Below are 46,632 nucleotides of genomic sequence, written 5' to 3'. Positions count from 1 at the left end.
TATCGTCGGCAGCGTCAGATGTGTATAAGAGACAGTTCGTAGGAAATCAAAGCGGGTGCCGCGCCAAAGGAAACCATGTCTGCCAACGAGTCCATTTGCTCACCAAACGCACTCTGGGTGTTGGTCATGCGCGCCACTCGACCGTCCAAGCTGTCGAGCACCATGGCGCAGAAAACGCCGATGGCAGCCATTTCAAAATGGTTATTCATTGCCATGACAATGGCATAAAAGCCACCAAACAAGGCGGCTAAGGTGAATAGATTGGGCAACACATAAATACCCTTGCTGGGTTTGCGAGGCACGTATTCCTCAGCGTGATCGTGTAAGTCCGACATAGGTCTGGCTCCGAAAAGTAGACGTTGAGTGTAAAGGCAGGTACTGCCATGCAAGAACAACAAAGGCCACCGAGGTGGCCTTTGTTGTTGAGGAACTGAAAGATCAGTTGCGGGTCTGGTCGACCAGCTTGTTCTTAGCAATCCAAGGCATCATGGCACGCAACTGTCCGCCCACCACTTCAATCTGATGATCCGCAGTGTTGCGACGACGTGCGGTCATGCTTGGATAGTTCAGGCGGCCTTCTTGAATGAACATCTTGGCGTAGTCACCGTTTTGGATACGCTTCAAAGCATGACGCATGGCTTTGCGTGATTCTTCGTTGATCACTTCAGGGCCCGTCACGTACTCACCGAATTCGGCGTTATTCGAGATCGAGTAGTTCATGTTGGCGATACCGCCTTCATAAATCAAATCAACGATCAACTTCAATTCGTGCAAGCACTCAAAGTAGGCCATTTCGGGGGCGTAGCCTGCTTCAACCAAGGTCTCAAAACCCATCTTCAACAGCTCAACCGCACCACCGCACAACACGGCTTGCTCACCGAACAAGTCGGTTTCAGTTTCTTCTTTGAAGTTGGTTTCAATGATGCCGGCCTTGCCACCACCGTTGGCCATGGCGTAGCTCAATGCCAAATCACGGGCTTTCCCGCTTTTGTCTTGATGCACAGCCACCAAATGGGGCACGCCACCTCCTTGCGTGTAGGTGTTGCGCACCGTGTGGCCTGGCGCCTTTGGAGCCACCATCCACACGTCCAAGTCTGCACGTGGCATCACTTGGTTGTAGTGGACGTTAAAGCCGTGGGCAAATGCCAGCGATGCACCTTGTTTGATGTTGGGAGCGACGTTGTTGGTGTAAACCTCGCCGATTTGCTCGTCAGGCAACAAAATCATCACCACGTCAGCGGATTTCACCGCCTCGTTGACTTCCATCACGGTCAAGCCGGCTTTGCCAACTTTGTCCCATGAAGCGCCACCTTTGCGCAAGCCGACAACGACTTTGACGCCGCTGTCGTTCAAATTTTGTGCATGGGCGTGCCCTTGCGAACCGTAACCAATGATGGCCACAGTTTTGCCTTTGATCAGGCTCAGGTCACAGTCTTTGTCGTAATAAACCTTCATGGTCTCTCCTAAAAAATTTTTGGAATGGTTAGAAATCAAACACGCAAAATGCGTTCGCCGCGGCCAATGCCGCACGCACCTGTACGAACAGTTTCAAGGATTGCACTGCGGTCAATCGCCTCTAAGAATGCATCGTTTTTGGACTGATCACCCGTCAACTCAATGGTGTAGCTCTTCTCGGTCACATCAATGATGCGACCTCGAAAAATATCGGCCATGCGCTTCATTTCTTCGCGCTCTTTGCCTACAGCACGCACCTTGACCAACATCAGCTCTCGCTCGGTGTAAGCACCTTCTGTCAGGTCCACCACCTTGACCACTTCAATCAGACGGTTCAAGTGCTTGGTGATTTGCTCAATCACGTCATCTGAACCATGGGTCTGGATGGTCATACGAGACAGGCTGGCGTCTTCCGTGGGTGCCACGGTCAAGGACTCAATGTTGTAACCACGGGCGGAAAACAATCCCACAACGCGTGATAAGGCTCCGGGTTCGTTTTCAAGCATCAGGGAAATGATGTGTTTCATATTTTTTCCCCCTGATCACAGATCTTCGCTGCCAAGAAGCATTTCGGTGATGCCCTTACCAGCTTGAACCATTGGAAACACGTTTTCAGTGGGGTCAGTTCTAAAGTCCATGAACACCGTGCGGTCCTTGAGTTTGCGCGCTTCGCGCAGAGCTGGTTCAACATCTTCGGGGCGTTCAATCAGCATTCCCACATGGCCATAAGCTTCCGCCAGCTTGACAAAATCAGGCAACGCATCCATGTAACTGCTGCTGTAGCGACCGGAATACTCAATTTCTTGCCACTGACGGACCATGCCGAGATAACGGTTGTTCAACGCCATGATTTTGATGGGTGTGTTGTATTGCAAGCAGGTTGAGAGTTCTTGAATACACATTTGAACTGAACCCTCTCCAGTGACGCAAAACACTTCGCTGTCAGGTTTGGCCAACTTGATGCCCATCGCATAGGGAATCCCCACACCCATGGTTCCCAAACCGCCAGAGTTGATCCAACGACGAGGCTCATCAAAACCGTAGTACTGGGCTGCCCACATTTGATGCTGTCCCACATCGGAGGTGATGTAGGTATCTGTACCCTTGGTCATGCGATGCAGAGTTTCAATCACAAACTGGGGTTTGATGACCGTACTGTTGGTGCGGTCGTACTTCAAACAATCGCGCTGACGCCAAGCGTTGATGGTTTCCCACCATGCGCCTAGCGCGTTTCCATCGGGTTTAAGTGCAGACTCTTTGACCATTTCGATCATTTCAGTCAACACATCTTTGATATCCCCAACGATGGGAATATCTACTTTGACGCGCTTTGAAATGCTTGAGGGATCAATGTCAATGTGGATGATCTTGCGCTCATTTTGTGCAAAGTGCTTTGGGTTGCCAATGACACGATCATCAAAACGCGCGCCAACAGCCAGAAGCACATCACAATTTTGCATGGCGTTGTTGGCTTCTATGGTGCCGTGCATCCCAAGCATTCCCAAAAACTTCGGATCGCTGGCGGGGTAAGCCCCCAGACCCATCAAGGTGTTGGTACATGGATACCCCAGCATGTCGACCAAGCAGCGCAACTCTGCCGATGCATTGCTCAGCAGCACGCCACCGCCGGTGTAAATGTAGGGTCGCTTAGCGGCCATCAACAATTGCAAGGCTTTGCGGATTTGCCCGCCGTGACCTTTGCGCACAGGGTTGTAGGAGCGCATTTGCACATCAGCCGGGTAACCTTCGTAGGCCGTTTTCTTGAACGACACATCCTTAGGAATATCCACAACAACAGGGCCTGGACGACCGCTGCGGGCAATATGAAAGGCCTTCTTCATGGTGACGGCCAAATCGCGAACGTCTTTGACCAAAAAGTTATGCTTCACGATCGGACGCGTGATGCCCACGGTATCGCACTCTTGGAAAGCATCCAAACCAATCGCCGCAGTAGGTACTTGGCCGGTGATGATGACCATCGGGATGCTGTCCATGTAGGCCGTTGCAATCCCTGTCACTGCATTGGTCACACCAGGACCAGAAGTTACCAACGCAACACCGACTTCACCGGTGGCACGCGCATAACCATCTGCCGCGTGAACGGCGGCCTGCTCATGGCGCACCAAAACGTGCTGCATGGTGTCTTGTTTGTACAAGGCATCGTAGATATAGAGAACAGAGCCACCTGGATACCCCCAGATGTACTGAACATTTTCAGCTTGGAGTGCCTTGACCAGAATCTCGGCCCCCATCAACTCTTCATGCTTCCCGTCGGCCGATGCGAGGGAAGTTGCTAGCTTGTTTTTAATTTCCATGATTAACCTTAGCGAATTTCGTCAACGAAAAACCCGGGGTGCTTCTTCGCCCACCTTTGTGGGGTAGCGTTGAAACTTTGGACCCTCAGCCATAAGCGCCTATGAGTGTTCGCGCCGAACTGAGATCCGTTTGCCTTAATTTTGTCGATTTGCAACCTTATATTATGGCATCAAGCAAGCGCCCATCTGGCGGCTTATGTCAATTGATGAGCGGCGGATGCAATAATCGTGGCTCTTCCACCCCATGTGCGCACTAGTGGCTTCAGAAAAAGAACTCTCAGACTTTCTGCAAAGTGTTGAAAAACGGGCTTTCAAACGGTCGGTTTACCACGTGCGTGATGATGAGGCTGCTCTTGATATTGTTCAAGACAGCATGATGAAGCTTGCAGAGCACTATGGCGATAAGCCCGTTGCTGAACTACCCATGCTATTTCAGCGAATTCTCTCCAACACCACCTTGGATTGGTTTCGCCGCAACAAGACCCGACGGGCACTGTTCAGCAATTTCAGTGATTTTGAGTCCGGAGCGGAGGATAGCGACTTTGATTTATTGGAGTCTCTGACCACTGAAAAAGACTCACAGTCCACGAAAAGCGCTGAAGACAGCTTTGCCAGCTCGGCCAGTGTTCGAGAGATAGAAGAAGAAATACAAAATCTACCAGCACGTCAACGAGAAGCCTTCTTGCTGCGTTATTGGGAGGACTTAGACGTTTCTGAGACGGCCACTGCTATGGGTTGTTCAGAAGGCAGTGTCAAAACACACTGCTCTCGAGCCATTCAATCTCTCAGCAAAGCACTCACTGCCAAAGGGCTACGACCATGACGACATCAAACGCTCATTTACAAAAGCAAGACCAATTTGGGTTTGCTATTGCCGCGCGGTTGAACGCGCACAGCTTGGAGCTACCGCATGACATCACCGAACGGCTGCGTGCTGCCCGTGCCCGTTCGGTAGCCGCCCGATTAACCGCGCCTATCACCTTGATCACCCAACCTAAAATTTCGCTTCAAGGCGGAGTCGGCATGTTGCACTTCGGCGACGAAGGCCTCAACCTGTGGAGCCGTTTGGCAGCTTTTTTCCCATTGTTCGCGCTTGTTGCTGGCTTGGCGCTGATTCAAAATATCTTGGATGACTCTCGCGCCAATGAGTTGGCTGAGGTGGATTCGGCGATGTTGAGCGATGACTTACCCCCAACTGCCTATGCAGACCCAGGCTTTCTTCAGTTTTTGAAAGCGCCACTGAGCACCGATCGTCAAGAATAGATCTGAACTCTCGAGCCCCCAAAGCATGCGTTCCTTAGTCCTCCAGAAAACCTTGATCAGTGCACAGCTGCTTGTGCTGGTAGGAGGCTTTTGCGTCCAACATTCGGCTCAGGCTCAGCAGTTGACAACTCTCAACTCGACTCAATTGGTCAATAGCAAGCCGCTTTGGCAAGACTTGACAGCAGTTCAGCAGCAGGCGTTGACACCACTGGCACAGTTATGGCCGACCATGACAGAACCGCACAAACGCAAATGGCTTGCAATTTGCCAAAACTTCTCGCAGCTCTCTAGCGAAGAAAAATCAGTTGTTCAAGGCCGAATGCGCGAGTGGGCCGCGCTGAGTCCTCAGCAACGAACTTTAGCCCGCTTGAACTTTGCCGATGTCAAGCAACTTCCACTCGAGGAGAAGCGTAGCAAGTGGGAGGCATACCAGGCGCTTAGCCCTGAGGCAAAACAAAAACTTGCGACTCAACAACCCCTGCCTGCCGTCGGAGTGGCACCAGCAGTCAAACCCGTCGCCAGTCACAAACTTGCAGCTACGCCCGTGGCGGGATCCAGCAACAAACCACTGCCCCGCATCGACAGTCAGCAAGCAGCACCAACAACTTTACTTCCTCCGCTCCCCAATACAACGGCAGCTTCGGGCCCACCCCCGCCTGCTGTGGTGCCAGAAATTCCTGTGACCTCGCAATGACCACCTCACTTGACAGTGCCGATCCAACGCGGATCATTGCGCCTCACTGGATTCGGCGAATGGCTTGCTGGTTGTATGAAGGCTTACTGCTTTTTGGAGTGGCTTTCATCTTTGGTTACTTATTCAGCACGCTGAGTCAAAGCCGTCATGCGCTGAGCAATCGAATTGGATTACAAGCATTTTTGTTTTTGATTTTTGGCATTTACTTCACGTGGTTTGGTCACAAGGGTCAAACTTTGGCGATGAAAACTTGGCATATTCGCTTGGTCGACAAGTCGGGGCATTCAGTGACGCAGCGACGTGCCTTATTTCGTTATTTCCTCAGCTGGATATGGTTCTTGCCTGCTTTGGCTTCGGCAGCATTTTTTGAAATTTCAGGCCCAGAAATCAGCGTCGTGTGTTTGGGCTGGGTTATCGCGTGGGCCTTGATGAGTCGCCTCCAGCGCGAAGGGCAGTTTTGGCACGATATTTGGGCTGGAACACGATTGGTCAGCACCTCCCCTTGAGCTCATGAACCATCCACCTTCATTTTCTGTCTGCGTTTATTGTGGATCGCGCAATGGAATATCACCTTCTTTTGCCCAGGTAGCTCGTGAAGTCGGTCAATGGATTGGAAGTCACCAAGGACAATTGGTCTATGGCGGCGGCAACAACGGATTAATGGGTCTCGTTGCACAAGCCACAGCGGATGCAGGTGGCCGTGTCGTTGGGATCATCCCGACTGCACTGCAAAGCAAAGAAAATACGCGCACCGCTTGTACAGAACTGCACGTGGTTCAGACCATGCATGAGCGCAAACACATGATGGCCGAGCGAGCAGATGTTTTCCTTGCCTTACCAGGCGGAATCGGTACTTTTGAGGAGCTTTTTGAGGTTTGGACCTGGCGTCAGCTGGGTTACCACAACAAACCGATCGGCTTACTCAATACTTCTGGCTACTACGATGGTTTGCTGCAATTTGTCACCCACAGTGTGAAGCAAGGTTTTTTGAGCGATTGGCAAATGGACTTGATTCGCATTGGAAGCGATCCCGTGACTTTGTTGCAGGACTTGGTGCAAGCTGCTGGCTTTGCCCCACAAGCCATGATTGAAGGCCTGTGAGTTAAATCGCGGTTTCGTCGAGTTCGCCGGTGCGAATTCGCACCACCCGTTCAACAGCGGTGATGAAAATCTTGCCATCCCCAATCTTGCCTGTACGCGCTGCCCGCACGATGGCATCCACACACAGATCAACATCAGCGGATTTCACCACCACTTCAACTTTGACCTTGGGCAGAAAATCCACCACGTATTCAGCGCCTCGATACAACTCTGTATGGCCTTTTTGGCGGCCAAAACCTTTGACCTCGGTCACCGTCAGGCCCGTGACACCACATTCAGCCAATGCTTCGCGTACTTCCTCAAGTTTGAATGGTTTGATGATTGCAGTAATTTGCTTCATGGTCGGTCCTTGAAAATACGGGAATGGTCTTGCGCTCAGTCGCGAAACTTGTTGGTTATAGGATAACGCCAATCTTTACCGAAACTGCGATGCGTTACCCGAATTCCGACCGGGGACTGACGACGTTTGTATTCATTCAAGCGAATCAAACGAGTCACCTTTTCAACATCCGCTTTCGCAAAACCGGCAGCCACAATCTCAGCGGGGCTCTGATCACTTTCCATGAAACGCGAGACGATCGCATCCAGAACCTCATAGTCTGGCAAACTGTCCTGATCTTTTTGATCCGGGCGTAATTCGGCACTGGGGGGTCTTGTGATGATCCGCTCCGGAATCGGTTGCGATCCTGTGGCAAATGGATCGTTTGAATTGCGCCACCGGGCTAATTTAAACACCTGAGTTTTGGCCACATCTTTGATCACCGCAAACCCCCCCGCCATATCACCATATAAGGTGCAATAGCCCGTTGCCATCTCACTCTTGTTGCCTGTGGTGAGCACGATGGAGCCAAATTTATTCGACAACGCCATCAACAAGGTTCCCCGAATACGTGCCTGGATATTTTCCTCTGTTGCGTCCAGGGTCGTGCCAACAAAGTCATCTTTGAGTGAATCCAAAAATGCCTCAAACTCTGGAACGATTGAAAGTTCGTCATAACGCACGCCCATGCGACGCGCCATCTCCCTTGCATCGACCCAGCTGATCTCAGCGGTGTAGGGCGACGGCATCATCACGGCACGGACCTTGGCTGCGCCTAGTGCATCCACCGCAATGGCCAAAACCAAAGCAGAATCAATGCCCCCCGAGAGTCCGAGCAACACACCGGGAAATCCGTTTTTTCCAACATAGTCGCGCACACCCAGAACCAAAGCGCGCCATAAATCTGACTCATGAGAGCCTTCGGAGGCAACCGCGCCCTCAAGTCGCAAAGGCCTATCAACGCTGGTGGTCAATACCAAGCACTCTTCCTCAAAACTTTTGGCACGGGCAGTCACACAACCATTTGCATCCAGGGCGAAAGAGCGCCCCTCAAACACCACCTCATCTTGCCCACCCACCAAATGGGCATAAACCAAAGGCAAACCCGTGGCTTGTACACGATCGCGCATGGCCTGTTCACGTTCATTGCCTTTGCCTACATGGAATGGTGATGCATTGATCACCGCCAATAACTGCGCCCCTGAGGCTTTGGCATCCAAGGCTGGTTCATTGAACCAAGCATCTTCGCAAATCAACAAACCAACGCGAACGCCCTCCACCTCAAAAACACAGGCCTCTTTGCCAGGAGTGAAATAACGACGCTCATCAAAAACTTGGTAATTGGGAAGCTCCCGCTTGGCGTAGCGCGCAATCACCGCACCTTCGGAAACAACGCTGGCCATATTGAAGCGTCGCTGCACAGACACCGATCGGGTACGCTGGTCATCCCCCTCGGGATGCCCGACCACGACATGCAAGCCCTTTAACCCGGCTAAGGCATGGGACACCGTTTTCAAGGCATCATCACAGGCGGTAATGAACGAGGGGCGTAGAAACAAATCCTCTGCGGCGTAACCGCACAGCGAAAGTTCAGGCGTCAACACCAAACGGACGCCTTGTGCATAGGCATCTTGTGCGCACGCAATGATTTTTTGGGCATTCCCAGCCATGTCACCAACGACAAAATTTAACTGAGCGACACAAAGTTTGAGGTTCATGGAAACAGACACACAGTCCACAGAAAACAGCGCAAAACAGCGCAGTGATTATGTCATTCGCATCTTTGATAACCCACAGGAGATCGCTCCCGAGGCATGGGACGGCCTCTTGGCCCAACAAGACGCGCCCTCCCCCTTCATGCAACACGCCTACTTAGCGGCGCTGCACAGCAGTGGCAGCGCCACACCAAACACCGGTTGGAGCCCACATTTCGTGACCCTTTGGTTGGGCAAGACCTTGGCAGCAGCCTGCCCCCTTTACTTCAAAGTCCACTCCTATGGCGAATACGTGTTCGATTGGGCGTGGGCCAAAGCCTACGCCGATCACGGACTGAACTATTACCCTAAAGCAGTCTCCGCAGTACCGTTCACCCCTGTTCCAGGGTCAAGACTTTTGGCCAGTAGTTCAGATGCACGGCTAGCCTTGTTGAACGCTTGCGTTGAACTCTGCCAAAGCCAACAGCTGTCTTCTTTGCATTTGCTCTTCACGAGTTCGGCTGACCGCGCGGCTTGCGATTCAATGGGCTTGCTGCAGCGCCAAACTGTGCAGTTTCATTGGAACAACTCAGGCTTCATCAACTTCGAGGAGTTCCTAGCCAGCCTCAACCAAGAAAAGCGCAAAAAGATCAAGCAAGAAAGGCGTCGCGTTGCTGATGCTGGCGTGACGTTTCGCAACCTTCAAGGCGCGCAGATTCAAAATCAAGACTGGGACTTTTTCTACCAATGCTATGAGCGCACATACCTTGAACACGGCAATGCCCCCTATCTCACCCGTGAGTTCTTTGCACACATGCAACGTGACATGCCCGACAACTGGCTGCTTTGCATTGCTGAGAGGCATCTGCGCCCCGTGGCATGCAGCTTGATCGCAGTCCAAGGCTTAGGCACACCCCAGGCTGTGGCTTATGGGCGTTATTGGGGGGCTTTAGAACGTGTGGACTGTTTGCACTTTGAGGCTTGCTATTACCAACCGCTCACATGGTGCATAGAGCATGGGGTTGGTCGCTTCGAAGGCGGTGCTCAAGGAGAGCACAAAATGGCACGCGCTCTGATGCCAGTCACGACATACAGCGCTCACTGGCTGGCTCACCCAGCGTTTTCAGATGCTGTGGCACGATTTTTAGCGCAAGAAACTTCCGGTGTCGATGGGTACCTGGAGCACTTGGCGGAACGCACGCCTTATCGAGCAACCACCAAGGGCTGATAGGCTGGGATCATCGTTTGGTTTTTGACAAGTCTTTTTGGCTCAAAAAATCTGCCAAAACTTTGTTTTTGGCCAAGTCATCAGAGGCGACGGCGCCGCGAATTTGTTTCACCAAAACCCCTTTGATATCCGATTGCAAGGCCTGACAGCGCAACGAAATGTAAAGGGTGCGTGCTTTGGCTTGGTCCAACTTTTCTGCTGACAAAGCTTGCAACCACAAAGCGTCATGGCGCACGCCTGCTTCCAGCTCTCTGAGCACCATGGTGCGGATCAAGTCAGATGTTGTTTCGCTCATGACTCACGCTTTTTCATCCAAAGACTCTCGCATGGCTTGCAGCAAGCTCTCGCTCTCATGTGCCCCTGAAACGCCTACACGTCCATTGAAGATAAAAAACGGCACGCCACTGACGCCCATATCACGCGCCTCTTGGTCGCAAGCCGCTGTTTGGGCATGCACCATCGGGTCATGGATTGCTTGATGCGTCACCTCCGGATCTAAACCAGCTGCGTTTGCAATGGCTTGCAACTCGTCAGCATTGGTCAAATCTCGGCCGTCTAGAAAATAACTCTGAAATAAAGCTTCCACCATGCGCTCTTGCTCTGGACCTGGCTCACAGGCTGCAATCAAGCTATGAAGCACGATGGTATTTGGCTGGCGAGCAATCCGATCAAACTCAAACGCAATGCCCACCTCATGCCCAACTGCGGTCACGCGGTCATAGACTGAATTGGCGCGCTCACCAAACTTCGTGCGGACATAGGTCTCGCGGTCAATGCCCTGTGGGCTCATCTCAGGATTGAGCTGAAACGTGTGCCAGCGCACCTGAGGCAAAACATCGGGATATTCAGCGGCCCACAAGGCCAAGGCACCTTCCAAGCGGCGCTTGCCTACAAAACACCAAGGGCACACCACATCGGAGATCACGTCAATGTTGAGAGTTTTCATGAGGTTGCTTGCTTTCTGCCACAATGCCCCAACTGTAGCGTTATCGCCAACTTAGAGAGGGAATCACAATGGCTAGCGATCTGATCAAACACATCACCGACACCACCTTTGAAGCCGACGTCTTACAAGCAGACAAGCCTGTGCTCGTCGACTACTGGGCTGAATGGTGCGGCCCTTGCAAGATGATTGCCCCCATCCTGGACGAAGTCTCTGCGGCTTATGCAGGCAAACTGCAAATTGCCAAGATGAACGTCGATGAGAACCGCGATATCCCTGCCAAATTTGGTATCCGTGGAATTCCAACCTTGATGCTGTTCAAGGGCGGCCAACTGTCAGCAACCAAAGTTGGCGCCATGACCAAAGCTCAACTGACGGCATTCATTGACCAACAATTGGCTTGATTCAAAAGCCTGACTTTTCAGGCCTGTCACACAAAGCCCGCTGATCGTAAAAATCGCGGGCTTTTTTCCTGTCATAATCATTTCCGAACTGGTTGTTTGCCCAAGTGGTCAATGGATACCATTCTGGTTTCCAGTTCCGGTCTGTGAGGTACCTTTCGCCTCCCTGAAGACCTCCCCCCAATTTATTTAACGAACTCCCCACGGAGTCAACCCATGCATCTGAACGAACTCAAGGCACTGCACGTGTCTGAAGTGCTGAAACAAGCCGAAGAACTCGAAATCGAAAACACCGGCCGAATGCGCAAACAAGAACTGATGTTTGCCATCATCAAAAAACGTGCGCGTGCAGGTGAGCAGGTATTTGCTGATGGTGTTCTTGAAATTTTGCCTGACGGCTTTGGTTTTTTACGCAGTCCCGACACCAGCTACACCGCCAGCACAGACGATATCTACATCAGCCCAAGCCAAGTACGTCGCTTCAACTTGCACACGGGTGACATGATTGAAGGCGAAGTGCGTATTCCCAAAGATGGAGAGCGTTACTTTGCGCTGACCAAACTCGATCAAGTCAACGGCGACTTGCCCGAAAACAACAAGCACAAGGTCATGTTCGAAAACTTGACCCCTTTGTTCCCACGCGAGCAAATGAAACTCGAACAAGACACGAAAGGTGAAGAAAACATCACTGGCCGCATCATCGACATCATTGCACCCATCGGCAAAGGTCAACGTGCTTTGCTGGTGGCACCACCCAAAAGCGGCAAGACGGTGATGATGCAACACATCGCACACGCCATTGCCGCCAACTACCCAGACAGCCACATGATGGTTTTGTTGGTGGATGAGCGCCCCGAAGAAGTGACCGAAATGCAACGCTCAGTCAAGGCAGAAGTGATTGCATCCACCTTCGATGAACCAGCTGCCCGCCATGTGCACGTGGCCGAGATGGTGATTGAGCGCGCCAAGCGTTTGGTTGAGCTTAAAAAAGACGTGGTCATCTTGCTCGACTCGATCACCCGTTTGGCTCGCGCTTACAACAACGTCGTGCCCTCATCTGGCAAAGTCTTAACAGGCGGTGTCGACTCCAATGCATTGCAACGACCCAAACGTTTCTTTGGTGCCGCTCGTAAAGTCGAAGAAGGTGGTTCACTCACCATCATCGCCACAGCGTTGGTAGATACAGGTAGCCGCATGGACGAAGTGATTTTTGAAGAATTCAAAGGCACGGGCAACTGCGAAATCCATTTGGATCGTCGCCTGTACGAAAAGCGCGTGTTCCCTGCAATCCAACTCAACCGCAGCGGCACCCGTCGCGAAGAGTTGTTGTTGGCGCCCGAAATCTTGCAAAAGACCCGCATTCTGCGTCAGTTCATGTACAACATGGACGAAATTGAATCCATGGAGTTGATGTTGAAGAACATGAAGGCCACCAAGTCAAACGTCGACTTCTTTGATCTGATGCGCCGCGGAGGTTAAAAACTGTTTGCTCATCCCAAAGGGCGTCTGCTGGTCACAGCAGACGCCCTTTTCAATGGCTGGACCAAAGCAAGATATTTTCAGGTCGGCACTAAAAACTCTCGACTGATGCTGACGCCAATGTCGTTCACTCGGTCCAAGAATTGGGTCAAGTAAGCATGCAACCCATTCGCCAAGATTTCCTCAATCTTGCCGTACTGCAATTCAGCCAAAAGTTTTCCTGAACGACGTCTGCTTTCAATAGACGGATCGCCTGAGACCATGGCCAAGTTACTCACCACCTCATTCAAACATGCATGCAATGAACGGGGCATGTCAGACCGCAGCACCAGAAGTTCGGCGACACGTTCAGGCTGAATCACATCACGATAAACTTTTCGGTAAATTTCAAAACCAGAAACGCTGCGCAGAATCGCGCTCCAATGGTAAAAGTCGTACTCTTGGTCTTGCGCATTGGCTGCACCAAAAAAATCACTTTCCACCGCATGGAACTTGACATCCACCAATCGCGCCGTGTTGTCAGCCCGCTCTAGGAACGTTCCCAAACGCATGAAGTGCAAAGCTTCATCCATCAACATGGTGCCAACCGTCACACCGCGCGACAGATGAGAACGAAACTTCACCCACTCAAAAAACTGACCCGGATCTTTTTCAAACTCACCCAGTTTGATTTTTCGCAGCATCTCCAACCACGTCTGGTTTTGCGTCTCCCACACCTCGGTGGTCAAACTTCCACGCACCGCCCTGGCATTTTCTCGGGCGGCTTTCAAGCATGAAATGATGGATGAGGGGTTTTCCTCATTTTTCACCATGAACGCCATCACGTTTTCAGGTGTGATCTCGGCGTACAGGGCTTGATAGGACGGCAACAACTCGCTGATCGACAGCAAACCTTGCCAGCCCATTTGGGCCACGGCGGCAGACTGTGGCAACAACGATGTCTGGTAATTGACGTCCAACAGACGGGCGGTATTTTCTGCTCGCTCGGTGTAACGAGACATCCAAAACAGGTGATCGGCGGTTCGGCTCAGCATCGTTAAACCTCAAGAATCCATGTGTCTTTGGTTCCACCGCCTTGCGACGAATTCACCACCAGAGAGCCTTCTTTCAATGCCACTCGGGTCAAACCACCAGGCACCATTTGTACGGTTTTACCACTGAGTACGAAGGGGCGTAAATCAATATGGCGCGGAGCGATGCCGCTCTCCACATAAGTCGGGCAGCTTGACAGACTCAAGGTCGGCTGTGAAATGTAGCCATCGGGCTTGGCCATCAAAACGCGTCGGAAGTCTTCAATCTCAGCCTTGGTGGCCGCAGGCCCCACCAACATGCCATAGCCCCCTGCTCCGTGCACTTCTTTGACCACCAACTCACTCAAGTGATCCAAGGTGTATTGCAAGTCTTCTCTCTTGCGGCACTGAAAGGTAGGCACATTGTTGAGTATGGGTTTTTCACCCAAGTAGAACTCGATCATTTGGGGCACATAAGGGTAAATGGACTTATCGTCAGCAATGCCGGTACCCACCGCATTGCAAATGCTGACATGGCCTGCACGGTACACATCCATCAAGCCAGCACAGCCCAAAGTAGAAGTTGAACGGAACACTTTGGGATCTAAGAAGTCATCGTCTACACGCCGGTAAATCACATCCACTCGCTTGGGGCCACGCGTTGTGCGCATATAGACAAAGTTGTCTTTGACGAATAGATCCTGCCCTTCAACCAACTCAACCCCCATTTGCTGCGCTAGAAAGGCATGTTCAAAATAAGCGCTGTTGTACATGCCGGGCGTCAAGACAACGACGGTCGGGTTATCGGTGGTCGCAGGGCAACTGGCGCGCAAGGTCTCTAGCAACAAGTCAGGGTAGTGCGCCACCGGTGCCACACGGTGCTGGCTGAACAACTCAGGAAAAAGCCGCATCATCATCTTGCGGTCTTCCAACATATAGCTCACCCCGCTGGGCACCCTGAGGTTATCTTCCAAAACGTAGTACTGACCATTTCCATGGGCATCCGGTGCTCGCACGATGTCGATACCGCTGATGTTGGAGTAGACATTGTGGGGAACGTCTACGCCCATCATTTCTGGACGAAACTGGGCGTTATGGATGATTTGTTCCGTCGGAATGACGCCTGCCTTGAGTATTTCTTGCTCGTGGTAGATGTCATGAATGAAACGATTCAAGGCTGTCACGCGTTGCACCAAGCCCTTTTGCATCTCACGCCACTCGTGCGCTGGAATGACACGTGGGATCAGGTCAAACGGGATCAGGCGTTCTGTGCCAGCGCCGTCTTCGTCTTTATCGCCATAAACCGCGAAAGTGATCCCAACGCGACGGAAAATCATTTCTGCCTCTTCCCGACGTCCGCGCATGGCTTGAGGGTCTTGACGAATCAACCAGTCCAAGTAGTTTTTATAGTGAGGCCGCACCTGATCTGCCTCATAAGACAGCTGGGCATACATTTCATCGAACTTGTGCATCTTGGAACTCCTGGTTACACAAAAGCAAATTAAATGCCATATCTAGGGCATGGGCAAACGATGGTGCCAATAGTGTTGTTGCAGGTCACGCTCGCAGCGCACCAAATTAGGGCGATCGCTCGACCATAGAGATGCACCACAAAGGGGGCTTTGCACCACAAGAACGTCTTCATGGGCGTAGCGAGCCATGACATCCGGACGAGGATGGCCAAAGCGATTGCGGTAACCCGCCTGTACAACCGCCACCCGAGGGCGCACAGCTTGCAAGAACTCTGGCGTCGAAGAGGTTGCACTGCCGTGATGGGGAACCAGCAGCCAATCGGCGTGCATGTCTTGTTCAGCAACGATCAAGCGCCGCTCTTGGTCAGCCTCAATATCGCCCACCAACAAGGCCCGCACACCCTGACTGCTTTGCAAGCGCAACACACAACTCATGGCGTTGGGTTTCATCGCTCGGGTGTAGTCTGGCGTTTGAGGATGCAAAACTTCAAACACAACGCCATCCAAGATCCAACGCTGTCCCCTCTCACAACGCTGCATTGAATGAAACTTTTGTAGCGGATGACCTTCAGGCATCGACGTCCAAACCACGGCCTGCGGTTGCATGGCCAACACCGAGAGCGCGCCGCCACTGTGATCGCTGTCTTGGTGACTGATGATCAGACCATCCAACCGCTCCCCTAAACTGCGCAAGAGCGGCACCAACACCCGTTGCCCCGCATCGGTCTCCACAGAATAACGAGGCCCGGTGTCGTACAACAAAGCGTGGTGCGCCGTTCGCACCAACACTGCGTGGCCCTGCCCCATATCCGTCGCTATCAACTCAAACGCTCCAGGCAAAGGTCGTGGGACCTGCCAACTCAAGACGGGCAATACCAAGGTCAGCCCACACAAGCGAATCCACAGCGGTAATCGCAGCACCACCAAAAGCATGCCCAACATGGCTGACGTGCTAGCCCAAACTGGCGCTGCAGGCGAAGACCACTGGGCCCAAGACACACTGGACATCCAGCGCAAGACCTCCAGCAGACCTTCCAAAAACCAAGCAGCCAACGACCATGCATCGGACCAGAGCAAACCCAACAAACACAGCGGCGTCACGATCAAGGTGACCCATGGAACAGCCAGCACATTGGCCAGCATGCCAACCAAAGAGACTTGATGAAATAGCACCAAACTCAACGGCGCCAGACAAACACTCATCAGCCATTGCTCGCGCACCATGAGTAAACCCCTGTGCCAAACCAGGGCCGTCCACGTGTTTGCGCTGTGCAAATCCTCCAAGCCGGTTGCAAACAAGATACCGACCGCCACAAAACTGAGCCAAAACCCAGCCTGCAGCAAAGCCCATGGATCCAGTGCCACCACGACCACGCACACCAAGCCCCACGTCATGGGCCAAGGCCAGCGCAGCCCTTGCCAGCGTAAGGCACTCACGGTCAACAGCATCCAAACGGTGCGCTGCGCTGGTATGCCCCAGCCAGTGAATAACGCGTAGAGAAACGCTGCGAAAGTGCCACACAACAAGGCCGCTTGAGGCGCCGTCAGCCACAAGCACCAGGAGCGCCATCGCGACCAGACATCGCTGCGGCACCACAACCAACGGGCCCATACAGCAACCAACCAAGCCAAGCCCGTGATGTGCAAACCCGATATGGCCATCAAATGCGCCACGCCTGTGGCCCGAAACACGTCCCAATCGGCACGCTCAATGGCAGCCTGGTCGCCTAGCAACAATGCAGCCACAATACCCGCACTTTGACGGTCATTGACCTGTTGATCGACTGCGTCGCGCACGCGTTGACGAGATCGCTCAATCGGGTGCCATCCCGTCGGTCCTAGCCACTGAGGTCGAGCATCTTTGACCCCCAGCCGCACATACCCTGTGCCTTGAATTCCCTGCTCCCAAAGCCACAACTCGTAGTCAAACCCATGGGGATTGATGTGCCCATGGGGTGCTTTCAAACGCACATCCATGCGCCAACGATCTCCTGCCCTGAGCTGCTGCGAAGCTTCATCGAGGATCAGTGACTGGGCTTCCTCTGCCTTGGTTCCGTACCATCCCAAAAGCAATCGCCGTGGCACACCCTGCGGCCCAGATTCCACATCAAAACGAAATCGCCAACTGTTGTCCCCCACGCGCTGGGGCATGGCCGCGACAACGCCAACAAGGGTCAAAGTTCGCCCTTCCAATGCAGGCGACAACGACTGCTCAAGATATTGACAAGCCCGCCAACCCGTTTGGCCATAGGCAAGCGCAAACGTACCCAAACACAGCAATAAAGCAGATCGACTGACGGCCCAACGAGTGTCGGCTCGTGGCAACACCCAAGCCGTCACTGTCAAGGCCAGCCCAGCAAAGCATTGAACAACATAAAAGGGCCAAGCCAACAGCTCAGGGGCTTGTAACTGCCAAGCAGTGCCCGCCAGCCACCCTATGCAAAAAGGCAATATCAATGAATTCAAGCCAAACCCAGTGAACGCAGAATTGGGCAATCTAGCCAAACTGCGCTCACAAGGTAAGGGGACTGCTCACAAAGTCGCAGGGTGGTGCAAACTGAGCTGGAAGCGCACCCATGCAAAGACTGCTTGTTGCGTCAGCTGAACCAACTTAAGACGCGGGTTTGGTCGAACACACTTCTTTTTTGAGGCTGGCCAAATAAGTGTTGGGCCGGATAGGGGCTTCTCGCAAACGGAACTCGGGTGCATCTTCAGCCGCCACCTCTTTGCCTTTGCCCATGGGTTTTTCAAAATAACTCACAGAAAGCTTCACCACCATGTCGGTTTTGCAATACATGCGCCAGCGCGTCATGACCGACTTGTAACTGTCCCCGCCTGGTGTTTTCTCTCCTTTGGGAAAGTCCACCAGCGTCCAGGCATAGCGAGAAACATGCACCGGCATGACGGCATCTTTGTCAAAGTAATAGGCCACATCCTCGTCCTTGGAAATTTCACTCCATTCGGCTCTGCAGATCCCAGGACAAAAAAGGGCCAAGACCCAAAGAGTCACGGCGGCAAGGAAACGAGTTGTTTGCATGCCCCTCTTATCGTCAGCGCAGACAAAAACTTAAGCGCACCAGATTGGCGCATGTTGATTGGCTCACGTTTTGCTTTAATACACGCATGTCTATCCATGCTGCACTTCACCACGTTACCCACTACAGCTATGACAGGCTGGTAGAACTGGGCCCGCAAGTCATTCGCCTAAGGCCTGCACCCCATTGCCGCAGCAACATCATTTCTTATTCGCTCACCGTTGAGCCCGAGCATTTCATCAACTGGCAGCAAGACCCCTTTGCAAACTACCAGGCGCGCTTGGTTTTTCATGAAAAAACGACCGAATTCAAAGTCACGGTGGATTTGGTGGTCGAAATGGCGGTTTACAACCCGTTTGACTTTTTCCTTGAGCCCAACGCTGAAAAATTCCCTTTCAGTTATGACAAGGCCACGTCGTTGGAACTGGCGCCTTACTTGGACAAACTGGCGCTCACGCCAAAGTTTCAAGCCTATTGCACGTCCATTGATCTGGAAGCTCTCAAACGAGAGCCCATTCGAACGATCGACTTTTTGGTTCAAATCAACAAAAAATTGCATCAAGACGTCGACTACCTGATTCGCATGGAACCTGGGGTGCAAACGCCGGAAGAAACCCTCACCCTCGGCAGCGGCTCCTGCCGCGACAGCGCTTGGTTGATGGTGCAGTTACTGCGCCAATGTGGCTTGGCTGCTCGTTTTGTCTCTGGCTACCTCATTCAATTGGTGCCAGACGTGAAGTCTCTCGATGGCCCCAGCGGCACTGAAGTCGACTTCACCGACTTGCATGCTTGGTGCGAGGTCTACCTTCCTGGCGCAGGTTGGGTTGGACTTGATCCGACGTCTGGTCTGTTTGCAGGTGAGGGCCACATACCTTTGGCGTGTACGCCTCAGCCATCTAGCGCTGCGCCCATTGAAGGGCTGGTCGATGAAGCTGAAGTTGAATTCAGCCATGAAATGAAAGTGACTCGGGTCCTGGAATCACCCCGTGTCACAAAACCTTACACCGAAGACCAATGGGCGGACATCTTGGCCTTGGGCGACGAGGTTGATCGCCGACTCACAGAAGGTGATGTGCGTTTGACCATGGGCGGCGAACCCACCTTTGTGGCCGTCGATGACCGCGATGCGCCCGAATGGAATACCGATGCACTTGGCCCCACCAAGCGCGCATTTGCCACTGAGTTGGTGCACAAATTACGCGACGAATACGGCCAAGGCGGTTTTTTACACTTTGGCCAAGGCAAGTGGTATCCGGGTGAACAGTTGCCGCGCTGGTCGTTGGGCATTTACTGGCGTGCAGATGGACAACCCTGCTGGCACAACCCAGACTTGTTTGCGGACGAACGCGTGCCTTGCCACTACACCAGCGAAGACGCGGAAAAATTCACGCAGACGTTGGCCCACAAGTTGGGTCTTGACGGTCAACACATCACCGCAGGCTTTGAAGACACCTGGTACTACCTCTGGCGTGAGCGCCGCTTGCCCGGAAATGTGGATCCCTTTGACTCACGACTGGAAGATGAGATGGAGCGAGCACGCTTGCACCGCGTTTTCACACAAGGTCTCAAGCAAGTCGTGGGCTACGTTCTACCCCTGAAAGCCAAAGAGCCCGAGGCGCCAGGGCCGCGCTGGATCAGCGGCCCTTGGTTCTTACGCGACGAGCGCATGTATTTGGTACCCGGGGATTCACCCATGGGCTATCGCTTGCCCTTGGACTCTCTGCCCTGGGTGACAGCATCCGACTACCCTTACCCCGTCAGCCAAGACCACTACGCGGAACGCCAGCCACTGCCCCATGCTGCTGCGTTGAAGGCTCAGTATGCCCACCACGCACGCTTCACACATTACAACGCCCACGTCTCAGGGCAAGGCTTTGCCCAAGGCGGCACAGTGGCTTTGGCAACCCACGAACCGGCGCTAGACCCCGCAAAGGGTGCTGCTGGCAAAAACGGTTCCGGCCAGCGCGATACAGCACCCAACACAGTCCCCTCGAAATTTGAATCAGCCTCTTGGATCACCCGCACCGCCATCTGCGTCGAAGTGCGTGACCCCTCCAGAGCCAATGGCCCCAACGTTGAACTGGCCACCAAGTTGGGCAGCGCATCGCAAAGCCTGATGTATGTGTTCATGCCGCCGTTGACACGCCTGGAAGACTATTTGGAGTTGCTCAGCGCGATTGAGGCGACCGCTCAAGAACTGAACATGCGCATTGTGTTGGAAGGTTATGGGCCACCACGTGATCCACGGCTGAAACTGTTAGCTGTCACGCCAGACCCTGGTGTCATTGAAGTGAACATCCACCCCGCCCACAACTGGCAAGAGATTGTGGCGCACACGGAATTTTTGTACCAAGCTTCTTTCGAGTCCCGACTGTCCGCAGAAAAGTTCATGACCGACGGCCGCCATACGGGTACGGGTGGCGGTAACCATGTGGTCATGGGCGGCGCCACCCCGGCTGACAGTCCGTTCCTGCGCAAGCCCGAACTTCTGGCCAGCTTGATCCTTTACTGGCACAACCACCCCTCCTTGAGCTATTTGTTCAGCGGGATGTTCATTGGCCCGACCAGCCAAGCGCCTCGTGTCGACGAAGCACGCAACGATCAAATTTACGAACTGGAAATTGCCCTTGGCGAAATTCGCAACAACCGCGCAAAGTTCGGTGCCGATTTGCCACCTTGGTTGGTCGACCGCAGCTTGCGCAACCTGCTGATTGACGTCACGGGCAACACCCACCGCTCAGAGTTTTGCATCGACAAGCTCTACTCGCCTGACTCGTCCACCGGCCGTTTGGGTTTGCTGGAATTGCGTGCCTTTGAAATGCCCCCCCATGCCCGCATGAGCGTGGTGCAGCAACTGCTGCTTCGCGCTTTGGTTGCACGCTTCTGGGCGCAACCCTACGAAGCGCCGGCCACCCGTTGGGGCACCGAGCTGCACGATCGGTTCTTGTTGCCACACTTTGTCAAAACGGACTTTGACGACGTGCTCACCGAACTGGGCGACAGCGGCTTTCATTTCGATCCGGCTTGGTTTTCACCACACTTTGAATTCCGTTTTCCCCGTGTGGGCGAGCTCAACACCTTGGGCACATCCTTGACGCTGCGCAATGCCTTAGAACCCTGGCATGTCATGGGTGAAGAGGGCTCCAGCGGGGGCACCGTGCGCTATGTGGACTCATCGCTAGAACGCATCGAAGTGCATGTCACAGGCTTGAACCCCAGCCGTCACGCAGTGACGGTCAATGGACGGGCCCTGCCCTTGCAACCCACAGGCACAGTGGGCGAATACGTGGCGGGTGTGAGGTACAGAGCGTGGGCCCCCTCGTCTGCCTTGCACCCGACCATTGGCGTGCATGTGCCCTTGACCTTTGACATCGTGGACACCTGGATGAAACGCTCCATCGGCGGCTGCCAGTACCACGTGGCCCATCCCGGCGGGCGCAACTACGACAGCTTCCCAGTCAATGCGTACGAAGCAGAAAGCCGTCGTCTCTCGCGATTCTCTCCACTGGGCCACACACCCGGCAAGCTCGACATAGGTCCTGCCACGGTGGGGGTGGCCGCCAGCAAGGAGTTCCCCTTCACGCTGGACCTGCGCCGTTGAACTTGCCCACGATGAGACAATGCGCCCACCGTGGACACACCCCAAACGCAAACCGCCGAGCCCTCGACCACACCAGCTTTGGCTGATGCAGTGAGCGCCTTGGCGCACCCGGCTGACAGCGGGCATTTTGATGAGCTGCGGGGACAGTGTGCTCCGGTCAAGTCGCTGCCCGCCACGCTGGCGTCTCAAACGCAGTCGCAAACTCAAGGCCCCTCGGCGTCGACACAGTTTCAAAGCCAAACACGGCCTTTCAGCCCTTTCCCTCACATACGTCAGGAAAGCGCCGAAACCATCCCTCCTCAGCCCCCCCCGGTCAACCACATCACCGAGCTGGCGCCTCCTTGGCGTGCTTTTTTTGAGCAGTTAGGCCCCACAGGCCTGGACGATCTCGATCGCAGAACCCAAACTTTGGCGCGCCAAGTTCGCGACAACGGCATCACCTACAACGTCTATGCCAGCCAGGGGGGGCCTCAAAGACCCTGGGCCGTCGATCTGTTTCCTCTGATCTTGACGCCGCAAAGCTGGCAACAGATCGACCGAGGCGTCCAGCAACGTGCACGTTTGCTAGAACGCGTGATGGCCGACGTCTATGGCCCTCAGCAATTGATCCGCCAAGCCATGCTTCCACCTGCTCTGGTGCAAGGCCACCCTGGCTATTTGCGTGCCATGCATGGGGTAGCACCCGTCGGTGGGACCCACTTGCACATCGCAGCTTTTGACCTGGCCCGTGGGCCCAACGGCCAGTGGGCCGTGGTGTCGCAACGCACGCAAGCTCCCTCAGGCTTGGGCTATTTGCTGGAAAACCGCTTGCTGATCTCTCGCCAATTTCCGCAAGCGTTTGAAACCATGAACATCCAACGCTTGGCTGCGACCTATCGCGTTTGGGTTGAATCGCTGAAAAATCACAGCCCCGCAGGGTCAGCAGCGCATGTGGCGTTGCTCACACCCGGCCCCTACAACGAAACCTACTTTGAGCATGCTTACCTGGCACGCTACCTGGGCCTGAGCTTGGTAGAGGGCAACGACCTGACCGTGCGCGACGAGCGCCTGTACTTGCGAACCCTGCGCGGCTTGGAGCCTGTGCATGTGCTGCTCAAACGTTTGGACGACGAATTTTTAGACCCCTTGGAGTTGCGCGCAGACTCTACCTTGGGCATTCCTGGCTTGCTCCAAGCGGTTCGTGCAGGGCATGTGGTGGTCGCCAACGCCCCAGGTTCGGCGTTTTTAGAATCTCCGGCCTTGATGGGCTTTTTGCCAGCTTTGAGCCAAACCCTCTTGGGTGAAACCTTGCAATTGCCGGCCTTGGACACTTGGTGGTGCGGGGAGCGGGCGGCACAAGCCTCCGTGCTTCCCCAACTGGACCAAATGGTCATCAAACCCACCTATCCCGGTCTGGCCAGTCACGGCAGTTTTGACGCTGCGCTGGGCCGCTCGCTCACCCAAGCCGCACGCGATGAATGGGTCGGGCGCATCACACGTCAACCCGACCGACATACCTTGCAAGCCTATGTGCCCCTGTCGCAAATGCCGACTTGGAAAAATGCCCAAGAAGGCATCGTCCCCCGATCGGTCATGTTGCGCGTGTTTGCCTTGCGCGATGGTGCCGACTCTTGGCGGGTGCTCCCAGGCGGTTTGGCCCGAATTGCCGCGCCGAACGCCGAAATCGCCTCGATGCAGCGCGGCGGCAGCAGCGCCGATGTCTGGATACAAACCGAGGCCGATGTAGACCGCAGCACGTTGCTGACAAAAAGCTCGGGCTTGGCAGGCTTTACACCTCGCGCACGGTTGGTCACCAGCCGCGCCGCTGAAAACCTGTATTGGTTAGGCCGCTACACCGAGCGCAGCGAGAACATGGTGCGGCTGGTGCGTTTGTGCCTGGAAGCTCTCAACGCAGAAGACCCAGCCTCCAACAGCCTGTGGGTCTGGTTGCAGCAACTCAGCCAACGCCAAGGCCTGATCCCGTTTGGCGCACCTGCCCCGCAAAACCCCATCGCAGGACTCATCATCCCCCACCACACGGTCACGCGCAGGCGGGTGTTTGAACGCACCCTGATCGCGTGTTTGGATCAAGACGAACACACCACCAGCGTGGGTTACAACCTGCGCGCCTTGCGCCAAGCTGCATCGTCCTTGAGAGAACGGTTGTCGCCTGAGCACTGGAATGCCATCGTGCATTGCGTGGAGCAATTCAGCAACCACTGCGCCCACACCACACCACACCCCGAGTTTTCAGCCATTCAGGCTTTGCAAGCCCTCGACGCCGCCAGCTCGGCCTTGGCGGCCATCACAGGCGCCCAAACCGACCGCATGACACGCGATGACGGATGGCAACTGTTGAGCATCGGGCGACATGTTGAACGGTTGGGCTTCTTGTCAGCGGCTCTGGACTTGGCCGTTGAAGTGGGCGCATTTGAGGTGACACCAGCCACCTTGAGCAACCCAATTCAGCCTTTGCAAGCCATTGACAACAGCTCACATTTCACGGCCTTGTTGGCTTTGTTTGACAGCACCATCACCTTTCAAGCCCAGTACCAGCAAAGCCGCGACCTCGCCCCATTGGTGGAGCTGTTGATTCAAGACAACGAAAATCCGCGCTCCTTGGCCTGGGTGACGCGCTCCATGCGATCTCGCCTGTCCAAACTGGCGAAAACCCCGATGGGCGAGCCTGACGCGTTAGCCCGACTCGTGCCTGATCTGCAGCAAACCCCAATCGACGCACTGTGTCAGCATGATGCACAGGGTCAACTGCCGCAGCTGCGCGCTTGTCTGTCAGCGTGTGTCCAAGCTGCATGGCAAGTTTCAGACGCTATCTCAGGCCAATACTTCAGCCACACCCAAGACGGCGACAGCGTCGGAGCCTGACCATGTTGCTGCACGTCTTGCACACCACCGCCTACCACTATGCGCCGCAAGTGGAAACCGCGCAGCACATGGCGCACTTGTTGCCCCGCAGCATGCCCTCACAAACGGTGCGCAATGCAGACTTGAACATCACACCAGCCCCTGCTGCACGCAGCGACCACATCGACGTGTTTGGCAATATGCGGAGCTTTTTTTCATTGCCGTTGGCCCACTCCAGCTTGCAAATTGTCGCCAGCAGTTTGGTAGACACCCACCGCTCAACGTTCGACCCAGACCAAGTCGCTCAAACCCCAACTTGGGAAAAAGTTCGAGAGCATTTTGTCTACCATGCAGGCGCGGCTTGGGATGCGGCCAACGAGTACGTCTTTGCATCCCCCTATGTGACGCCACATGCTGACTTTGCGGAATACGCCCGTGCCAGCTTTACCCCACAACGCCCGGTGTTGGCTGCTGCGTGTGATTTGATGACGCGCATCCATCAAGAGTTTGAATACGCCAGCGAAAGCACCGACATCAATACCCCGGCGCGTGAAGCTTTGGCCAAACGACAAGGCGTTTGCCAAGACTTTGCCCACATCTTGCTCTGTTGCTTGCGCACCCAAGGCTTGGCGGCACGTTATGTCAGCGGCTATTTGTTGACCGAACCACCTGAAGGGCAAGAACGTTTGATTGGCAGCGATGCCTCTCACGCCTGGGTGTCCTTGTACATACCCGATTGCGTTGATGACGAATTGACCACCCACGGTCAATGGTTTGACCTCGACCCAACCAACAACCGTTGGGGTTTGAATTCACCCGGTGAAGACTATGTCACCCTCGCCCTCGGGCGAGATTTTGGTGACGTCTCCCCGGTACGTGGTGTGATCCACGGCGGTGCAAGCCATACCTTGGAGGTCGGCGTCACGGTATTTCCCATCGACGACCACTTGGAAGAAATCGAAGGCGAACAACCCCATGCGCCTAAAATTTCTCAGTCCAACACTCTGGAGAGACTTCCATGAACATTTACGACCGCCTGCAAGCCCTCCACATCACCCTGCCCCCCGTGGCCGTGCCTGCGGCAGCCTATGTGCCGTTTGTGCAAAGCGGCAAGATGGTGTTCTTGAGCGGCCACATTGCCAAACAAGACGGCAAAGCCTGGGTAGGCCAACTAGGCCTCAACATGACCACCGACCAAGCCAAAGCCGCCGCACGCGCAGTGGCCATCGACTTGCTGGGCACCTTGCACGCCGCAGTGGGTGACTTAAACAAGGTGCAACGCATTGTGAAAGTCATGAGCCTGGTCAACTCCACGTCCGACTACACCGAGCAGCACCTGGTGACCAACGGTTGCAGTGAATTGATTGGCGAAGTCTTTGGCGACAAAGGTGCCCACGCACGCAGCGCCTTTGGCGTGGCCCAACTGCCCATGGGTGCTTGCGTAGAAATTGAATTGATTGCCGAGCTGGCCTGAGCACCCAGGCTCACACATTTGCAACCCTGCTGCGCACCACGCAGCTCAAGTGGCTCACTGCACCCAGCTCAGCACCCAGGGCACCGTGACCATCGCCAACACGGTTGACACAGCCACGGCCGTTGGCACTTCCTCTTGTCCCACCCCATAGCGCTGAGAAAACAAAAACACATTGGCACCAATAGGCATTGACGCAGCGCTGACCATCACCGCCAGTGCCAAACCCGTCACGCCAAAAGCCCACCCAAGTATCAGCACAAGCAAAGGGTGGCCCAGGTTCTTGAGCAAGGCCAGACTGGTGGCCACCCACAAGGGCCGCATGGCCTGTGATCGGCTCTGTCCGGCCCAAGATTGACGCAGGTCGTGCAACACCCCAGCCAAGGTGATGCCCACCAACAGCAAGGCCAAAGGCCCAAAGGCATTGCCCATCCATTGAAGCGGTTTGTCCAATGTTTCCGGCATGACCCAGCCCAGTTGCCCAAAGGCCAGGCCCAACAAGATCGGCAAAGGGACCGGATGAAAAACAGCATTGCGCACCGCGATCAAGATGGTCACCAAAGCATGGAGTTTGGTAGAGGCATCGCCAACCGCTGAAGCCTCCTCACGGGCGACCACCAACTCCAACACCACCGTGGCCAAAGTCAGCAAGACCAGGGCGTGCAAAGAAATCAGGGTGAACAAATACACCAGGCCAGGCGGGCCATACATCAATCCAATCAAGGGAATGCCCAGCATGACGGTGTTGCTGAAAGTGGCCGCCAAGGCCAACACCGTGGCGCGTCGGTTCCATCCAAGACTCAAGAACAACACCGCAAACAAGCCAATCGCACCCACAAAGTACATGCCAACAGGCTCGACATCCAGCTGGTCTAAGTGAACCTGGCTCATGGTTCGAAACAACAAGGCTGGCGCCAACACCATGAAGGTGAGCTGCGATATGTCTCTTGAGCCTTCTTGCGTGACCCAACCACGCCAACCGGCCCAGAAACCAATGGCAATCAACACCACCACCGGCAACAACGAACTGAGCACGAACAACATGAGGCCTTAGAAAGCGCTTTGCGCTTGGAGAATGGGATGATTATCCCAATGAAAAAGGCCCCAACTCAGGGGCCCTGTCCACTCGACTGCAAATCAACGCAGCCAAAAAATATAACTTAAGCTTTCACGGCTCTGAAGCCGGAATAAATGCGCGACACTGGACGGCTTCTTTGCTCGGCTTCTTGGGCCAATTGGGCACGAATGCGGTCAAAGGTGGCTTTGATGCCCGGCTTTTCAGCAGGCACACATTTGAAGCGTCGCTCCAAGGCGACATCAGGGGGATCCATTTGAAATACTGACTTGTCCACGTAGGCTCCTCAGAACTCGATGAGCAAACAACGCGTGACAGCAAGATTTGGTGGACACATGTCGTGAAAAAAATCTAAAAATTTTGTAAGTCCTTGATTTTTATAGAGTCGGCAAGGGCTTGAAGCCTCAAACAACGACAAGACTCCTATAATTTTTCGACTCCGAAAGTACTGTCTGTCCCTGTCTACCCCCACCTCTTCTTCACCCCGCCCTTCATGGTCCATCGGTATTGGTGTGGTGTTGGCGCTTCACGTATTGGCTTGGGTATTGGCCCACGGCATTGCCGACACCAACCTGGATGGCTATGCCGACATGCTGGAGAACTTTGCCTGGGGCCAACACTGGGCCTGGGGAAGCGCCAAGCACCCGCCCTTGTTTGCTTGGATCACTGGCGCTTGGTTCCTGTTTCTGCCCCACCTGGACGCCTCTTACCATCTGCTGTCTTACCTCAATGTGGCCCTTGCCTTGCTCGGTGTTTACAAGGTCGCACAAGCCATGGGGCGGCCAGACTTGGCGCTGCCCTCAGCCCTGCTGCTGTGTTTGGCTTTTCCCTACAGCACCTTGGCGGTGAAGTTCAATGCCAACGCCATTTTGTTGAGCGCTTGGCCTTGGGTGGTGTTGGCCTGGGTTCGCTGCGTCAGCAGCCAAGGCCGCGCTGGCTTGGTTTGGTCGGTCAGTTTAGGAGTCATCAGCGCGCTGAGCATGCTTGGCAAGTACTACAGCGGTGTATTTTTGCTGGCCGTGTTTTTGAGTTCTCTGGCCTCTGCCAACGGTCGTCGATGGTTCGGCTCTTACAAACCCTGGTTGACCTTGGCGGTCTTTGGGGTGTGCCTGTTGCCCCATCTGATGTGGCTGCAAGACCATGCCTGGGTCACCTTGCGCTATGTTGGCGAGCAAGCCAGTGACGACGGCGTGAGTTGGCGCATGGTGTTGAAATTTGCCATTTCGCCCTTGGCCTATTGGCTGTTGCCTTGGTTGTTGTGCACCTGGGTCTATGCCCCTGAGGCCACCTTGCGCCAACGCCTAAGCACCTGGCCACAACGTCTGCTGAGCAGTTGGTTGCCCCATGGATGGGATGACACCTTGTTTTGGATCGCCATGTTGCCGTGGATGATCACGCTGATGTTTGGCATCAGCGGCTTCGTGGAACTCTCCATCCCCTGGGCCATTCCGATTGGTTATGGGTTTTCCTTGCTCTGGTTGCGCAACCTGACCCAGGGTGCAGTCGAACCCAACACGGCTCTGTCCAAGTTGCGCACATGCTTTCTGGCTTGGTGCTTGCTGGTTGTCTTGGTCAGCCCTTGGTATGCCTGGCATCAAGCCCAAAACGGCACCCCCAACCACTACCTGCCTCGCCGCGAAGCCGCACACGCCCTGCTCGCAACATGGCAAGAGCGCTATCCGAATCAAACCCTGCGTTGGGTTGGCGGTCAGTGGGCAGAGAATGCACTGCTGTCGTTCTATGGCAATCCTGATTTGCGGGTGATACCCGGTGTCCCTGACCAATTTCCGGCCACCGTCACGCCACTGGAAGGTTGGCAACAACAAGCGGGCTTGTTGCTGTGCCCCTTGGGGCCGCTCAATCACCCCGAACCCAGCACGTGTGAAGCCGACATGCGCGCCTGGCTGACACAACAAGGGCAAACGCCTGAGGCGATCGAATTGACCATCGCCAGCCAAGGGCTGAGGTTTCCGCTCCACATTCCTTTTGCCTACATCGCCTTTGCCTATGTGCCGCCCAAACCCTGACCGGGTGGCCGCATAGCGCTAGAAAGCACAAAACCACCCGAAGGTGGTTTTGTTGAAAGCTGTCGTGCCCCGCAGGTCAGCGGACCACAGCAATCTGATCGCGCTTGCCCGCCTTGTAGGTGAAGAGCGTGAGGGCACCGTTCTTGATGTCGCCTTTGGCATCAAAGGAAATCACCCCTGTCACGCCCTTGTAGCCGCTCGTTTTGGCCAACTCAGGCAAGTACTGGGCGGGGTCGGTCGACTTGGCACGCTGCATGGCGTCCACCATCACGTTGACCGCGTCATACACATAGGGCGAGTAAAGCTTGGTCTCGTCGTTAAAGCGTTTTTTGTATTTCACAGCAAAGTCTTCCATGCCTTTCTTCTGGGCACCATCGACACCACCGGCTTCGGCACAAATCACTTGGCCCTCGCCTATGGCGTCACCTGCCAGCTTGAACAACTCGGTGGTGCAAATGCCGTCGCCGCCCATGAACTTGGCTGAAATGCCCAAAGACTTCATTTGCTTGAGCATGGGTCCGCCCACAGCGTCCATGCCACCAAAAAAGATGATGTCGGGTTTCTTGCCTTTGATCGTGGTCAAGATGGGCATGAAATCGGTAGCTTTGTCCGTGGTGAACTCGTGTCCAACCAACTGCCCCCCCGCGGCCTTGACTGCTTTTTCAAACTCTTCGGCCACCCCTTGTCCATAGGCCGTGCGGTCGTCAATCACCGCAATTGCTTTGCCCTTGAGTTCTTTCACCGCATAGCGGCCCAAAGTACCGCCCAGGTGCACGTCATCGGCCACCACGCGAAAGGCCGTCTTGTAACCCTGGCGGGTGTATTTGGGGTTGGTGGCGGATGGGGAGATTTGCGGAATCCCGGCATCGCTGTAAATCCTGGAAGCAGGAATCGTGGTCCCCGAATTCAAGTGCCCCACCACCCCAGCCACCTTGGCGTCCACCAGCTTTTGTGCGGCAGCTGTACCTTGCTTGGGGTCTGCTGCATCGTCTTCGGCCAGCAGCTCAAACTTGATTTTTTTGCCGCCAATGCTCAACCCTTTGGCATTGAGGTCCTCGATCGCCATGCGCGCACCGTTTTCATTGTCTTTGCCCAAGTGCGCAATCGCGCCACTCATGGGGCCAACGTGTCCAATTTTGACCACTTGCTCTTGCGCCATTGCCAAGCCAGTGGCAACCGTCAGACCAGCAATCCATGTGAATTTGAAAGGGATGCGCATACAAAACTCCTTGGTGAATGAAACGGTGGTGAAAAAAATCAAAGGTTGATAGACATTGCGCCTCAAGCGCTTTCTTTCAACTTCAAATCATGCCGGGTGATGGCATAGCCCCGATCGGCGTAGTGTTTCCATCGCTGGCGTGCGTTCTGGCGGTCTTGCTCGTCCAAGGTCACCACCTCAATCGTGCGCTCGAAGCGTTCGTAACCAGGCGCCACCCCATCGCCCAAGTTCACCAACACCTGGTGGTGGGGCAAGGTCTCGCCGGCATCCAACTGCGCCGCCAAAACAATCGGAGACGCCATGCGCTGCTCCAACGGGCTGTTGGCGTGGCAGTGCGGCAAAAACTCCAACGCAGAAAACGTCCACAACTGGGTATCTAAAGCCTGCAAACTTGCTTCATCGCCCGTGACCACCACCTTGGCGCCACTGGCCACGGCTTTGCGCAGCAAGCGGCACGCGTAGGCCAATTTGTGGGGCGCATTGAAGTGGAAAGCGATTTCTGTCATGCGGCAGAAGCAGAGGTCCGGCGACGTGGTGCGGTCTTGACCAACTTGGCTTGCCCCTGCGTTGCTGGCTGAGGCACCAGCCCCAGCAAGTAATGCAACAACAAACCCACGGGACGCCCGGTGGCGCCCTTGGCAGCCCCGCTCTTCCAGGCAGAACCGGCGATGTCTAAGTGCGCCCAGGGGTAGTCCTTGGCAAAGCGCTGCAAAAATTTAGCCGCCGTGATGGCCCCACCATCGCGCCCACCGACGTTGGCGACATCGGCAAAATTTGACTTCAACCCCTCGGCATAGTCGTCGTCCAAAGGCAAGCGCCAGCAGGGGTCGAGGGCAGCCTCACCCGCAGCCTCAAGGGCATGCGCCAATTCGTCTGAGGCAGAGAACAAACCACTGCGCACATGACCCAGCGACACCACGCAAGCCCCTGTCAAAGTGGCAATGTCAATCACCGCACGCGGCTTGAAACGTTTGGCATAGGTCAAGGCGTCACACAAAATCAAGCGGCCTTCGGCGTCGGTGTTGAGCACTTCAATCGTTTGTCCGCTCATGCTGGTCACCACGTCGCCCGGCTTCAAGGCCAAGCCATCGGGCATGTTCTCGCAACTGGGAATCAGCCCCACCACGTTGATGGCGGGCTGCAACTGCGCCAAGGCTTCAAACGTACCCAACACACTGGCTGCGCCACACATGTCGAACTTCATCTCATCCATGCCTGCGGCTGGCTTGATGGAGATACCGCCCGTGTCAAATGTGATGCCCTTGCCCACCAACACCGTGGGCGCCTCGGATTTGGCCGCGCCGTTGTAGTGCAACACAATGAAACGCATGGGCTCGCGCGAACCCTGCGCCACGGCGGCAAACGAGCCCATGCCGAGCTTGTGAATCTCAGCAGGACCCAGCACCTCACACCGCACCCGTGGCTTTTTGCCCAAGGCTTGCGCCACCTTGGCCAGCATGCTGGGCGTGGCATGGTTGGCTGGACGGTTGCCCCACTCTTTGGCCAATGCCACACCGGCCACTTGGGCGCACGCATGGTCAAAGTCAGGCTTGGCGTTTTTGGTTTGGCTGGCCGTGGGCAAGCCCAACACCACGCGTTTGAGCACACTGGCCTTGGCCGTTGGCTTGGTGGCTGTGTAGACGTAACAGGTGTCAGCCACCGCCTGGGTCGCGGCGTGCAGACGGTGTTGGGTTGCGTCTTCCATCCAAAGGGTCAAACTTTTGGGGGCGACAGATTTGAGCGAAGCGACCGCGGCAGCCACTGCCTGGCGAACCTGACGGGCTTGGCCTTCTCCGGTAGAGACCAACAGCACGCGTCCTGCCTGGACACCATCGGCACGCCAAACGCTGAGCATTTTGGCTGGGCTGCTGTCGAGGTCGCCACTTTTGCGAGCCTCCACAATCAACCCTGACAAGGTGTCGCGGGCGGGCTTGAAGGCGGCAGAGACCAACACAATCAGCACATCGGTTTTCAGCGCTGCGGCGGCCGTTAAATCCAGCGTCTTGAGTTCAAAGTTCATAATGGCGTCTTTCTTTCGCTCTGATGTTATTCCATTCCTTCCCCTGTCAAGCGCTGGTTCACAGCGTCACAGCCACCCGGCTGGGCTGGCTTGACTGCTTGCGTCATGAGGCCGGTCAATGAAAACCTTGCGCCGCCTCATTTACGGTGAAGTGCTCGTGGCCGTGGGCTTTGTCACCCTGAGCTTTTTGGGATTGTTTTTCTTCTTCGACTTTGTGGATGAACTCCAAGGAGTTGGCAAAAACAATGGCGCCTACCAACTCAAGCATGCCTTCCTCTACGTGCTGTTGTTGGTGCCCAGCCACTTGTACGAGTTGCTGCCTATCTCGGTCTTGATCGGCACCATCTTTGTGATGGCGCGATTGGCGCAAAGTTCAGAATTCACCATCTTGCGCACCAGTGGCCTGGGGCCCACCTTGGCGCTGCGCAACCTCATGGGCCTGGGTCTTGGATTTGTGGTGCTGACTTTTGTGGCGGGTGACTACCTTTCCCCCTTGTGTGACCGCTATGGACAGCTCTTCAAAAGCCGTCACATGGGTCAAATCAAAGTGGGGCAAACAGGCGCTTGGCTGCGTGAACATCAAAGCCAAGCCAGCTTTGCCGTCAATGTGCAAACCCTCACCCCCGAGGGCAATCCCAGTGGCATACGGATCTTTGAATTCGACAACAGCGGGCAATGGATTGGCCTCACCCACGCCAAGCTCGGCATGTTGACCGAAGACGACAGTTGGCGCTTGCAACAAGTCCAACGCGACAGCCTCAACCGCAAAGGCAGCGACGCCACCTTGAGTCGGGTCAACACCGAGGAACAGTTGTGGCTCACGGGCATCACCTCCGAAATGGTCTCAGTGGCCCTGCTCAAGCCCGACCGCATGGGCACGATCGACCTGTTCCAGTACATCCGACACCTCAGCGCCAACGGCCAAGCCACCCAACGCTTTGAGATTGAATTCTGGAAAAAGGTTTTCTACCCCTTGAGCTGCTTGGTCATGGTGGTGCTGGCCCTGCCCTTTGCCTATTTGCACTTCCGCAGCGGCAACATTGCAAGCCATGTCTTTGGCGGCGTCATGGCAGGCATCAGCTTTTTCTTGCTCAACAACGTGTTCAGCTACATCGGCAACCTCAACAACTGGGCCCCTTGGTTTGCTGCGGCGGCGCCGGGCATGCTGTACTCACTTGTCTCACTGGCCGCCTTTGGTTGGTTGGTGTTGCGCCAATAACCCCCTTTTTCCTATGCACGCCATCCTTTTGTTTGCCCACGGCTCTCGTGACCCCTTGTGGCACCGCCCCATCCAAGCCGTTGCGGCGCGCATTGCACAACGCGCGCCCCACATCGCCGTGCGCTGCGCCTATCTGGAACTCACCGAACCCAGCCTGGCTCAAGCCGCCGCTGAGGTGGTGCAACAAGGTGCCACCAGCCTGAGCGTGTTGCCTTTGTTTTTGGGCGTCGGAAAACACGCCCGCGAAGACTTGCCAGAGCTGATGCAAGCCTTGCGCCAAGCCCACCCTGACCTCCACATCACCTGCCAGCCAGCGGTGGGAGAACACGGTGCCTTGCTCGATTTGTTGGCAGACATTGCGCTTGAAAAACCCAACGACCTGAATAAAGAACCTGTAAATTAGATGCCCAAGGCATAATGACGCGGCAAATTCAACGCCCACGTCATGAATCTTCACCAATTTCGCTTTGTCCAAGAAGCTGTCCGCCGCAACCTCAACCTGACCGAGGTGGCCAAGTCGCTGCACACCTCGCAGCCCGGCGTCTCCAAAGCCATCATCGAACTCGAAGAAGAGTTGGGCGTGGAAATCTTCACCCGCCACGGCAAACGGCTCAAGCGCGTCACCGAACCTGGGCAACATGTGTTGCGCAGCATCGAGGTGATCTTGCGCGAAGTGGGCAACCTCAAACGCATTGGCGAGCAGTTCAGCGCCGAAGACAGCGGCACCCTCTCCATCGCCACCACCCACACCCAAGCGCGCTATGTGCTGCCGGTTCCAGTGGCCAAACTGCGAGCGGCCTACCCCAAAGTCAACATCAGCCTGCACCAGGGAGCCCCCGCGCAAGTGGCGCAAATGGTGCTGGACGAAGTGGCCGAAATTGGCATTGCCACCGAGTCGCTCTCCGACTACCCCGAGTTGGTGACCTTGCCCTGCTACGAGTGGGAACACGTGCTGGTCATCCCCAAAACCCACCCCTTGGCCGCCAAAAGTCGCATCACCTTGGAAGACTTGGCCCAAGAGCCCATCATCACCTACCACCCCTCGTTCACGGGCCGTACCCGCATCGACAAAGCCTTTGCCGCCAAGCACCTCACACCGCGCATTGCACTCGAAGCCATTGATTCGGACGTGATCAAAACCTATGTGCGCCTCGGCATGGGCGTGGGCATCGTGGCAGAAATGGCCGTGCGCGACAGCACCGACGACGACCTGGTGGTGCGTCCCGGTGCCCAGCTGTTTGGCAAAAACACCGCGCGCATTGCCTTCAAGCGCAGCGCCTACTTGCGCAACTTTGTCTACGACTTCGCCACCTTGCTCAGCGACCGTTTAGACCGCAACCTGATTCTCAAAGCCCTCGAAGGCCACGCCAACGACTACGACCTGTGAACTCTGACCTATGACCACACCTGTTCTTGACACCAAATTCCCCAAAGTCGGCACCACCATCTTCACCGTCATGTCAGCCCTGGCGGCTGAAAAAAATGCGGTCAACCTAGGCCAAGGTTTTCCAGACTTTGCCTGTGACCCGCACTTGGTGAGCTGCGTCACCCACGCCATGACCCAAGGCCTGAACCAATACCCGCCCATGACCGGTGTGCCCGTGCTGCGCGAAGCCATCACCCAAAAAATTGAATCGCTGTATCACTACCGCTACGACCCGGTGAGCGAGATCACCGTCACTGCGGGTGCCACCCAAGCCATCTTGAGCGCCATCTTGGCCGTGGTCCGCGCAGGCGACGAAGTGATCGTGTTGGAACCCTGCTACGACAGCTACATCCCCAACATCGAGTTGGCCGGTGGCGTGGCCGTGCGCGTGCCGCTCACACCCGGCACCTTCCGCCCCGACTTTGACAAGATCGCCGCCGCCATCAGCCCCAAGACACGCGCCATCATCGTCAACAGCCCGCACAACCCGAGCGCCACCGTGTGGACACGGGAAGAGATGCTCCAGCTGGAGGAGCTCTTAAAGCCCACCCAGATCTTGCTCATCAGCGACGAGGTGTACGAGCACATGGTGTACGCGCCACGCCAACACCTGAGCGCTTCGAGCTTTGCGGGCTTGGCCGAGCGTGCCTTCATCGTGTCGAGCTTTGGCAAAACCTTCCACGTCACGGGCTGGAAAGTCGGCTACGTGGCCGCCCCCGCCAGCCTGAGTGCCGAGTTCCGCAAGGTGCACCAGTTCAATGTGTTCACCGTCAACACCCCGGTGCAACACGGGCTGGCCGCCTACATGGCCAACCCCAAGCCTTATCTGGAGTTGCCCGCGTTTTATGCCGCCAAGCGCGACCTGTTTCGCACCGGTTTGGCCAGCACCCAGTTTGAGCTGCTGCCCAGCGAAGGCAGCTACTTTCAGTGCGTGCGCATCGACCAACTGGGGGTGCCCGAGAAAAACCTCAGCGAAGCCGACTTTTGCCAATGGCTCACCAGCGAGATCGGCGTGGCGGCCATTCCGTTGTCGGCCTTTTACGCCGACGGCTTTGACCAACGGGTGGTGCGCTTTTGCTTTGCCAAACAAGACGAAACCTTGAAGCTGGCCTTGTCACGTTTGGCGCGCCTGTGAGCCGCGCGTCAAGCGCGTTGTGTGCGCTACACGCGCCAATTGGCACACCCGGATGAACCCTCACAACCGCCGCGGCATCGTCACCATGATGGCTGCCATGCTGTTCTTTGTGACCAACGACGCCTTGGTCAAATTGGTCAGCAGCCAGCTGCCCACGCCGCAGCTGATTTTCATACGCGGCGCCTTTGCCACCCTTTTGCTGGTGCTGATGGTCGTCTTCACAGGCAGCTGGTCCCAGTGGCGCAGCGTGCGCACGCGCACCGTGCCAATCCGCGCGCTGCTCGACAGTGCAGCCACCTTCACCTACCTGAGCGCACTGTTTCACCTGCCTCTGGGCAACGCCACCGCCATCAACCTGGCGGCGCCCTTGTTTCTGACCCTGCTGGCCGTGGTCTTTCTGCGTGAACGGGTGGGCGCGCTGCGCTGGGCCTTGATTGTGTTGGGCTTCACCGGGGTGCTGCTGGTGGTGCAACCCGATACCCATGGCTTGAACGCCTATGCCCTGCTGTGCGTCGTGGGCACGCTGTTTCATGCGGGGCGTGACCTGATGACACGCATGGTGCCCGCACACGTGCCCTCGCTGCTCATCACACTGTCAACCTCCACCATGGTCACCCTGCTGTCAGGGCTTTGGACCTTGACTGCGCCTTGGCAACCCGTGGCTTTGGAGCCATTGATGCAACTCGGCGGCGCCGCCTTTTGCCTGGCCATCGCCTACCACTTGCTCACGCTGAGCATGCGCGCGGGCGACATGAGCGTGATTGGCCCCTTCCGCTACAGCGGGTTGCTGGTGGCCTTGGTGCTGGGTTATTTGCTGTGGGGCGAAGTGCCCAACCTGTTGGCCTGGGGAGGCATTGCCTTGCTGGTGATGGCAGGACTGGGGCTGCTGCACAGCCAGCGCACTTCACGTCGGGCGGCGTTGGATGCGGCGACTGATTGATCGCACAGTCAAACACGCTGTCGTGGCAGATACGATGACAGTCTTGTCTTGGCACTCTTGTGGGTGACTGACCAACTCAATAACTCAACTGCTGCCAAGCTTTATCCAGCCGCTTCACGCTCACCGGTTGTGGCGTGCGCAGCTCTTGCGCGAAGAAGCTCACGCGCAGTTCTTCGAGTAGCCAGCGGAACTCTTGCATGCGTGCATCGCTCACGCCTTTGCGCTCTGCCACCAAGCGCCAATACTTTTGCTCCAGCGGTTTGAGTTCGGCCAGTTTCGCCGCGTCGCGTGCGGGGTCGGCACGCAGTTTGTCCAGTCGCAGCACCACGGCTTTGAGGTAGCGCGCAAAGTGCTGCAACTGGCTGTAAGGCGTGTCGGTCACAAAGCGTTTGCCCACCAAGCGTTGCAGTTGCTGCGCCGCATCGGCCACTGCATCATGTTGAATTTTGGTGTCTTTGACTTTGCGGCTGGCCGCTGCAAACTCGGTCAGCACCGTGTTGCTCAAGCGCGCCACTTCGTTGGCAATCAGCGTCAGTCGGCCACGGCCCTCGTCGAGGCGGCGCTTGAAGTCGGCCTCGCACGTGGGCAGCGGGTCGAGCAAGAAGGCGCGGTCTAAGGCCACGTCCAAAATTTGTTGCTTGAGCTCGTCGCCCGTGCCACCGCCCGAGCCATCGGACGACTTACCCACCATCATGAAAACCACCGACATTTTTTGCAGGTCGGGCAGGTTTTTCTCCAGGTACTTGAGCGCGTCTTTGATTTGCAAACCAAACAAGCGGCGCAAGCCTGCACGGTGCTTGGTGGCTGCCACCTCGGGCTCGTCAAACACCTCGATGCACACGGCGTCTCCCATGTCCACCAAGGCGGGAAAACCGATCAGGGTTTGCTGACCTCTCGCGATTTCCATCAGCTCGGGAAGCTCGCCAAAGGTCCAGCTGGTGTAGCGTTGGTCGGCGGGTTGGGTTTTTGTGTGGCTTGACTGCGGCTTGGACGCAATTGGGGTCAGAGCCCGATTTCCTTCGGACAATCGGGATCCGACCCCAAATGCTTGCTGGCCGCCGCCCGAGTTTGGATGCGCGACATCGAAATCAGCCCCCAATTTGCGCTCGCCGTCGGCTGACGCGGCCGCTACGCCAACGCCAGCCCCCAAAGGGCCCACCCCCTTCAACGCGGCCAAGGCCTGAAACGCGCCACGCGCTTGGCTGCCGAGCTCGGCTTTCAAGGCGCCCAGGTTGCGGCCATGCCCCAACTGCCGGCCATGTTCGTCCACCACCCGAAAGTTCATGAACAGGTGGGGTGGCAGCATGTCGAGTTTGAAGTCGGCCCGTTTGACATCCAGCTGCGTTTCAGCACGCACCAGTTTCAACACGGCATCGGTCAACGAGCCCGCGCCAAACACCTCCGGCTCGCACAAGGCCGCCGTCAAACGGGCGGCGCTGTCGGGCAGCGGCACCAAGCGCGAGCGCGGCTTTTGGTGCAGGGTTTTCAAGAGCGCATGCACCTTTTGATTGAGCATGCCAGGCACCAGCCATTCGGCGCGTTCATCGCTGACTTGGTTCAACACAAACAGCGGCACGGTCACGGTCAGCCCGTCTTTGGAGTCGCCCGGTTCGTGCAGGTAGTCGGCCGTGCAATCCACACCACCCATGCGCAGTGTTTTGGGAAACGCCTGGGTGGTGATGCCCGCCGCTTGGTGGCGCATCAGCTCCTCGCGGCTCAGGTACAGCAGTTTGGGTTGGCGTTTGACCTCTTCGCGGTACCAGTGCTCCAGCGTGACCAAACCGCACACATCGGCGGGCAACTGTTGGTCGTAGAAGGCGTAGATCAGGGCGTCGTCCACCAGCACGTCTTGGCGGCGCGACTTGTGTTCCAGCTCTTCCACTTGGGCAATCAGCTTTTGGTTGGCAGCTAAGAACGGCAGCTTGGTGTCGAGCTCGCCCTCCACCAGCGCTTCGCGGATGAAAATTTCACGTGCCCCCGCCATGTCCACTTTGCTGTAGCTCACCCGTCGCCCGTTGTAGACCACCAAGCCATACAAGGTGGCGCGCTCCAGGGCTTTGACTTCTCCAGCCTTCTTTTCCCAATGCGGATCGAGCAATTGTTTTCGCAACACATGGCCGCCGACTTGCTCTAACCATTGCGGCTCAATGCCTGCCAAGCCACGGCCAAACAGGCGCGTGGTTTCCACCAACTCAGCCGCCACCAGCCAGCGCCCCGGTTTTTTGCGCAGGTGTGCGCCAGGGTGACGGTAAAACTTGATGCCACGGGCCCCCAGGTAAGCCTCGTCGTCGTCGAGCTTGCAACCCACGTTGCCCAGCAAGCCCGCCAACATCGACAGGTGCAACTGCTCGTAGCTCGCAGGCAAGGTGTTGAGCCGCCACTTGTGCTCGGCCACCACCGTCAGCAACTGGCTGTGCGTGTCGCGCCACTCGCGCACGCGGCGCACGTTGATGAAGTTTTGCCGCAGCAGCGCTTCGTGTTGGCGGTTGCTCAGCTTGTGTTCGGCGTGCCCCGTCGCACTCACGGTGGGTTTGCTGTGGGCTTGTTTGGCCGCCATGGGCTGCTTCATGCTGGCAGGCACATGGGGCTTGCCGCCACGTGAGTTTTCTAGCCATTTCCACAGGTTGAGGTAGCCGCTGAATTCGCTGCGGTCGTCGTCGAATTTGGCGTGGGCTTGGTCAGCGGCGGCTTGGGCTTCCATCGGACGGTCGCGCACGTCTTGCACGCTCAGCGCCGAGGCAATGACAAGTACTTCATCCAAGGCGTTGCGGTCACGCGCTTCCAAAATCATGCGTCCCACACGCGGGTCGAGTGGCAGCTTGGCCAGCTCGCGTCCGGTGGATGTCAACTCATTGGCGTCGTCTACCGCACCCAGTTCATTGAGCAACTGGTAGCCGTCGGCAATGGCCTTGGGCCGAGGCGCTTCAAGAAATGGAAAGCGCTCGACATCGCCCAAGTGGAGCGACTTCATGCGCAAGATCACGCCCGCCAGTGAGGAGCGCAAGATTTCAGGGTCGGTGAACGGCGTGCGGCCTTTGAAGTCTTGTTCGTCGTACAGCCGGATGCAAATGCCATTGGCCACACGGCCACAGCGGCCCGCCCGCTGGTTGGCCGCTGCTTGGCTGATGGGCTCCACCATGAGCTGCTCGACCTTGCTGCGCCAGCTGTAGCGCTTGACGCGCGCTTGTCCCGCGTCAATCACATAGCGAATGCCTGGCACCGTGAGCGAAGTTTCGGCCACGTTGGTGGCCAGCACAATGCGCCGCCCGTTGTGGTTGTCGAACACACGGTCTTGTTCGGCTTGCGACAGGCGTGCAAACAGGGGCAGCACCTCGGCGTTGCGCAACACGGGCGAGTGGCTCAGGTGCACCCGCAGGTGATCGGCGGCTTCGCGGATTTCGCGCTCGCCCGGCAAGAAGACCAAGATGTCCCCTTGCTGACGCGGCTCCCGCCACAGCTCATCCACGCCATCGGCAATGGCGTTGTTCAAGTCGTAGTCGCGCTTTTCCTCGAAGGGGCGGTAGCGCATCTCGACGGGGAAGGTGCGGCCCGAGACCATCAGCACGGGCGCAGGCCATAACACCATGCCCCCACGCTCCCCCACTTCGTGTGGCTCGCTGCCCCCCGAGGGGGCTGAGCCCGCCTTGGCACGGCCCTGCGCCGGTCTCATCGACGCAAAGTGCCGGGCAAAACGATCGGCGTCGATGGTGGCCGAGGTGACGATGATTTTGAGGTCCGGCCTGCGCGGCAAGATCTCGCGCAGGTAGCCCAGCAAAAAGTCGATGTTCAGGCTGCGTTCGTGGGCTTCGTCGATGATGATGGTGTCGTAGGCCTTGAGCAAAGGGTCGGTTTGCGTCTCGGCCAACAAAATACCGTCGGTCATCAGCTTGACAGAGGCGTCTTTGCTCAACCGGTCTTGAAACCGCACCTTGTAGCCCACCACCTCGCCCAAGGGGGTTTTGAGTTCTTCGGCAATGCGCTTGGCCACCGAGCTGGCCGCAATGCGTCGTGGCTGCGTGTGGCCAATGATTTGTTTGCGCTGACCGGGTTTGAGCCCAATCCCCAAACCACGACCCAATGCCAACGCCATTTTGGGTAACTGGGTGGTTTTGCCCGAACCCGTCTCTCCGCACACGATGATGACTTGGTGCGCCTGCATGGCCGCCATGATTTCGTCACGTCGTGCCGAGACAGGCAACGATTCGGGGAATTCAATCTGGAGGGGAGCTGACGTGGACACAAGCAGGCGCAATCTTGATAGACAATCCGCAATTATCCCAGCCAAGCCCCACGCCACATTACATGTCCGCAGTCTTCAACTTCACCTTCGTGCCCTGGTTTCGCTCGGTCGCTCCCTACATCCACATGCACCGAGGCAAAACCTTTGTGGTGGCCATTGCCGGTGAAGCCATTGCGGCTGGCAAGTTGCCCAACTTGGCGCAAGATTTGGCGCTGATCCAAAGCATGGGCGTGCGCATTGTGCTGGTGCACGGCTTTCGCCCCCAGGTCAATGAACAACTGGCGGCCAAAGGCCATGTGCCGCAGTACTCCCACGGCATGCGCATCACCGACGAGGTGTCGCTCGACTGCGCGCAAGAAGCGGCAGGCCAGTTGCGTTACGAAATTGAAGCCGCGTTCAGCCAGGGCCTGCCCAACACGCCCATGGCGGGCGCCACGGTGCGTGTGATCTCGGGCAACTTCATCACCGCGCGCCCTGTGGGCATCTTGGACGGGGTGGACTTTCAACACTCGGGCCTGGTGCGCAAGGTCGATGTGGCGGGCATCACCCAAACCTTGGCTGCGGGCTCGATGGTGCTGCTCTCGCCGTTTGGCTTTTCGCCCACCGGCGAAGCCTTCAACCTGACCATGGAAGAGGTGGCCACCTCGGTGGCCTCTGCCTTACAGGCCGACAAGCTCTTGTTTGTCACCGAAACGCCAGGCCTGCGCGTGCGCCCCTTAGAGCCCGAGGGGGACGACAACCCCATCGACACCGAACTGCCGCTGGATGCTGCCGAAAAGCTGCTGGCCTCTCTGCCGTCCACCAGCGACCCCTCCGACATTGCGTTTTACCTGCAACACTGCGTCAAAGCCTGCAAGTCGGGCGTGGAGCGCAGCCACATCCTGCCGTTTGCGGTGGATGGCGCCTTGCTGTTGGAGGTGTACATGCACGACGGCATTGGCACCATGGTGGTGGACGAAAAACTCGAAGAACTGCGCGAAGCCAGCCACGAAGACGTGGGCGGCATCTTGCAGCTGATTGAACCGTTCGAGAAAGACGGCACGCTGGTCAAACGCGATCGCACCGAGATTGAACGCGATGTGAACCAGTACACAGTCATCGAGCACGACGGCGTGATCTTTGCCTGCGCTGCGCTTTACCCCTACCCCGAGAGCAAAACCGCCGAAATGGCGGCCCTCACCGTGTCCCCCCAATCGCAAGGTCAAGGCGATGGCGAAAAAGTGCTCAAGCGGGTGGAACACCTGGCACGCAACATGGGCTTGAAGAGCATTTTTGTCTTGACCACCCGCACCAAGCATTGGTTCTTGAAGCGTGGTTTTGTTCAGGTGGATGCAGACTGGCTGCCCGAGGCCCGCAAGCGCAAATACAACTGGGACCGCAAGAGTTTGGTGTTGGTCAAACAGCTGTAATCGGCTCAGGCGTCAAACGCTGCGTCGTTGCCCGCTTTCAACGGGTCGGTGCTGCGCCACAAGCGCACGGTGGTGACCAGTGCCAACAGCGCAATGCCCACAAAACACACGAACGACCAATTGGCGATGGAGCCGCCCAAAAACGTCCAATCAACCGCCGAGCAGTCGCCACCGCCTTTGAAGATCATGGGAATGGCGCGTTTGAGTGGAAAAGTTTCAATCATTCCGTAAAAGTCGCGGCCACACGACACCACCTCGGGCGGGTACCACTGCAACCAGCTCTGGCGTGCCGCCACGTAGGCGCCGCCCGCACCCAAGAGCGTGAGCAAGCCGCCGGCCCAAAGACTGACAGTGCGCCTTGGCCACAACGCCCCCACACCAGCGACCACGGCGATCAAGAGCATGGCGTAGCGTTGCACGATGCACATGGGACAAGGCTCCAGACCCACCACATGCTGCAAATACAAGCCAAATGACAACAAGGCCACACAGGCCAAACCCACAATGGCCCAGACGCGGCCTGTTCGATCCAAAAAATTCAATGACAACACACGTTCCTCCTCAGCCAGTCGACATTGTCACTGTGAAACAATTGGGCCAAGCACGCCATGTTGTAAAGAACCAAGACTTGTCATGACCCTTCGCCTACCAGAGCTCGAACAAACGCCTCGTTTGCTGCATTTCATCACCCACTTGGACGATTTGCTGCGCCGCACCGACAACGAGGCGCTGATTTTGGAGCGCGCGCAGGTGCTGCTGAGCCAATTGCTGGCCCAAGACGATTGGTTGCCTGACGAATTTGCGCAACCCAACCCCGAGCGCTACCAGCAGTATTTGCTGTTTGCCGACACAAACGACCGGTTTTCGGTGGTGAGTTTTGTCTGGGGGCCGGGCCAATCCACCCCCATTCACAACCACACGGTGTGGGGCTTGGTTGGCGTGCTGCGCGGCGCTGAGTTGACGCAACCCTTTGCCCAAAACGAACAAGGTCAGTGGGTTCCCAGTGGGCCGCAGCAGCGCATTGAGACCGGACACATCGCGCCCGTGTCGCCCACCGTGGGCGATGTGCACCGCGTATGGAATGCGCTGAGCGACCAGCCGTCCATCAGCATCCACGTCTACGGCGGCAACATCGGCAAGATCCGACGCAACGTGTTCCTGGAAGACGGCACGGCCAAAGAATTCATTTCGGGCTACAGCAACGCCTTGCGTGAGGTGCCCAGCGAGTTTCCAAGCACCTCTTTCTTACAGGTGCGTCAAGCGTTGTTGCAGCAGCAAGAAATTGCCCTCTTGGATGTGCGCGAGGAAGACCCTTTCGCGCAGTCCCATCCCTTGTTCGCCGCCAACCTGCCCATTGGACGCCTCGAGGTGGATGCCTGGCGACGCATTCCGCGCTTGGACACTTCAGTCGTGGTGTACGACAACGGTGAAGGTTTGGCCTTGCCCGCAGCGCGCACCTTGCGCCGCATGGGCTACACCCACGTCAGCCTGCTGGCGGGTGGCCTCAAAGGTTGGCACGACGGGGGTGGCGAGTTGTTTCGAGATGTCAACGTGCCCAGCAAGTCCTTTGGCGAGTTGGTCGAGTCCAAGCGCCACACCCCTTCGCTGTCAGCGCAAGAGGTCAAAGCTTTGATCGACCGAGGCGCCAACGTGGTGGTGCTGGATGCGCGCCGCTTTGACGAATACCAGACCATGAGCATTCCCACAGGCGTGAGTGTGCCGGGCGCAGAGTTGGTGCTGCGTGCCCGTGCCATGGCGCCCAACGCCACCACCCGCATCATCGTCAACTGTGCGGGACGCACCCGCAGCATCATCGGCACCCAGTCGCTCATCAACTCGGGCATTCCCAACCCGGTGAGCGCGCTGCGCAACGGCACCATTGGCTGGACCTTGGCTGGCCAAGAGTTGGTGCGCGGCGCCGACCAACACTTTCCGCCGGTCGACGAGAGCATTCGCCGCCAAGCGGCAGCTTCGGCGCTGTCGGTGGCCTACCGCGCCCGAGTCAAGCGTGTGCGGCTGCCCGAGCTGCGCGAATGGCTGGCCGACCTCAGCCTCACGACCTATGTCTTTGACGTGAGAACGCCTGAAGAGTTTTCAGCGGGTCACCTGCCTGTGGCGCGCAGCGCGCCAGGCGGACAACTGGTGCAAGAAACCGACCACCAAGCCCCGGTGCGCGGCGCCCGCTTGGTGCTGTGCGACGACGACGGCGTGCGCGCCAACATGTCGGCTTCGTGGCTGGCTCAAATGGGCTGGCAGGTGTACGTGCTCGATGGCTTGAGCTCGGATGATTTTCAGGACGCCAGCACACCGCCCGCTCGGTTGCCGGACCCCATAGGCGCACTGCCTATTGCGCAAGTGGCCCAAGTCAAAACCTGGGTGGCAGACCGCAACAGCCACACCGTGGTGCTGGACTTCAGCTCCAGCGCCGAGTTTGTCAAAGGCCATGTGCCAGGGGCATGGTGGTTGCTGCGCAGCCAGCTGGCCGAAGGCTTGGTCAAAGCCCACAAGGGCAACCGCTATGTGTTGACCTGCCAAGACGGCAGCATCTCGCGCTATGCGCTGGCCGAGGTGAAAGCCTTGGTCAAGCCCGGCGTGGACGTGGTGTGGCTGGCCGGTGGCAACGCCGCTTGGACAGCCGCTGGCCACAGCTTGCAAAGTGGCGACCGTCAAATGGGCTGCGAGCGGGTGGACCGCTACCGCCGCCCATACGAGGGCACCGACAACCCGGTGCAAGCCATGCAGGGCTACCTCGATTGGGAGTTTGGCCTGGTCGACCAACTGGCCCGCGATGGCACCCACGGCTTCAGGGTGATCTGATCCCCTGCTAAAGTCTTGACCTGATTTCAACGCTCACCTCACAGAAGAATTTCCCCTATGGCACGCACCGTTCATTGCATCAAACTCGGCATCGAAGCCGAAGGCCTCGACTTCCCCCCCTACCCCGGCGAGATGGGCAAAAAACTGTGGGAGGGCGTGAGCAAGCAAGCCTGGGCCGAGTGGATGAAACAACAGACCATGCTGGTCAATGAAAACCGCCTCAATCTGGCCGACCAACGCGCCCGCGAGTACCTCAAGCGCCAAATGGAAAAGCATTTCTTTGGTGACGGCGCTGACGCCGTGCAAGGCTACGTCCCACCTCCCAGCGCCTGAGCGATGCCCTCGCCCAAGCCGCCAGCGCACGCTTGGCATGGGCACAGCATCTGGTGCATCACACAGGCCACGCTTGACCTGCCCGCGCTTTTGAGCGCTTGGGCGCAGTGGCAGACCGACCCCGAACGGCCCGCGCTGTTGCATGTGCTGGCTGTCGCGGCTTGCGCCCCGACCCGTCAAGACCTGCAAAACGCAGCCAACGCCCAACCCAAGCACGCGGCTTTGGTCGGCGAACTGACCGGGCAGTGCTGGGGGCTGTTGCCAGGCATGCACCGACTGCGTTTGAACGGTGGACAGGTCCTGCTCACCTTGTGCGTGGGTTCCCCCGCCGACCATGCGCCGTTGCTGGCACGTTACCCCACCGGCCCCTGCACACCCAGCACGGCTGGACACCCCTTGGGCGAGCGCACGGTGACCGTGCTGGGCTCGGGCATTGCGGGTGCGGGCACA

Annotated in this window: 40 protein-coding genes and 2 pseudogenes (1 of these 42 only partly in view); 23 read left to right on the top strand and 19 right to left on the bottom strand. The window is 56.6% G+C overall.

Features of this window, described 5'->3' with window-relative positions:
• Positions 1–26: 26 nt before the first annotated feature.
• The 4 genes and pseudogenes from ACKWJN_RS01055 to ACKWJN_RS01040 form a co-directional block, all read right to left on the bottom strand.
• Positions 27–335, bottom strand: a pseudogene (locus ACKWJN_RS01055) (CDP-alcohol phosphatidyltransferase family protein); the annotation flags it as partial.
• A gap of 103 nt (positions 336–438) precedes the next feature.
• Positions 439–1,455, bottom strand: a complete 1,017-nt coding sequence (gene ilvC, locus ACKWJN_RS01050) for a ketol-acid reductoisomerase (RefSeq protein ID WP_408593690.1) — start codon at positions 1,453–1,455, stop codon at positions 439–441.
• Positions 1,456–1,490: 35 nt separating this feature from the next.
• Positions 1,491–1,982: an acetolactate synthase small subunit gene (gene ilvN / locus ACKWJN_RS01045; protein ID WP_408593688.1), complete on the bottom strand. Its 492-nt coding sequence runs from the start codon at positions 1,980–1,982 to the stop codon at positions 1,491–1,493.
• A 15-nt stretch (positions 1,983–1,997) separates the two neighbouring features.
• Positions 1,998–3,770 (bottom strand): acetolactate synthase 3 catalytic subunit, encoded by a 1,773-nt coding sequence (locus ACKWJN_RS01040; RefSeq protein WP_408593686.1) that lies wholly within the window; start codon positions 3,768–3,770, stop codon positions 1,998–2,000.
• 256 nt (positions 3,771–4,026) lie between these two features.
• On the opposite strand from ACKWJN_RS01040, the gene ACKWJN_RS01035 reads away from it, so the two are divergent.
• The 5 genes from ACKWJN_RS01035 to ACKWJN_RS01015 are packed head-to-tail and all read left to right on the top strand — an operon-like array spanning position 4,027 to position 6,828.
• Positions 4,027–4,593: an RNA polymerase sigma factor gene (locus ACKWJN_RS01035; RefSeq protein WP_408593684.1), complete on the top strand. Its 567-nt coding sequence runs from the start codon at positions 4,027–4,029 to the stop codon at positions 4,591–4,593.
• Positions 4,590–5,033: a DUF3619 family protein gene (locus ACKWJN_RS01030; RefSeq protein ID WP_408593682.1), complete on the top strand. Its 444-nt coding sequence runs from the start codon at positions 4,590–4,592 to the stop codon at positions 5,031–5,033. Before ACKWJN_RS01035 ends, ACKWJN_RS01030 begins: the two co-directional genes overlap by 4 nt.
• Before the next feature lie 25 nt (positions 5,034–5,058).
• Entirely contained in the window at positions 5,059–5,727 is a 669-nt protein-coding gene (locus tag ACKWJN_RS01025; protein WP_408593680.1) for a DUF3106 domain-containing protein, read from the top strand.
• Positions 5,724–6,233: an RDD family protein gene (locus tag ACKWJN_RS01020; protein WP_408593678.1), complete on the top strand. Its 510-nt coding sequence runs from the start codon at positions 5,724–5,726 to the stop codon at positions 6,231–6,233. The genes ACKWJN_RS01025 and ACKWJN_RS01020 overlap by 4 nt, the downstream gene beginning before the upstream one ends.
• A gap of 4 nt (positions 6,234–6,237) precedes the next feature.
• Complete coding sequence (locus tag ACKWJN_RS01015) at positions 6,238–6,828, top strand: TIGR00730 family Rossman fold protein (RefSeq protein ID WP_408593676.1); 591 nt, start codon at positions 6,238–6,240, stop codon at positions 6,826–6,828.
• A 1-nt stretch (position 6,829) separates the two neighbouring features.
• On the opposite strand, the gene ACKWJN_RS01010 is transcribed toward ACKWJN_RS01015, so the two are convergent.
• Entirely contained in the window at positions 6,830–7,168 is a 339-nt protein-coding gene (locus ACKWJN_RS01010) for a P-II family nitrogen regulator (protein ID WP_408593674.1), read from the bottom strand.
• Positions 7,169–7,203: 35 nt separating this feature from the next.
• Positions 7,204–8,865 (bottom strand): NAD+ synthase, encoded by a 1,662-nt coding sequence (locus ACKWJN_RS01005; RefSeq protein WP_408593672.1) that lies wholly within the window; start codon positions 8,863–8,865, stop codon positions 7,204–7,206.
• Between ACKWJN_RS01005 and ACKWJN_RS01000 the strand changes: the two genes are divergently transcribed.
• A complete protein-coding gene (locus ACKWJN_RS01000; protein ID WP_408593670.1) occupies positions 8,864–10,069 on the top strand; it encodes a GNAT family N-acetyltransferase in 1,206 nt (401 codons plus the stop codon). The genes ACKWJN_RS01005 and ACKWJN_RS01000 overlap by 2 nt on opposite strands.
• Before the next feature lie 10 nt (positions 10,070–10,079).
• Here the strand turns inward: ACKWJN_RS01000 and ACKWJN_RS00995 are convergent, their stop codons facing one another.
• Entirely contained in the window at positions 10,080–10,364 is a 285-nt protein-coding gene (locus tag ACKWJN_RS00995; RefSeq protein ID WP_408593668.1) for a hypothetical protein, read from the bottom strand.
• A gap of 3 nt (positions 10,365–10,367) precedes the next feature.
• Positions 10,368–11,015 (bottom strand): DsbA family protein, encoded by a 648-nt coding sequence (locus tag ACKWJN_RS00990; protein WP_408593666.1) that lies wholly within the window; start codon positions 11,013–11,015, stop codon positions 10,368–10,370.
• A 68-nt stretch (positions 11,016–11,083) separates the two neighbouring features.
• On the opposite strand from ACKWJN_RS00990, the gene trxA reads away from it, so the two are divergent.
• Positions 11,084–11,416, top strand: a complete 333-nt coding sequence (gene trxA, locus ACKWJN_RS00985; RefSeq protein ID WP_408593664.1) for a thioredoxin TrxA — start codon at positions 11,084–11,086, stop codon at positions 11,414–11,416.
• Between the two features lie 213 nt (positions 11,417–11,629).
• A complete protein-coding gene (rho, locus tag ACKWJN_RS00980) occupies positions 11,630–12,892 on the top strand; it encodes a transcription termination factor Rho (protein ID WP_408593662.1) in 1,263 nt (420 codons plus the stop codon).
• 80 nt (positions 12,893–12,972) lie between these two features.
• Here rho and ACKWJN_RS00975 read toward each other — a convergent pair whose 3' ends face one another.
• The 4 genes from ACKWJN_RS00975 to ACKWJN_RS00960 form a co-directional block, all read right to left on the bottom strand.
• Positions 12,973–13,926, bottom strand: a complete 954-nt coding sequence (locus ACKWJN_RS00975; RefSeq protein ID WP_408593660.1) for an alpha-E domain-containing protein — start codon at positions 13,924–13,926, stop codon at positions 12,973–12,975.
• A 2-nt stretch (positions 13,927–13,928) separates the two neighbouring features.
• Positions 13,929–15,374 carry a circularly permuted type 2 ATP-grasp protein gene (locus tag ACKWJN_RS00970; RefSeq protein ID WP_408593658.1) on the bottom strand — a complete coding sequence of 482 codons (1,446 nt, stop codon included), beginning with the start codon at positions 15,372–15,374 and terminating at the stop codon, positions 13,929–13,931.
• A 42-nt stretch (positions 15,375–15,416) separates the two neighbouring features.
• The gene (locus tag ACKWJN_RS00965; protein ID WP_408593702.1) at positions 15,417–17,765 is read right to left on the bottom strand and encodes a DNA internalization-related competence protein ComEC/Rec2; all 2,349 of its coding nucleotides are present in this window, start codon (positions 17,763–17,765) and stop codon (positions 15,417–15,419) included.
• 220 nt (positions 17,766–17,985) lie between these two features.
• A complete protein-coding gene (locus tag ACKWJN_RS00960; RefSeq protein ID WP_408593657.1) occupies positions 17,986–18,411 on the bottom strand; it encodes a surface-adhesin E family protein in 426 nt (141 codons plus the stop codon).
• An 86-nt stretch (positions 18,412–18,497) separates the two neighbouring features.
• Between ACKWJN_RS00960 and ACKWJN_RS00955 the strand changes: the two genes are divergently transcribed.
• From ACKWJN_RS00955 to ACKWJN_RS00940, 4 genes are read left to right on the top strand one after another with little or no spacing between them, the layout of a single operon-like run.
• A complete protein-coding gene (locus ACKWJN_RS00955) occupies positions 18,498–22,010 on the top strand; it encodes a DUF2126 domain-containing protein (protein WP_408593655.1) in 3,513 nt (1,170 codons plus the stop codon).
• Between the two features lie 30 nt (positions 22,011–22,040).
• Entirely contained in the window at positions 22,041–24,872 is a 2,832-nt protein-coding gene (locus tag ACKWJN_RS00950; RefSeq protein ID WP_408593653.1) for a circularly permuted type 2 ATP-grasp protein, read from the top strand.
• A gap of 2 nt (positions 24,873–24,874) precedes the next feature.
• Complete coding sequence (locus ACKWJN_RS00945; protein WP_408593652.1) at positions 24,875–25,873, top strand: transglutaminase N-terminal domain-containing protein; 999 nt, start codon at positions 24,875–24,877, stop codon at positions 25,871–25,873.
• On the top strand, positions 25,870–26,325 hold the full coding sequence (locus ACKWJN_RS00940) for a RidA family protein (RefSeq protein WP_408593650.1): 456 nt from the start codon (positions 25,870–25,872) through the stop codon (positions 26,323–26,325). The genes ACKWJN_RS00945 and ACKWJN_RS00940 overlap by 4 nt, the downstream gene beginning before the upstream one ends.
• Positions 26,326–26,379: 54 nt before the next feature.
• Here the strand turns inward: ACKWJN_RS00940 and ACKWJN_RS00935 are convergent, their stop codons facing one another.
• Both ACKWJN_RS00935 and ACKWJN_RS00930 read right to left on the bottom strand, forming a co-directional pair.
• Complete coding sequence (locus tag ACKWJN_RS00935) at positions 26,380–27,366, bottom strand: AEC family transporter (RefSeq protein ID WP_408593648.1); 987 nt, start codon at positions 27,364–27,366, stop codon at positions 26,380–26,382.
• 116 nt (positions 27,367–27,482) lie between these two features.
• On the bottom strand, positions 27,483–27,653 hold the full coding sequence (locus ACKWJN_RS00930; RefSeq protein WP_408593646.1) for a hypothetical protein: 171 nt from the start codon (positions 27,651–27,653) through the stop codon (positions 27,483–27,485).
• 262 nt (positions 27,654–27,915) lie between these two features.
• Between ACKWJN_RS00930 and ACKWJN_RS00925 the strand changes: the two genes are divergently transcribed.
• On the top strand, positions 27,916–29,424 hold the full coding sequence (locus tag ACKWJN_RS00925; RefSeq protein ID WP_408593644.1) for a glycosyltransferase family 39 protein: 1,509 nt from the start codon (positions 27,916–27,918) through the stop codon (positions 29,422–29,424).
• 76 nt (positions 29,425–29,500) lie between these two features.
• Here ACKWJN_RS00925 and ACKWJN_RS00920 read toward each other — a convergent pair whose 3' ends face one another.
• The 3 genes from ACKWJN_RS00920 to ACKWJN_RS00910 all read right to left on the bottom strand — a co-directional run bounded on the left by ACKWJN_RS00920 (position 29,501) and on the right by ACKWJN_RS00910 (position 32,663).
• Positions 29,501–30,583, bottom strand: a complete 1,083-nt coding sequence (locus ACKWJN_RS00920; protein ID WP_408593700.1) for a branched-chain amino acid ABC transporter substrate-binding protein — start codon at positions 30,581–30,583, stop codon at positions 29,501–29,503.
• Between the two features lie 122 nt (positions 30,584–30,705).
• A complete protein-coding gene (locus ACKWJN_RS00915; RefSeq protein ID WP_408593643.1) occupies positions 30,706–31,149 on the bottom strand; it encodes a DNA polymerase III subunit chi in 444 nt (147 codons plus the stop codon).
• On the bottom strand, positions 31,146–32,663 hold the full coding sequence (locus ACKWJN_RS00910) for a leucyl aminopeptidase (protein WP_408593641.1): 1,518 nt from the start codon (positions 32,661–32,663) through the stop codon (positions 31,146–31,148). The genes ACKWJN_RS00915 and ACKWJN_RS00910 overlap by 4 nt, the downstream gene beginning before the upstream one ends.
• Before the next feature lie 118 nt (positions 32,664–32,781).
• On the opposite strand from ACKWJN_RS00910, the gene lptG reads away from it, so the two are divergent.
• The 5 genes from lptG to ACKWJN_RS00885 are packed head-to-tail and all read left to right on the top strand — an operon-like array spanning position 32,782 to position 37,383.
• Positions 32,782–33,882 (top strand): LPS export ABC transporter permease LptG, encoded by a 1,101-nt coding sequence (lptG, locus tag ACKWJN_RS00905; RefSeq protein ID WP_408593639.1) that lies wholly within the window; start codon positions 32,782–32,784, stop codon positions 33,880–33,882.
• A gap of 13 nt (positions 33,883–33,895) precedes the next feature.
• Positions 33,896–34,285, top strand: a complete 390-nt coding sequence (locus tag ACKWJN_RS00900; protein WP_408593637.1) for a sirohydrochlorin chelatase — start codon at positions 33,896–33,898, stop codon at positions 34,283–34,285.
• Between the two features lie 42 nt (positions 34,286–34,327).
• Entirely contained in the window at positions 34,328–35,269 is a 942-nt protein-coding gene (locus ACKWJN_RS00895; protein WP_408593635.1) for a CysB family HTH-type transcriptional regulator, read from the top strand.
• Positions 35,270–35,279: 10 nt separating this feature from the next.
• Positions 35,280–36,443 (top strand): pyridoxal phosphate-dependent aminotransferase, encoded by a 1,164-nt coding sequence (locus ACKWJN_RS00890; protein WP_408593633.1) that lies wholly within the window; start codon positions 35,280–35,282, stop codon positions 36,441–36,443.
• Positions 36,444–36,495: 52 nt separating this feature from the next.
• Positions 36,496–37,383: a DMT family transporter gene (locus ACKWJN_RS00885; RefSeq protein WP_408593631.1), complete on the top strand. Its 888-nt coding sequence runs from the start codon at positions 36,496–36,498 to the stop codon at positions 37,381–37,383.
• Positions 37,384–37,459: 76 nt separating this feature from the next.
• Here ACKWJN_RS00885 and hrpA read toward each other — a convergent pair whose 3' ends face one another.
• Positions 37,460–41,551 (bottom strand): ATP-dependent RNA helicase HrpA, encoded by a 4,092-nt coding sequence (hrpA, locus tag ACKWJN_RS00880; RefSeq protein WP_408593698.1) that lies wholly within the window; start codon positions 41,549–41,551, stop codon positions 37,460–37,462.
• Between the two features lie 134 nt (positions 41,552–41,685).
• Here hrpA and argA point away from each other — a divergent pair, with 134 nt between their 5' ends.
• Positions 41,686–43,032 (top strand): amino-acid N-acetyltransferase, encoded by a 1,347-nt coding sequence (gene argA, locus ACKWJN_RS00875; protein WP_408593630.1) that lies wholly within the window; start codon positions 41,686–41,688, stop codon positions 43,030–43,032.
• A gap of 5 nt (positions 43,033–43,037) precedes the next feature.
• Here argA and ACKWJN_RS00870 read toward each other — a convergent pair whose 3' ends face one another.
• Positions 43,038–43,580, bottom strand: coding sequence for a disulfide bond formation protein B (locus tag ACKWJN_RS00870; protein WP_408593628.1), 543 nt, complete (start codon positions 43,578–43,580; stop codon positions 43,038–43,040).
• On the opposite strand from ACKWJN_RS00870, the pseudogene ACKWJN_RS00865 reads away from it, so the two are divergent.
• From ACKWJN_RS00865 to ACKWJN_RS00850, 4 genes and pseudogenes are all read left to right on the top strand, one after another.
• Positions 43,537–44,166, top strand: a pseudogene (locus ACKWJN_RS00865) (cysteine dioxygenase); the annotation flags it as partial. The gene ACKWJN_RS00870 and the pseudogene ACKWJN_RS00865 sit on opposite strands and share 44 nt — an antisense overlap.
• Positions 44,167–44,247: 81 nt before the next feature.
• The gene (locus tag ACKWJN_RS00860) at positions 44,248–45,849 is read left to right on the top strand and encodes a rhodanese-like domain-containing protein (RefSeq protein WP_408593696.1); all 1,602 of its coding nucleotides are present in this window, start codon (positions 44,248–44,250) and stop codon (positions 45,847–45,849) included.
• 57 nt (positions 45,850–45,906) lie between these two features.
• The gene (locus ACKWJN_RS00855; RefSeq protein WP_408593627.1) at positions 45,907–46,182 is read left to right on the top strand and encodes an oxidative damage protection protein; all 276 of its coding nucleotides are present in this window, start codon (positions 45,907–45,909) and stop codon (positions 46,180–46,182) included.
• Between the two features lie 3 nt (positions 46,183–46,185).
• Positions 46,186–46,632, top strand: partial view of an FAD-dependent oxidoreductase gene (locus ACKWJN_RS00850; protein WP_408593625.1) — the 5' portion only. The gene runs 1,227 nt beyond the window's last position; only the first 447 of its 1,674 coding nucleotides appear in the window; it begins with the start codon at positions 46,186–46,188; the stop codon falls past the right edge of the window.

Source organism: Limnohabitans sp., assembly GCF_046052825.1.
GTDB lineage: Bacteria > Pseudomonadota > Gammaproteobacteria > Burkholderiales > Burkholderiaceae_C > Limnohabitans.
The sequence above is the reverse complement of the archived record's forward strand: the minus strand, read 5'-3'. Positions and strand labels throughout refer to the sequence as shown.

What these genes read in the sequence shown, in the direction of transcription:
- ilvC (WP_408593690.1), bottom strand. Translation starts at nt 1,455, where the DNA reads ATGAAGGTTTATTACGACAAAGACTGTGACCTGAGCCTGATCAAAGGC.
- ilvN (WP_408593688.1), bottom strand. Translation starts at nt 1,982, where the DNA reads ATGAAACACATCATTTCCCTGATGCTTGAAAACGAACCCGGAGCCTTA.
- ACKWJN_RS01040 (WP_408593686.1), bottom strand. Translation starts at nt 3,770, where the DNA reads ATGGAAATTAAAAACAAGCTAGCAACTTCCCTCGCATCGGCCGACGGG.
- ACKWJN_RS01030 (WP_408593682.1), top strand. Translation starts at nt 4,590, where the DNA reads ATGACGACATCAAACGCTCATTTACAAAAGCAAGACCAATTTGGGTTT.
- ACKWJN_RS01025 (WP_408593680.1), top strand. Translation starts at nt 5,059, where the DNA reads ATGCGTTCCTTAGTCCTCCAGAAAACCTTGATCAGTGCACAGCTGCTT.
- ACKWJN_RS01020 (WP_408593678.1), top strand. Translation starts at nt 5,724, where the DNA reads ATGACCACCTCACTTGACAGTGCCGATCCAACGCGGATCATTGCGCCT.
- ACKWJN_RS01015 (WP_408593676.1), top strand. Translation starts at nt 6,238, where the DNA reads ATGAACCATCCACCTTCATTTTCTGTCTGCGTTTATTGTGGATCGCGC.
- ACKWJN_RS01010 (WP_408593674.1), bottom strand. Translation starts at nt 7,168, where the DNA reads ATGAAGCAAATTACTGCAATCATCAAACCATTCAAACTTGAGGAAGTA.
- ACKWJN_RS01000 (WP_408593670.1), top strand. Translation starts at nt 8,864, where the DNA reads ATGGAAACAGACACACAGTCCACAGAAAACAGCGCAAAACAGCGCAGT.
- ACKWJN_RS01005 (WP_408593672.1), bottom strand. Translation starts at nt 8,865, where the DNA reads ATGAACCTCAAACTTTGTGTCGCTCAGTTAAATTTTGTCGTTGGTGAC.
- ACKWJN_RS00995 (WP_408593668.1), bottom strand. Translation starts at nt 10,364, where the DNA reads ATGAGCGAAACAACATCTGACTTGATCCGCACCATGGTGCTCAGAGAG.
- ACKWJN_RS00990 (WP_408593666.1), bottom strand. Translation starts at nt 11,015, where the DNA reads ATGAAAACTCTCAACATTGACGTGATCTCCGATGTGGTGTGCCCTTGG.
- trxA (WP_408593664.1), top strand. Translation starts at nt 11,084, where the DNA reads ATGGCTAGCGATCTGATCAAACACATCACCGACACCACCTTTGAAGCC.
- rho (WP_408593662.1), top strand. Translation starts at nt 11,630, where the DNA reads ATGCATCTGAACGAACTCAAGGCACTGCACGTGTCTGAAGTGCTGAAA.
- ACKWJN_RS00975 (WP_408593660.1), bottom strand. Translation starts at nt 13,926, where the DNA reads ATGCTGAGCCGAACCGCCGATCACCTGTTTTGGATGTCTCGTTACACC.
- ACKWJN_RS00970 (WP_408593658.1), bottom strand. Translation starts at nt 15,374, where the DNA reads ATGCACAAGTTCGATGAAATGTATGCCCAGCTGTCTTATGAGGCAGAT.
- ACKWJN_RS00960 (WP_408593657.1), bottom strand. Translation starts at nt 18,411, where the DNA reads ATGCAAACAACTCGTTTCCTTGCCGCCGTGACTCTTTGGGTCTTGGCC.
- ACKWJN_RS00955 (WP_408593655.1), top strand. Translation starts at nt 18,498, where the DNA reads ATGTCTATCCATGCTGCACTTCACCACGTTACCCACTACAGCTATGAC.
- ACKWJN_RS00945 (WP_408593652.1), top strand. Translation starts at nt 24,875, where the DNA reads ATGTTGCTGCACGTCTTGCACACCACCGCCTACCACTATGCGCCGCAA.
- ACKWJN_RS00940 (WP_408593650.1), top strand. Translation starts at nt 25,870, where the DNA reads ATGAACATTTACGACCGCCTGCAAGCCCTCCACATCACCCTGCCCCCC.
- ACKWJN_RS00935 (WP_408593648.1), bottom strand. Translation starts at nt 27,366, where the DNA reads ATGTTGTTCGTGCTCAGTTCGTTGTTGCCGGTGGTGGTGTTGATTGCC.
- ACKWJN_RS00930 (WP_408593646.1), bottom strand. Translation starts at nt 27,653, where the DNA reads ATGGATCCCCCTGATGTCGCCTTGGAGCGACGCTTCAAATGTGTGCCT.
- ACKWJN_RS00920 (WP_408593700.1), bottom strand. Translation starts at nt 30,583, where the DNA reads ATGGCGCAAGAGCAAGTGGTCAAAATTGGACACGTTGGCCCCATGAGT.
- ACKWJN_RS00915 (WP_408593643.1), bottom strand. Translation starts at nt 31,149, where the DNA reads ATGACAGAAATCGCTTTCCACTTCAATGCGCCCCACAAATTGGCCTAC.
- ACKWJN_RS00910 (WP_408593641.1), bottom strand. Translation starts at nt 32,663, where the DNA reads ATGAACTTTGAACTCAAGACGCTGGATTTAACGGCCGCCGCAGCGCTG.
- lptG (WP_408593639.1), top strand. Translation starts at nt 32,782, where the DNA reads ATGAAAACCTTGCGCCGCCTCATTTACGGTGAAGTGCTCGTGGCCGTG.
- ACKWJN_RS00900 (WP_408593637.1), top strand. Translation starts at nt 33,896, where the DNA reads ATGCACGCCATCCTTTTGTTTGCCCACGGCTCTCGTGACCCCTTGTGG.
- ACKWJN_RS00895 (WP_408593635.1), top strand. Translation starts at nt 34,328, where the DNA reads ATGAATCTTCACCAATTTCGCTTTGTCCAAGAAGCTGTCCGCCGCAAC.
- ACKWJN_RS00890 (WP_408593633.1), top strand. Translation starts at nt 35,280, where the DNA reads ATGACCACACCTGTTCTTGACACCAAATTCCCCAAAGTCGGCACCACC.
- ACKWJN_RS00885 (WP_408593631.1), top strand. Translation starts at nt 36,496, where the DNA reads ATGAACCCTCACAACCGCCGCGGCATCGTCACCATGATGGCTGCCATG.
- hrpA (WP_408593698.1), bottom strand. Translation starts at nt 41,551, where the DNA reads ATGGCGGCCATGCAGGCGCACCAAGTCATCATCGTGTGCGGAGAGACG.
- argA (WP_408593630.1), top strand. Translation starts at nt 41,686, where the DNA reads ATGTCCGCAGTCTTCAACTTCACCTTCGTGCCCTGGTTTCGCTCGGTC.
- ACKWJN_RS00855 (WP_408593627.1), top strand. Translation starts at nt 45,907, where the DNA reads ATGGCACGCACCGTTCATTGCATCAAACTCGGCATCGAAGCCGAAGGC.